At 69.7% G+C, this 54,530-nt stretch carries 60 protein-coding genes (2 of these 60 cut by a window edge); 35 read left to right on the plus strand and 25 right to left on the minus strand.

Features of this window, described 5'->3' with window-relative positions; translation table 11 throughout:
• Positions 1-666, plus strand: the 3' portion of a protein-coding gene (locus J7E96_RS24175; protein ID WP_215133777.1) for an MFS transporter. Its footprint begins 582 nt before the window's first position; the window shows 666 of its 1,248 coding nt (coding positions 583-1,248); the start codon falls outside the window, past its left edge; the stop codon is at positions 664-666.
• Here the strand turns inward: J7E96_RS24175 and glgX are convergent.
• Positions 620-2,737, minus strand: a complete 2,118-nt coding sequence (gene glgX / locus J7E96_RS24180; RefSeq protein ID WP_215133778.1) for a glycogen debranching protein GlgX — start codon at positions 2,735-2,737, stop codon at positions 620-622. The genes J7E96_RS24175 and glgX overlap by 47 nt on opposite strands.
• A 187-nt stretch (positions 2,738-2,924) precedes the next feature.
• Between glgX and J7E96_RS24185 the strand changes: the two genes are divergently transcribed.
• From J7E96_RS24185 to J7E96_RS24200, 4 genes are all read left to right on the plus strand, one after another.
• Positions 2,925-3,785: a Tat pathway signal sequence domain protein gene (locus tag J7E96_RS24185; protein WP_215133779.1), complete on the plus strand. Its 861-nt coding sequence runs from the start codon at positions 2,925-2,927 to the stop codon at positions 3,783-3,785.
• Between the two features lie 79 nt (positions 3,786-3,864).
• Positions 3,865-5,199: a copper amine oxidase gene (locus J7E96_RS24190; protein WP_215133780.1), complete on the plus strand. Its 1,335-nt coding sequence runs from the start codon at positions 3,865-3,867 to the stop codon at positions 5,197-5,199.
• A 109-nt stretch (positions 5,200-5,308) separates the two neighbouring features.
• A complete protein-coding gene (locus tag J7E96_RS24195; protein WP_215133781.1) occupies positions 5,309-6,553 on the plus strand; it encodes an SAV2148 family HEPN domain-containing protein in 1,245 nt (414 codons plus the stop codon).
• An 89-nt stretch (positions 6,554-6,642) separates the two neighbouring features.
• Positions 6,643-7,365, plus strand: coding sequence for a 3'-5' exonuclease (locus J7E96_RS24200; protein WP_215133782.1), 723 nt, complete (start codon positions 6,643-6,645; stop codon positions 7,363-7,365).
• Between the two features lie 54 nt (positions 7,366-7,419).
• Here J7E96_RS24200 and J7E96_RS24205 read toward each other — a convergent pair whose 3' ends face one another.
• Positions 7,420-8,283, minus strand: a complete 864-nt coding sequence (locus J7E96_RS24205; protein WP_215133783.1) for a phosphotransferase enzyme family protein — start codon at positions 8,281-8,283, stop codon at positions 7,420-7,422.
• Between the two features lie 125 nt (positions 8,284-8,408).
• On the opposite strand from J7E96_RS24205, the gene J7E96_RS24210 reads away from it, so the two are divergent.
• The 8 genes from J7E96_RS24210 (at position 8,409) to J7E96_RS24245 (ending at position 15,663) form a co-directional block, all read left to right on the plus strand.
• Positions 8,409-9,314, plus strand: a complete 906-nt coding sequence (locus J7E96_RS24210) for a carbohydrate ABC transporter permease (protein WP_215133784.1) — start codon at positions 8,409-8,411, stop codon at positions 9,312-9,314.
• A 2-nt stretch (positions 9,315-9,316) separates the two neighbouring features.
• The gene (locus J7E96_RS24215; protein ID WP_215133899.1) at positions 9,317-10,150 is read left to right on the plus strand and encodes a carbohydrate ABC transporter permease; all 834 of its coding nucleotides are present in this window, start codon (positions 9,317-9,319) and stop codon (positions 10,148-10,150) included.
• Positions 10,150-11,463: an ABC transporter substrate-binding protein gene (locus J7E96_RS24220; protein WP_215133785.1), complete on the plus strand. Its 1,314-nt coding sequence runs from the start codon at positions 10,150-10,152 to the stop codon at positions 11,461-11,463. Before J7E96_RS24215 ends, J7E96_RS24220 begins: the two co-directional genes overlap by 1 nt.
• A 46-nt stretch (positions 11,464-11,509) precedes the next feature.
• Complete coding sequence (gene mgt, locus J7E96_RS24225; protein ID WP_215133786.1) at positions 11,510-12,709, plus strand: macrolide-inactivating glycosyltransferase; 1,200 nt, start codon at positions 11,510-11,512, stop codon at positions 12,707-12,709.
• Between the two features lie 52 nt (positions 12,710-12,761).
• A complete protein-coding gene (locus tag J7E96_RS24230; RefSeq protein WP_215133787.1) occupies positions 12,762-13,250 on the plus strand; it encodes a hypothetical protein in 489 nt (162 codons plus the stop codon).
• 181 nt (positions 13,251-13,431) lie between these two features.
• Positions 13,432-14,631 (plus strand): S8 family peptidase, encoded by a 1,200-nt coding sequence (locus J7E96_RS24235; RefSeq protein WP_215133788.1) that lies wholly within the window; start codon positions 13,432-13,434, stop codon positions 14,629-14,631.
• A 77-nt stretch (positions 14,632-14,708) separates the two neighbouring features.
• Entirely contained in the window at positions 14,709-15,269 is a 561-nt protein-coding gene (locus J7E96_RS24240; RefSeq protein ID WP_215133789.1) for a DUF1697 domain-containing protein, read from the plus strand.
• Complete coding sequence (locus tag J7E96_RS24245) at positions 15,262-15,663, plus strand: DUF4440 domain-containing protein (protein ID WP_215133790.1); 402 nt, start codon at positions 15,262-15,264, stop codon at positions 15,661-15,663. The genes J7E96_RS24240 and J7E96_RS24245 overlap by 8 nt, the downstream gene beginning before the upstream one ends.
• A gap of 35 nt (positions 15,664-15,698) precedes the next feature.
• Here J7E96_RS24245 and J7E96_RS24250 read toward each other — a convergent pair whose 3' ends face one another.
• Positions 15,699-16,487 carry an aldo/keto reductase gene (locus tag J7E96_RS24250; RefSeq protein WP_215133791.1) on the minus strand — a complete coding sequence of 263 codons (789 nt, stop codon included), beginning with the start codon at positions 16,485-16,487 and terminating at the stop codon, positions 15,699-15,701.
• Between the two features lie 60 nt (positions 16,488-16,547).
• On the opposite strand from J7E96_RS24250, the gene J7E96_RS24255 reads away from it, so the two are divergent.
• Positions 16,548-17,552: a ketopantoate reductase family protein gene (locus tag J7E96_RS24255; RefSeq protein WP_215133792.1), complete on the plus strand. Its 1,005-nt coding sequence runs from the start codon at positions 16,548-16,550 to the stop codon at positions 17,550-17,552.
• A 42-nt stretch (positions 17,553-17,594) separates the two neighbouring features.
• Here J7E96_RS24255 and J7E96_RS24260 read toward each other — a convergent pair whose 3' ends face one another.
• From J7E96_RS24260 to J7E96_RS24310, 12 genes are all read right to left on the minus strand, one after another.
• Complete coding sequence (locus tag J7E96_RS24260) at positions 17,595-18,359, minus strand: sirohydrochlorin chelatase (protein ID WP_215133793.1); 765 nt, start codon at positions 18,357-18,359, stop codon at positions 17,595-17,597.
• A gap of 6 nt (positions 18,360-18,365) precedes the next feature.
• On the minus strand, positions 18,366-19,262 hold the full coding sequence (locus tag J7E96_RS24265) for an ABC transporter permease (protein WP_215133794.1): 897 nt from the start codon (positions 19,260-19,262) through the stop codon (positions 18,366-18,368).
• The gene (locus J7E96_RS24270; RefSeq protein WP_215133795.1) at positions 19,249-20,046 is read right to left on the minus strand and encodes an ABC transporter ATP-binding protein; all 798 of its coding nucleotides are present in this window, start codon (positions 20,044-20,046) and stop codon (positions 19,249-19,251) included. The genes J7E96_RS24265 and J7E96_RS24270 overlap by 14 nt, the downstream gene beginning before the upstream one ends.
• A 61-nt stretch (positions 20,047-20,107) precedes the next feature.
• On the minus strand, positions 20,108-21,220 hold the full coding sequence (locus J7E96_RS24275; protein WP_215133796.1) for an aliphatic sulfonate ABC transporter substrate-binding protein: 1,113 nt from the start codon (positions 21,218-21,220) through the stop codon (positions 20,108-20,110).
• Positions 21,221-21,451: 231 nt separating this feature from the next.
• Positions 21,452-22,804: a sulfate adenylyltransferase subunit 1 gene (locus J7E96_RS24280; RefSeq protein ID WP_215133797.1), complete on the minus strand. Its 1,353-nt coding sequence runs from the start codon at positions 22,802-22,804 to the stop codon at positions 21,452-21,454.
• A 2-nt stretch (positions 22,805-22,806) separates the two neighbouring features.
• Positions 22,807-23,745: a sulfate adenylyltransferase subunit CysD gene (gene cysD / locus J7E96_RS24285; protein ID WP_215133798.1), complete on the minus strand. Its 939-nt coding sequence runs from the start codon at positions 23,743-23,745 to the stop codon at positions 22,807-22,809.
• Positions 23,742-24,320, minus strand: a complete 579-nt coding sequence (gene cysC / locus J7E96_RS24290; RefSeq protein WP_215133799.1) for an adenylyl-sulfate kinase — start codon at positions 24,318-24,320, stop codon at positions 23,742-23,744. The genes cysD and cysC overlap by 4 nt, the downstream gene beginning before the upstream one ends.
• Positions 24,302-24,997, minus strand: coding sequence for a phosphoadenylyl-sulfate reductase (locus J7E96_RS24295; protein ID WP_215133800.1), 696 nt, complete (start codon positions 24,995-24,997; stop codon positions 24,302-24,304). Before J7E96_RS24295 ends, cysC begins: the two co-directional genes overlap by 19 nt.
• On the minus strand, positions 24,994-25,173 hold the full coding sequence (locus tag J7E96_RS24300; protein ID WP_214976379.1) for a hypothetical protein: 180 nt from the start codon (positions 25,171-25,173) through the stop codon (positions 24,994-24,996). Before J7E96_RS24300 ends, J7E96_RS24295 begins: the two co-directional genes overlap by 4 nt.
• Positions 25,170-26,867: a nitrite/sulfite reductase gene (locus J7E96_RS24305; protein WP_215133801.1), complete on the minus strand. Its 1,698-nt coding sequence runs from the start codon at positions 26,865-26,867 to the stop codon at positions 25,170-25,172. Before J7E96_RS24305 ends, J7E96_RS24300 begins: the two co-directional genes overlap by 4 nt.
• Positions 26,868-27,061: 194 nt before the next feature.
• The gene (locus tag J7E96_RS38900) at positions 27,062-27,145 is read right to left on the minus strand and encodes a putative leader peptide (protein ID WP_355250053.1); all 84 of its coding nucleotides are present in this window, start codon (positions 27,143-27,145) and stop codon (positions 27,062-27,064) included.
• 111 nt (positions 27,146-27,256) lie between these two features.
• Positions 27,257-27,826, minus strand: a complete 570-nt coding sequence (locus J7E96_RS24310) for a GNAT family N-acetyltransferase (RefSeq protein WP_215133802.1) — start codon at positions 27,824-27,826, stop codon at positions 27,257-27,259.
• A 106-nt stretch (positions 27,827-27,932) separates the two neighbouring features.
• On the opposite strand from J7E96_RS24310, the gene J7E96_RS24315 reads away from it, so the two are divergent.
• On the plus strand, positions 27,933-28,976 hold the full coding sequence (locus J7E96_RS24315) for a M4 family metallopeptidase (RefSeq protein ID WP_215133803.1): 1,044 nt from the start codon (positions 27,933-27,935) through the stop codon (positions 28,974-28,976).
• Between the two features lie 148 nt (positions 28,977-29,124).
• On the opposite strand, the gene J7E96_RS24320 is transcribed toward J7E96_RS24315, so the two are convergent.
• Entirely contained in the window at positions 29,125-29,415 is a 291-nt protein-coding gene (locus tag J7E96_RS24320) for a hypothetical protein (RefSeq protein ID WP_215133804.1), read from the minus strand.
• A 991-nt stretch (positions 29,416-30,406) separates the two neighbouring features.
• On the opposite strand from J7E96_RS24320, the gene J7E96_RS24325 reads away from it, so the two are divergent.
• The 3 genes from J7E96_RS24325 (at position 30,407) to J7E96_RS37640 (ending at position 32,112) form a co-directional block, all read left to right on the plus strand.
• A complete protein-coding gene (locus J7E96_RS24325) occupies positions 30,407-31,030 on the plus strand; it encodes a PASTA domain-containing protein (protein WP_215133805.1) in 624 nt (207 codons plus the stop codon).
• Between the two features lie 71 nt (positions 31,031-31,101).
• The gene (locus J7E96_RS24330; RefSeq protein ID WP_215133806.1) at positions 31,102-31,341 is read left to right on the plus strand and encodes a helix-turn-helix domain-containing protein; all 240 of its coding nucleotides are present in this window, start codon (positions 31,102-31,104) and stop codon (positions 31,339-31,341) included.
• Positions 31,342-31,911: 570 nt separating this feature from the next.
• Positions 31,912-32,112, plus strand: a complete 201-nt coding sequence (locus J7E96_RS37640) for a hypothetical protein (protein WP_251070350.1) — start codon at positions 31,912-31,914, stop codon at positions 32,110-32,112.
• Between the two features lie 17 nt (positions 32,113-32,129).
• Here J7E96_RS37640 and J7E96_RS24340 read toward each other — a convergent pair whose 3' ends face one another.
• Both J7E96_RS24340 and J7E96_RS24345 read right to left on the minus strand, forming a co-directional pair.
• Positions 32,130-32,924 carry a phosphotransferase gene (locus tag J7E96_RS24340; RefSeq protein WP_308296109.1) on the minus strand — a complete coding sequence of 265 codons (795 nt, stop codon included), beginning with the start codon at positions 32,922-32,924 and terminating at the stop codon, positions 32,130-32,132.
• Between the two features lie 89 nt (positions 32,925-33,013).
• Positions 33,014-34,405 carry a helix-turn-helix transcriptional regulator gene (locus J7E96_RS24345; protein WP_251070351.1) on the minus strand — a complete coding sequence of 464 codons (1,392 nt, stop codon included), beginning with the start codon at positions 34,403-34,405 and terminating at the stop codon, positions 33,014-33,016.
• 223 nt (positions 34,406-34,628) lie between these two features.
• Between J7E96_RS24345 and J7E96_RS24350 the strand changes: the two genes are divergently transcribed.
• The 12 genes from J7E96_RS24350 (at position 34,629) to J7E96_RS24405 (ending at position 42,777) form a co-directional block, all read left to right on the plus strand.
• A complete protein-coding gene (locus J7E96_RS24350; RefSeq protein ID WP_215133809.1) occupies positions 34,629-35,054 on the plus strand; it encodes an ATP-binding protein in 426 nt (141 codons plus the stop codon).
• A gap of 34 nt (positions 35,055-35,088) precedes the next feature.
• Positions 35,089-35,556: a DUF6415 family natural product biosynthesis protein gene (locus J7E96_RS24355; protein WP_251070352.1), complete on the plus strand. Its 468-nt coding sequence runs from the start codon at positions 35,089-35,091 to the stop codon at positions 35,554-35,556.
• Positions 35,526-36,002, plus strand: coding sequence for a DUF6302 family protein (locus J7E96_RS24360; protein ID WP_215133810.1), 477 nt, complete (start codon positions 35,526-35,528; stop codon positions 36,000-36,002). The genes J7E96_RS24355 and J7E96_RS24360 overlap by 31 nt, the downstream gene beginning before the upstream one ends.
• 53 nt (positions 36,003-36,055) lie before the next feature.
• Entirely contained in the window at positions 36,056-36,262 is a 207-nt protein-coding gene (locus J7E96_RS24365; RefSeq protein WP_215133811.1) for a DUF5999 family protein, read from the plus strand.
• Positions 36,259-36,909 (plus strand): hypothetical protein, encoded by a 651-nt coding sequence (locus J7E96_RS24370; RefSeq protein ID WP_251070353.1) that lies wholly within the window; start codon positions 36,259-36,261, stop codon positions 36,907-36,909. Before J7E96_RS24365 ends, J7E96_RS24370 begins: the two co-directional genes overlap by 4 nt.
• Positions 36,910-37,088: 179 nt before the next feature.
• Positions 37,089-38,108, plus strand: coding sequence for a thymidylate synthase (locus J7E96_RS24375; protein ID WP_215133812.1), 1,020 nt, complete (start codon positions 37,089-37,091; stop codon positions 38,106-38,108).
• Complete coding sequence (locus tag J7E96_RS24380) at positions 38,105-39,142, plus strand: nucleoside-diphosphate kinase (RefSeq protein WP_308296110.1); 1,038 nt, start codon at positions 38,105-38,107, stop codon at positions 39,140-39,142. The genes J7E96_RS24375 and J7E96_RS24380 overlap by 4 nt, the downstream gene beginning before the upstream one ends.
• Positions 39,143-39,171: 29 nt before the next feature.
• Positions 39,172-40,350 (plus strand): radical SAM protein, encoded by a 1,179-nt coding sequence (locus tag J7E96_RS24385; protein ID WP_215133813.1) that lies wholly within the window; start codon positions 39,172-39,174, stop codon positions 40,348-40,350.
• Positions 40,347-40,949, plus strand: coding sequence for a 3'-5' exonuclease (locus J7E96_RS24390; protein ID WP_215133814.1), 603 nt, complete (start codon positions 40,347-40,349; stop codon positions 40,947-40,949). The genes J7E96_RS24385 and J7E96_RS24390 overlap by 4 nt, the downstream gene beginning before the upstream one ends.
• Positions 40,946-41,554: an AAA family ATPase gene (locus J7E96_RS24395; protein ID WP_308296111.1), complete on the plus strand. Its 609-nt coding sequence runs from the start codon at positions 40,946-40,948 to the stop codon at positions 41,552-41,554. The genes J7E96_RS24390 and J7E96_RS24395 overlap by 4 nt, the downstream gene beginning before the upstream one ends.
• Positions 41,555-41,740: 186 nt before the next feature.
• Complete coding sequence (locus tag J7E96_RS24400) at positions 41,741-42,262, plus strand: aldo/keto reductase (RefSeq protein WP_251070354.1); 522 nt, start codon at positions 41,741-41,743, stop codon at positions 42,260-42,262.
• Positions 42,262-42,777 carry a hypothetical protein gene (locus J7E96_RS24405; protein WP_215133816.1) on the plus strand — a complete coding sequence of 172 codons (516 nt, stop codon included), beginning with the start codon at positions 42,262-42,264 and terminating at the stop codon, positions 42,775-42,777. The genes J7E96_RS24400 and J7E96_RS24405 overlap by 1 nt, the downstream gene beginning before the upstream one ends.
• Before the next feature lie 116 nt (positions 42,778-42,893).
• Here J7E96_RS24405 and J7E96_RS24410 read toward each other — a convergent pair whose 3' ends face one another.
• Complete coding sequence (locus J7E96_RS24410) at positions 42,894-44,171, minus strand: GAF domain-containing protein (RefSeq protein ID WP_308296112.1); 1,278 nt, start codon at positions 44,169-44,171, stop codon at positions 42,894-42,896.
• 325 nt (positions 44,172-44,496) lie between these two features.
• The gene (locus J7E96_RS24415) at positions 44,497-46,131 is read right to left on the minus strand and encodes an acyl-CoA dehydrogenase family protein (RefSeq protein WP_215133817.1); all 1,635 of its coding nucleotides are present in this window, start codon (positions 46,129-46,131) and stop codon (positions 44,497-44,499) included.
• A gap of 17 nt (positions 46,132-46,148) precedes the next feature.
• Here J7E96_RS24415 and J7E96_RS24420 point away from each other — a divergent pair, with 17 nt between their 5' ends.
• Together J7E96_RS24420 and J7E96_RS24425 are read left to right on the plus strand one after the other, a co-directional pair.
• A complete protein-coding gene (locus J7E96_RS24420) occupies positions 46,149-47,306 on the plus strand; it encodes a YihY/virulence factor BrkB family protein (RefSeq protein WP_215133818.1) in 1,158 nt (385 codons plus the stop codon).
• Positions 47,307-47,386: 80 nt separating this feature from the next.
• Entirely contained in the window at positions 47,387-48,139 is a 753-nt protein-coding gene (locus tag J7E96_RS24425; protein ID WP_215133819.1) for an AraC family transcriptional regulator, read from the plus strand.
• Here J7E96_RS24425 and J7E96_RS24430 read toward each other — a convergent pair.
• On the minus strand, positions 48,079-48,474 hold the full coding sequence (locus J7E96_RS24430; protein WP_215133820.1) for a VOC family protein: 396 nt from the start codon (positions 48,472-48,474) through the stop codon (positions 48,079-48,081). The genes J7E96_RS24425 and J7E96_RS24430 overlap by 61 nt on opposite strands.
• Before the next feature lie 128 nt (positions 48,475-48,602).
• Here J7E96_RS24430 and J7E96_RS24435 point away from each other — a divergent pair, with 128 nt between their 5' ends.
• Positions 48,603-49,295: a response regulator transcription factor gene (locus J7E96_RS24435; RefSeq protein WP_215133821.1), complete on the plus strand. Its 693-nt coding sequence runs from the start codon at positions 48,603-48,605 to the stop codon at positions 49,293-49,295.
• Positions 49,288-50,400, plus strand: coding sequence for a sensor histidine kinase KdpD (locus J7E96_RS24440; protein WP_215133822.1), 1,113 nt, complete (start codon positions 49,288-49,290; stop codon positions 50,398-50,400). Before J7E96_RS24435 ends, J7E96_RS24440 begins: the two co-directional genes overlap by 8 nt.
• Here J7E96_RS24440 and J7E96_RS24445 read toward each other — a convergent pair.
• Both J7E96_RS24445 and rpmF read right to left on the minus strand, forming a co-directional pair.
• Positions 50,375-51,592: a GTP-binding protein gene (locus J7E96_RS24445; RefSeq protein ID WP_215133823.1), complete on the minus strand. Its 1,218-nt coding sequence runs from the start codon at positions 51,590-51,592 to the stop codon at positions 50,375-50,377. The two genes, J7E96_RS24440 and J7E96_RS24445, sit on opposite strands and share 26 nt — an antisense overlap.
• Before the next feature lie 5 nt (positions 51,593-51,597).
• Positions 51,598-51,768, minus strand: a complete 171-nt coding sequence (gene rpmF, locus J7E96_RS24450; RefSeq protein WP_028814853.1) for a 50S ribosomal protein L32 — start codon at positions 51,766-51,768, stop codon at positions 51,598-51,600.
• Positions 51,769-51,919: 151 nt separating this feature from the next.
• On the opposite strand from rpmF, the gene J7E96_RS24455 reads away from it, so the two are divergent.
• Positions 51,920-52,807: a slipin family protein gene (locus J7E96_RS24455; RefSeq protein ID WP_251070374.1), complete on the plus strand. Its 888-nt coding sequence runs from the start codon at positions 51,920-51,922 to the stop codon at positions 52,805-52,807.
• 314 nt (positions 52,808-53,121) lie between these two features.
• Here J7E96_RS24455 and J7E96_RS24460 read toward each other — a convergent pair whose 3' ends face one another.
• A complete protein-coding gene (locus J7E96_RS24460; protein ID WP_215133824.1) occupies positions 53,122-54,036 on the minus strand; it encodes a LysR family transcriptional regulator in 915 nt (304 codons plus the stop codon).
• Positions 54,033-54,530: the final stretch of a glycine C-acetyltransferase gene (locus J7E96_RS24465; RefSeq protein ID WP_215133825.1), read on the minus strand. The gene runs 684 nt beyond the window's last position; the window shows 498 of its 1,182 coding nt (coding positions 685-1,182); the start codon falls outside the window, past its right edge — the gene reads right to left on this strand; it ends in the stop codon at positions 54,033-54,035. Before J7E96_RS24465 ends, J7E96_RS24460 begins: the two co-directional genes overlap by 4 nt.

Genomic DNA, 54,530 nt, shown 5'->3' on the forward strand with positions numbered 1-54,530 from the left:
GCACTGCATCCGACGGCGTCCCGGGTACGCCCAGCGTCCCGGCAGGCATCCTCCGTACGTACGAGCCTGCCCCGCGCCGTCTACGCGCTGCGCACCGCGATGGTCCTCCAGGGAGCCATGTTCGGCGCGTCCCAGGCAGGCATCACGGCGCTCACGGGACGGCTCGGGCAGCCGGAGCAGGCCGGGCTCGTCTACGCGGCCATGGGCGTCATGAGCGCGGCCGCCGGACTCGCCATGGCGGCAGTGCCCGCCAGGATCACCCTGACGGCCCGCTGGCGCGCCGCGACGGCGGCCCTGGTCGTGCTGTCCGTCCCGCTGCTGTTCGTACGGTCCCTGTGGGCGCTGTACGCCGTCGTCGTGGTCCTCGGAGTGGCGTACGCCCCCCACCTGATCACCATCTTCGGCCTCACCGAACGGATCGTTCCCGAGAACAGACTGGCCGAGTCGATGGCCTTCCTGACAAGCGGCATCGTCGGCGGCCAGGCCCTCGCCCTCGCTCTCTCGGGCCGTCTGGCGGAGGGGAGCGGGGCGCCCGCGGCGTTCGCCGTCGCGGTAGGGGCGGCCACGCTCTGCACCGTACTGGCGTGGTCCACCAGCCCCGCCCCCAAAGCCCCGGCCCCTAGGCCGGCCGCTGCAACACCACCAGGCTCCGTCCGATCAGCGTGACCAGCTCGCCCGCTCCCACCTTCGGACCGCTCCCCGGTGGCACCCCTTCGGCCCGCGCCGTGTCGACCACGACCTGCCACTGCTTCCCGTGGTTGATCGGCACCGTGAAGTCGAGGTCCTTCGCGCTCGCGTTGAACATCAGGAGGAAGGAGTCGTCCGAGATCCGCTCACCGCGCGGCCCCGGCTCCGAAATCGCGTGACCGTTCAGGAAGACCGTCAGCGCCTTCGCGTGAGCCGCCTGCCAGTCCCGCTGGGCCATCTCCTTGCCGTCCGGTGTGAACCACGCGATGTCCGACAGGTCGTCGTGCGTGCCCTCCACCGGACGCCCGTGGAAGAAGCGCCTGCGCCGGAAGACCGGATGGTCCCGCCGCAGCCACACCATCGCGCGCGTGAACGTGTGGAGCGAGCCCTCCTCGTCGTCCTTGTCCGGCCAGTGCACCCAGGACAGCTCGTTGTCCTGGCAGTAGGCGTTGTTGTTGCCGCGCTGGGTCCGCGCGAACTCGTCCCCGTGCGACAGCATCGGCACGCCCTGCGACAGCATCAGCGTCGCGATGAAGTTGCGCATCTGGCGGGCGCGCAGCTCCAGGATCGCGGGATCGTCCGTGTCTCCCTCCGCCCCGCAGTTCCACGACCGGTTGTGGCTCTCGCCGTCCCGGTTGCCCTCACCGTTGGCCTCGTTGTGCTTCTCGTTGTACGAGACCAGGTCGGCCAGCGTGAAACCGTCGTGGCAGGTGGTGAAGTTGATGGACGCCAGCGGCCTGCGCCCGTCGTCCTGGTACAGGTCCGACGAGCCCGTGAGCCGCCCCGCGAACTCCGCGATCGTCCTCGGCTCCCCCCGCCACAGGTCCCGCACGGTGTCCCGGTACTTGCCGTTCCACTCGGTCCACAGCGGCGGGAAATTCCCCACCTGATAGCCGCCCTCGCCCACGTCCCACGGCTCGGCGATCAGCTTCACCTGGCTGACCACCGGGTCCTGCTGCACCAGGTCGAAGAAGGACGAAAGCCGGTCCACCTCGTGGAACTGCCTGGCCAGCGTTGCCGCCAGATCGAAGCGGAAGCCGTCGACGTGCATCTCCGTCACCCAGTACCGCAGCGAATCCATGATCAGCTGGAGTACGTGCGGCGAGCGCATAAGGAGGGAGTTCCCAGTCCCCGTCGTATCCATGTAGTAGCGGGGATCGTCGGCGAGACGGTAGTACGAGGCGTTGTCCAGCCCCCGGAAGGACAGCGTGGGGCCCAGATGGTTCCCCTCCGCCGTGTGGTTGTAGACGACGTCGAGGATCACCTCGATGCCCGCCCGGTGCAGCGCCCGTACGGCGGTCTTGAACTCCAGGACCTGCTGGCCGCGGTCGCCCCACGACGCGTACGCGTTGTGCGGGGCGAAGAATCCGATGGTGTTGTAACCCCAGTAGTTGCTCAGATTCGCGTCGGCCAGCCGGTGATCGTTGACGAACTGGTGCACCGGCATCAATTCGAGCGCCGTCACGCCCAGTTCCGTCAGGTGCGAAATGATCGACGGATGCGCCAGCGCCGCGTACGTCCCCCGGAGCTCGTCGGGGAGGTCCGGATGCATCATCGTGAGGCCCTTCACATGGGCCTCGTAGAGGATCGTGCGGTGATAGTCCGTGCGAGGCGGGCGGTCGTCACCCCAGTCGAAGTACGGATTGACCACCACCGACGCCATCATGTGCGGCGCCGAGTCCAGGTCGTTGCGTGAGTCCGGCTTTCCGAAGTGGTAGCCGTACACCGCCTCGCCCCAGTCGATCTTCCCGCTGATCGCCCGCGCGTACGGGTCGAGCAGCAGCTTGGCGGAGTTGCACCGCTTGCCCTGCGCGGGGGCGTACGGGCCGTGGACCCGGTAGCCGTAGCGCTGGCCCGGCATGATGCCGGGCAGAAAGGCATGGCGTACGAACGCGTCGGTCTCGCGCAGTTCTACCGCCGTCTCCGAACCGTCGTCGTGCAACAGGCACAACTCGATCCGGTCGGCGGCCTCCGAATAGACAGCGAAATTTGTTCCGGCGCCGTCGTACGTGGCGCCGAGTGGGTAAGCCTCTCCCGGCCAGACCTGCATGCGATCGACTCTTCCACTTCTGATCCGGGTTCTGCGGGGCACTTCGCACAAGATCTTCCCCGAAAGTGGGGCAACCTCCTAGGACTTCGCGCCGTCCTACCGGGTGACCACGCATACCCGGTATGCCAGTTGCTGGCGCGTGCGACGCGCGGGGCGACATGGGGCTCCGGGACGAGTAGGGGGCATTGTGAACAGCACAGTGCGCCGGCATCTGGGGAAGGTGCTGGCGGGAGCCGCGATGGCGGTGACCGGAACCGCGGTGATGATCGGGGTGACCCTGCCGGATCCGGTGGGAGCCGACGACACGCGGGCCGGCCGGTCGGGGGACGCGCCGGCCGTCGCCGGGTCCGCCGCCCAGGGAGAGCAGAGCGCCCAGGGGGACCGGGACAGCGCGAGCACGGCGGCGGGGCAGGCGCCCGCGCCCGGGGTGGTCGAGGGCGCCCCGGCCGCGGACGAGCAGGGCATCGGCAGGGACCCCCTGACGGACGCCGAGCTGGAGCGGGTGGAGAAGCTCGCGCTGACGCCCTCGCAGTTCGCCGGCGGCAGGGACGTCGAGGGGGACCGGGGGCCGCAGCACCTCGGCACGAACCTGAGCGAGATGGAGCCGTCCGAGGTCGACGACGCCGCGCCGCCGCGCCGCGCGGAGGTCTCGTACTACGACTACAAGAGCGATGAACTGGTGACGAAAACTGTCAACCTCGCCACCGGCAAGGTCGAGCGGTCCGGTGCGGTCAAGGGCGTACAGCCGTCGCCGACCCGCCAGGAGAGCCGTGAGGCCGCGGAGCTGATCATGGCGAGTCCGCTCGGCGAGGGCCTGAAGAAGGACTATCAGGACGCCATGGGCAAGCCGCTCACCTCGGTGGACCAGCTGCGGGTGAGCGGCGGGATCTACCGGGCGGACCGCGAGGAGACGGTGCCGCCGGCGCTCGCGAAGTGCGGGGTGCACCGGTGCGTCCGCGTCACGCCCAAGGTCAGGAACGGACCGTGGATCGACGCCCGCGATCTCGTCGTCGACCTGAGCGCGAGGACCGTCGGCCGCATCGGCTGACCACCCTCCCGGCCCTCTCGACGCCCGTCTCATCCTCTTCCTTCCCTTCCCGCACTTCCGTACGAGGGAGTTCATGCTCATGCACCTCAACAGAGCTTCTGGTGCCCGCAAGCGGGCCGCGGCAACCCTCGCCGTCGCCGCCCTGATGGGCGGCCTCGCCGCCGCGGGCGGTTCCGCGGCCACCGCGGCCCCCAAGGCGGCACCCAACGCGGCCCCCGGTGCCGCACCCGCGGCACCCGCACCGCCCCCGGCCGACTGCAGCGCGGCGTACCGCATCGAGCAGAAGCTCGACGGCGGCACCACCTGGCGCATGTGCTGGAATTACGACAGCGACGCCGGCCTCGTCCTGGAAAAGGTGTCGTACCAGCCCAAGGGCGAACCCAAACCGATCCGCGTCCTGACGAGCGCCAAGCTCGCTCAGGTGCACGTGCCGTACGACAACGGCGAGGCGGAGTACGACGACCTCACCGGCCAGGACTTCGGCGCACAACTCCAGGACCTGAAGCCGGCCGAATGCCCCGGCGGCACCATCAAGACCGTCCGGGTCCCCGGGAACGGCAACGTCAAGGGCATCTGCACGACCACGCGTGCGCGTGGGCACGCGTACCGCCTCGCCAATGACGAGGGCACCAAGGTCTGGCAGGCCCAGGGCAAGGACCTGCTCGTCTACACCGTCAACAAGGTGTCCTGGTACGAGTACATCACTGAGTGGCGGTTCTCGTCCGACGGCACCATATCCGCCAACGTCGGAGCGACCGGCAGCCTCGCACCGGAGGACTACGACGCCACCGACGGCCGGGGCTGGCCGATAGGCAAGGGCGCGCGGGACTACGCCACCAGCCACAGCCACAACGTCTTCTGGCGGCTCAACTTCGGTCTCGACGGCAACGCGAAGAACCGGATCGAGCAGTACGACTCGAAGGTGACACCGCCGCGGGGCAATGGAATGCCCACCACCAAGACGACTCGTACCCCCATAGCGAAGGAACTCGCGGGCGACGCCAAAAGCATGCGGTGGTGGCGGGTCGTCAGCGCGACGGGAAAGAACAAGGACGGGCACGCACGCTCGTACGAGATCGTGCCCGGCAGCACCAACAAGCACCCGGGGCGCAGCTTCACCAAACACGACGTGTATTTCACGAATTACCGCAAGTGTGAACAGTTCGCGAGCAACAACATCCGCGACTGCGGGAGCGAGAACGCGCCGGACAGCGTCGACAAGTGGGTGAACGGCGAGGTCCTCAAGAACCCCATCACCTGGGTCAACATCGGGTTCCACCACATCGCCCGCGATGAGGACCAGCAGCCCATGCCGGTCCACTGGCAGGGTTTCCAGCTCGCGCCCAGGGACGTAACCGCTATGAATCCGCTCACTCCGGCTGATCTCGCAGGACAGAACGGGCATTACCGGTAAGGGAGTTGGGAAAGGAGCCTGCGGATCCGGCTGCACCGCCTCCCGCTCCCGGAGTACCCTTCCTTGATCGTTGAAGACGGGGCTTCCAGGAGCTGAAGGCGGTGCGTGGGTGAGCTCGGGAGGGCTGGAACTGCCCCCCGGTGACGCAGGTCACGAGGGGGGTTCCGCAGGCGTCCCGCCCGGAGCGGTCTCGCTTGCGCGGCCGATGGAGATCGGAGCGGAGCTGGACTGGGGCGCGGACGCGTGGAGCGAGGTGCGTACGCGCGCTCAGCGGGCCGGGCGCGCCTACATCTGGCTGAATCTCGTGGAGCAGCGGCTGCGCGCCGTCGTCGCCGGGGTGCTCCGGCCCATCTACGAGCCGGTGCACGGCGAGGACGACTGGGTGGTCGCGGCCGCCGGGCCCGCGGGCCAGGAGTGGGTGCAGCGCGCTGTCGCGGTACGGGAGGTGTCCCGCAGGAAGGGCTACCTGCTCGACCCGGCCGACGACAACGTCATCAGCTTCCTCACGCTGCCTCAGCTGCGCGAGCTCATGGTGCAGCACTGGCCGTGCTTCGAGCCGTACTTCGACGACCGGCGCGACGTCGAGCTGGCCCTGGACGAGCTGGAGGTCACCCGTAACGTCGTCTCACGCAACCGGGCGCTGTCCGAGGCGGTCCTGGCCCAGGCTGAACGGGCGTCCGCGCGGCTGCTGGAAATCCTGGGCAGCGGGACGGGCGTGTCGTCGTCGGACCGGCTCAAGGTGGACGCGGTCGAGGATCTGGTGGGGGACCGGTACGCCGATGTGGTCAGCGTCCACCCGGACCGGGTACGGCTCCAGCGCCAGCTGCCCGCCGAGGACCTCTTCGGCGGCGCGCGGCGGCTCGACGCGATCGGCATAGGCCTGAACCTCCTCGTCCAGAACTTCTCCGGCAGGCGGCTGGTGCGGCTGGCCGAGTCCGGGTGCCGGATACGCCTGCTCTTCCTGAACCCGGCGAGCAGCGCGGTCAAACGGCGCGAGCGCGAACTCGGGCTGAAGAAGGGCGAGCTGAGCCGTTCGGTGGAAATGAACATCCTCCACATGCGGCGGGTGCGCTCCAAGCTCCGTGACCCGGGGGCGTTCCAGATCCAGGTCTTCGACGAGACGCCGCGCTTCACGGCGTACCTCGTGGACGGGGACGGCTCGGACGGGCTCGCCGTCATCCAGACGTATCTGCGCAAGGCGCGCGGCATGGAGGCGCCGGTGCTGGTGCTGCGGGGCGGCAGGCGCGGCGTGGTCCGGAACGGACAAGGCGGCCAAGAAGGTGAGAACGGTCTTTTCGATACATATCGGGAGGAATTCGAAGCCGTGTGGGCGGACTCCCGACCGGTCTCATGACGGTCTCCTGAGGGCGTTGTCAGTGGTGCGTGCGAGGGTGGTTTTCCACCGGGGAGCTTCCGGGGGAGCATCGCGAAGGAGGTCCCAGGATGGGATGGCACGGGGAAGCGCTGGTCGGATTCGACCTGGAGACGACCGGCACGGAGCCGCTGGAGTCCCGGATCGTCACGGCATCGATCGTCGGCGTGCAGCACGGCACAGTGGTCCGGCAGCGCGACTGGCTGGCCGACCCGGGCATCCGCATTCCGGCGCAGGCGTCGGCGATTCACGGCATCAGCAGCGAGCGGGCCGGAGCGGAGGGCAGGCCCGCCCGCGAGGTCGTCGAAGAGATCGCTCAGACGCTCACCGGCTACTGGGAGCGGGGGGTGCCCGTCGTCGCGTACAACGCGGCCTTCGACCTGACGCTGCTCGCGGCCGAGTTGAGCAGGCACGGGCTGCCGTCACTGAGCGAGCGGCGCGACGGCGCGGGCATCGGCCCGGTCATCGATCCGTACACGATCGACCGCGCCGTCGACCGCTACCGCAGGGGCAAGCGGACGCTGGAAGCGGTCTGCGTCGAGTACGGCGTGGTCCTGGACGGCGCCCACGAAGCCTCGGCCGACGCCCTCGCCGCGGTCAGGGTCGCTTGCGCGATAGCCGAACGCCACCCGTCGATCGCGGCGCTCGCCCCTGCCGACCTGCACGACAAGCAGATCCAGTGGTACGCCGACTGGGCCGCCAACTTCCAGGAATTCCTCCGCAAAAAGGGCACCCCGGACGCGGTCATCGATCCGCGCTGGCCGCTGCGCGAGCTGACCCCGGTAACGCGCTGACGCCCTGCCGCCGCCCACCCGCCGCCCGGCTGCCGCTCCTCGGACCGCGGCTCCTCAGAACGGGTACCAGCGGACTTCGGGGTCGCCGTCGCGCAGGGACGCCACCCGCCGGCGGAACTCGGCCAGCGCCGCCGGGTTCGACGGGGCGTGCTGCGCCACCCAGGCGCAGCTGGCCGTCTCACGGGCGCCGCGCAGCACCGCGCAGCCGGACCATTCGCGTACGTCCCAGCCGTACGCGGAAGTGAAGGCGTCGTACGCCTCGGGGTCCAGGCCGTAGCGGTCGCGAGAGAGGGCCATCACCACCAGGTCGTGCTCCCGGAAGTCGGCGGCGAAGGTCTCCAGGTCGACCAGGACCGGGCCTTCGGGGCCGACGTGGACGTTACGGGGCAGCGCGTCGCCGTGGACCGGACCCTGCGGCAGGTGCGGGGTGAGCGCGGCCGCCGCAGCGGCGAAGTCGTCGCGCCGCTCACGCAGATACGCCGCGTCGGCCGGGTCGATCGCGTCGCCCGCGAGCCGCAGCCACCGCTCGACGCCGCCGAGCAGTTCGCGCCGGGGGAGGGGGAACGAGGGGGCGGGCAGGGCGTGAACGAGGCGCAGCAGCTCCGCCAGGTCCTGGGCGCCCGCGAGACGTACGGACTCGGGCAGCCGGTGCCACACGGTCACCGGGTGGCCCTCCACCACGCGGGGCTTCGGCTCGGCGGCCCGTACGGCGGGGACGCCCGAAGAGGCGAGCCAGGCCGCCACGGCCAGTTCGCGCTGGGCCCGCGCCACCAGCTCCGGGTCGCGGCGGCCGATCTTGACCACGAGGTCGCCGGCCCCGAACACCGCGTTCTCGCCGAGCGCCAGCAGCTTCGCGTCGGAGGGGGAGGCGGGGAGTCCGGCGGTGGCCAGAACCTCGCGTGCCCGTGTCTCGTCCATGAGTACAGATTCTCGCATTCCCGCAGGTGGGGTTGACGAACCGACGGCCCGTCAGCACGATGACGGGGGCCGCCGGGGTGGCTGGGCAGTCCAGATCCGCCGAGCCGCCCGAAGGAGTGGAATCTGTGACATTAGAGACCGCAAAGCCGCGGTCCGGCCGAAGTTCCCTGGGCGGCAGCTGGTTCCTGGTGCTGCCCGCGCTGATCCCCATCCTGATCCTGAGCGTCGGCCCGCTGCTCTACGGCGTTGCCCTCGCCTTCACCGACTCCCAGTCGGGCCGCACCACACCCACCCAGTGGATCGGGCTGCTGAACTTCCAGGACCTGTTGCACGACACGCTGTTCTGGGACTCGTTCCGCATCGGCCTGCTGTGGGCGGTCGGGGTGACCGTGCCGCAGTTCCTGCTGGCGCTCGGGCTCGCCCTCCTGCTCAACCAGAACCTCCGCTTCCGCTGGCTGGCCAGGGCGCTCGCGATCATCCCCTGGGCCATGCCCGAAGTCGTCGTAGGCATCATGTGGCGCCTCGTCTACAACCCCGACGCCGGGATCCTGAACGAGACCATCCGCGACCTGGGCCTGGGCGACGGAGGCGACTGGCTGACCGGCCTCGCGACCGCCCTGCCCGCCGTCGTCCTCGTCGGCATCTGGGCGGGCATGCCCCAGACCACGGTCGCCCTGCTCGCCGGTCTCCAGAACACCCCGCACGAGCTGCACGAGGCGGCCGCCCTCGACGGCGCCGGCGCCTGGCGCCGCTTCCGTACCGTCACCTGGCCCGCCATCAAGCCGGTCGCCCTCGCCATCACGGCCCTCAATTTCATCTGGAATTTCAACTCCTTCGCACTGGTCTACGTCCTGACCAACGGCGGTCCCGGCGGCCGCACCCGCCTCCCCATGCTCTTCGCGTACGAACAGGCCTTCCGCTACGGCCAGTTCGGCTACGCCGCCGCCATGGGCTGCGTCATGGTCGCCGTGATCTCGGTGATGCTCGCCTTCCACCTCGTGAACCGCCTGAAGGGAGGCGAAGACCAGTGACGCTGCGCACCAGCAGGTCCGCACGCACCGGCCAGTACCTCGCGCTCGCCTGCTACCTCGTCTTTCTCGCCTTCCCCTTCCTCTGGCTCGTCTCGACGGCCTTCAAGCCGCCGCGCGAGCTCGGCTCCCTGCACCCCACCTGGATCCCGGCCAACCCGACCCTCGACAACTTCCGCCAGGCCTTCGACGAACAGCCCCTGCTGGAAGCCGCGCTCAACAGCCTCACCGCCGCGCTCTCGGCAGCTCTGATCGCGGTCGTCATCGCGACCCCGATGGCCTACGTCATGGCCCGTCACCGCAACAAACTCTCCGCCGCCGCCACCGGCTGGGTCGTGGTCAGCCAGGCGTTCCCCTTCGTCCTGGTGATCATCCCGCTCTTCCTGATCCTGAAGAACCTCCACCTGATCAACTCCCTGGTGGGCCTGATCATGGTGTACGTCGTGTGGTCCCTGCCCTTCGCGCTCTGGATGCTGGTCGGTTACGTCAGGGCCGTACCGCGCGAGCTGGAGGAGGCGGCGGCGGTCGACGGGGCGGGCAGGCTCCGTACGCTCGTCTCGGTCACCGCCCCGCTGCTGGCCCCCGGCATCGTCGCCACCGCGCTGTTCGCGTTCATCACCGCGTGGAACGAGTTCTTCTTCGCGCTGGTCCTCCTCAAGACCCCTTCGATGCAGACATTGCCGGTCGTTCTGACCCACTTCCTCGGCGCGGAAGGCGTGGCAGACCTCGGCCCGCTCGCCGCCGCCGCGTTCCTCGCCACGCTCCCCTCCCTCGTCGTCTTCGCCCTCATCCAGCGGCGGATCACGGGCGGCATGATGGCCGGGGCGGTGAAGGCGTGATGCGACGTATCACCAAGCTCGCGGTCGCGGCCACCGCGCTCGCGTCGCTGCTCCTCACCGGCTGCTCGGACGACGGCGACGGCGGCGGCCGGGACGCCGATGGGAAGGTCACACTCCGCTTCCAGTCCCTCGCCTGGCAGAAGGAGTCCGTCGACGCCAACAAGGAACTCGTCGACGAGTGGAACGCCGCACACCCCGACGTACGCGTCGAGTACGTCCAGGGCAGTTGGGACAGCGTCCACGACCAGCTGCTGACCTCTTTCGAGGGCGGCGAGGCGCCGGACATCATCCACGACGCCTCGGACGACCTGGCCGACTTCGCGTACGGCGGCTACCTCACCGACCTGCGCGAGCTGCTGCCCGCCCGGCTCAAGGGCGACATCCCGCAGCGCAGCTGGGACACGACGACGTTCGGCGACGGGGTGTACGGCGTGCCGTTCCTCCAGGAGCCGAGGGTCCTGATCGCCAACGAGAAGATCCTCAAGGAGTCGGGCGTACGCATCCCGACTGCCGAAAAGCCGTGGAGCTGGCCGGAGTTCCGCCGGATCACCAAAAAACTGAGCGACGGCAGCGGCGACGGAAGGAAGTTCGGCGTCGCCTGGCCGCTCAAGGACCCCGTCTCCGCCACCCTCAACCTGGGGCTCTCGGCGGGCGGGCGGCTCTTCCACCGCGACGCCGACGGCAAGGCCGAAGTGCGCTTCACCGAGGGCGACGCCGTGGTCCCCGACACCGTCCGCGACCAGGTCAACGCCGACAAGAGCGCGTCGGCGGCCACCCTCGGCATGGGCGGCTCCGACACCCTGCCCGGCTTCTTCGGCGGCAAGTACGCCATGGTGCCGCTCGGCTTCTCCTACCGGCAGCAGATCGCCCAGCAGGCACCCGAAGGCTTCGAGTGGACAGTGCTGCCGGCCCCGGCCGGCGCCGGGGGCCCCGCCCAGGGAGTGAGCCCCCAGACGCTTTCGATCGCCGAGGAGAGCCCGTACAAGAAGGAGGCGATGGAGTTCATCGACTTCTTTCTCCGGCCCGCCAACATGGCGCGCCTCGCCAAGGGCGACTGGATGCTCCCCACCGGCACCGGCGCCCTGGAGGACCCGGCCCTGCGCGCCGAGAAGGACGGCTGGGCGACCGGCGCCGCACTCGCCGAGCACCTGGTGCCGGCCCCTGCCCAGTCCGTGCGCGGCTATCCCGAGTGGAAGGACAAGGTGGCGACCCCCGCCTACCAGGAGTACTACAGCGGTGCCATCGACGCCGACGAGCTGGAGAAACGCCTGGTCGAGGACGGAAACCTGGTGCTGGCCCGCTACCAGCGCTGAGTAAATCATATTGCACGAGACGTATCGTCTCGCTTAAGGTCGCGGCATGACTTCACGCAAGCGTGCCCACATCGCCATGTTCTCCATCGCCGCCCCCGGGCACGTGAACCCGAGCATCGAAGTGATCCGGGAGCTCGTCGCACGGGGACACCGCGTCTCGTACGCGATCCCCGCCTCCTTCGCCGAGAAAGTCGCCGTCACCGGCGCCGACCCGGTCGTCTACACCTCGACACTCCCCACCGAAGACGATCCGGAGGCTTGGGGCACGGAGCTGATCGACAACATCGAGCCATTCCTCAACGACGCGATCCAGGTCCTGCCGCAACTCGTCGAGGCGTTCGAGGGCGACGAACCGGACCTCGTCATCCACGACATCACCGCCTACCCGGCGCCGGTCCTCGCCCACCGCTGGGGCGTGCCCGCCGTCTCGCTCTCCCCGAATCTCGTCGCCTGGCAGGGGTACGAAGAGGAGGTCGCCGGGCCGATGTTCGCCGAGCTCAAGCAGTCCGAGCGCGGCCGGGCGTACTTCGCGCGCTTCCGCGCCTGGCTCGACGAGAACGGGATGCCCGACATCGACCCCGACCGCTTCGCGGCGCCGCGCCGCAGCATCGTCATGATCCCCAAGGTCCTCCAGCCGAACGCCGACCGCGTGGACCGGTCCGTCTACTCCTTCGTCGGCGCCTGCCAGGGCGACCGCGAGGACCAGGGCGGCTGGCAGCGCCCGGCCGGCGCGGAGAAGGTGCTGCTGGTGTCGCTGGGTTCGGCGTTCACCAAGCTGCCGGCCTTCTACCGGGAGTGCGTCAAGGCGTTCGGCGACCTGCCCGGCTGGCATGTCGTGCTCCAGATCGGCAAGTTCGTGGACGCGTCGGAGCTCGGCGAGGTGCCTGCCAACATCGAGGTGCACAACTGGGTGCCGCAGCTGGCCGTCCTCAAGCAGGCCGACGCCTTCATCACGCACGCGGGCGCCGGCGGCAGCCAGGAGGGCCTCGCCACCGGTACACCGATGGTCGCCGTCCCGCAGGCCGTCGACCAGTTCGGCAACGCCGACATGCTCGTCTCGCTCGGCGTCGCCCGCAGGATCGACACCGAGGCCGCCACCGCCGACGCCCTGCGCGCCGCCGTCCTCGGCCTCGTCGAAGACCCCGAGGTGGCGCGCAGGGCCGAGGACATGCGCCGCGCCATGGCATCCGAGGGCGGCACCGCGCGAGCGGCCGACCTCATCGAGGCCGAGCTGCCCGCTCGGTGACCGGGATACCGTCTCCTTGATCGTCCGCGTCGGACCTGGGGGAGCGGTACTCATGGGCAAGCGTTTCGCACTGATTTGTGGGGGCGCCCTCGCGCCGGCCGCCGCCGTGGCGGCCGGCGTCTGGCTGATCTGGTTCCGTCCGCCGTACGCTCTCGCCGACTCGCCGTCGGCCGACGTCACGGTGAAGGCGGAGAAGTCCGAGTACGCGGACGTCGCGGAGACCGCGGAGGACGTCGACACCCTCGTGAAGGTGTACGTACAGCGGCTCAAGGCCGGCGACGCCGAAGGGCTTGCCCGACTCGCGGGGCCGGATTTCGGCCAACCCGGCGCAGACGCCCGGAAGTTCGTCCGCGAGTACGCCGATGACGCGCAAGGCCGGGTGGAAGCCACCGTCGTCGAAGGCGTTGTGCCGTACTTCAACAGGGTGGGCCTGGCGTACGAGAAGACGGGAAGGCGGCAGGAACTCCTTCTCGTCAAGGACGACGGGCACTGGTGGGTCGCACTCGGCGACGGCGACCCGGCGGCGGGCAACGGGAGTTGAGGCTCCTGTCCGACTTGGCGTGCGCTGACCCATTTCTTATTACGAACCCTTGTTGAGTAAGTAACAGGCGTATGAAGGTCTTGATCTGAGCGCGTCAATCGGTCAGGGTTTCGAGGCAGCCCCGGAGAATTTCCGGTCCGGAGGCAAATCCCCCCACATTTTGACGAGGAGACCCCTCTTCATGGCATTTCATAAGCGTTCCAGCCGCCTGAAGCTCACCGCGGCGATAACCGCCGTAGCGGCAGCGGCCGGCGTGACCGTACTCAATTCCTCCTTCGCGGGAGCCGCTCCCGTCGCCGAGGGCCACGTGTACGGAGCCGACGCCAAGGGCGCCGTCGCCGGCAGCTACATCGTGATGCTGGACGAAAAGGCCGACAAGCAGGACCTGGCCAAGGAGTACGGAGGCAAGCTGCGGCGCGACTACAGCTCCGCCATCAACGGCTTCTCCGCCAGCGGACTTTCGGAAACCGAGGCCAAGCGCCTCGCCGCCGACCCGTCCGTCGCCAAGGTCGTCCAGAACAAGAAGTTCTCGATCAACGCGACACAGGACAACCCGCCGTCCTGGGGCATCGACCGCGTCGACCAGGCCGACACCGCCGGCGACAGCAAGTACACGTACCCGGACAGCGCGGGCGAGGGCGTCACCGCGTACGTCATCGACACCGGTGTCCGCGTCTCGCACAAGGACTTCGAGGGACGCGCCGCCCACGGCTTCGACGCCGTCGACAACGACGACTCCGCCGACGACGGCAACGGTCACGGCACGCACGTCGCCGGAACCATCGCGGGCGCCGCGCACGGTGTCGCCAAGAAGGCGAAGATCGTCGCGGTCCGCGTCCTCGACGACAACGGCTCCGGCACCACCGAGGGAGTCGTCGCCGGCATCGACTGGGTCACCAAGAACCACCAGGGCCCCTCCGTCGCCAACATGAGCCTCGGCGGCGGCGCCGACGAGGCCCTCGACGAGGCGGTACGCAAGTCCATCGCCTCCGGCGTCACCTACGGTGTCGCGGCGGGCAACGAGTCGAGCGACGCCGGCCAGGGCTCCCCGGCCCGCGTGAAGGAGGCCATCACCGTCGCCTCCAGCACCAAGGACGACGCGCAGTCCGACTTCTCCAACTTCGGCGCCGTCGTGGACATCTACGCGCCCGGCTCCGACATCACCTCCTCCTGGAACGACAGCGACGGCGGCACGAAGACCATCTCCGGTACGTCGATGGCGGCCCCGCACGTGGTGGGCGCCGCCGCCGTCTACCTGGCGGGCCACAAGGACGCCACCCCGGAGGCCGTCGCGACGGCGCTGACCGGCGGGGCCACCCCCGACAAGATCAGCAACCCGAGTCAGGGCACCCCGAACAAGCTGCTGAAGGTCGTCGAGTAAGCACTCGCGCTCAGCACTGAGCGAGCGGTCGCCGTGCCCTCCCCCACGGGGTGCGGCGGCCGCTTATCGTTTGGCGCATGACCACGACGTACGCCGCCCTGCTGCGCGGAATCAACGTGAGCGGGCACAAGAAGGTCCCCATGGCGCAGCTCCGGGCGCTGCTCACCGAACTGGGCCACCGGGATGTCCGTACGTACCTCCAGAGCGGCAACGCCGTCTTCACCACCGACGTGGACGCATCGGCCGCAGCCGAGGACGCACTCGCCGCGGCCCTGGAGCGGGCCATCGAGACCCACTTCGGCTTCAGCGTCGACTGCCTGGTCCGCAGCGGCGCCTATCTGAAGGCCGTCGCCGACGCCTGCCCCTTCCCGGCCGCCGAGCTGCAGGCCAGGCAACTGCACGTCACCTACTTCTCGGGGCCCGTCGCCCCCGACCGGTTCGCGTCCATCGACCCGGCGGCGTACCTCCCCGAGGAATTCCGCCTCGGCGACCGCGTCCTCTACCTCTACGCACCGGACGGTCTCGGCCGCTCCAAGCTCGCCGAGGTACTCGCGCGACCGGCCCTCCTCAAGGGCGTCACCGGGACCACCCGCAACTGGAACACGGTCACCAAACTCGTGGAGATGACCCGTGACTGACGACGCCGTCGAAGCCGCCATCGAGAACGAACTGCGCCTGCTCGACCCGACCGTCCGCAACAGCCCCGGCCTCCTCGCCGAGCTGCTCCATCCCGAGTTCCGCGAATTCGGCGCGTCGGGCCGCCGCTGGGACCGTGACTCGGTCATCGCGGCCCTCACCGACGGGTCCGCCTCGACGGCCCGCCCGATCACCACGACGCGGATGACGGGCGTACGGCTCGCTGAAGACCTGGTCCAGCTGACCTTCGACACCGAGAGCAAGGGCCGCCGCGCCCACCGGAGTTCGCTGTGGCGCCTGACGGACCGGGGCTGGCTGCTCTACTTCCACCAGGGCACGCCGTACGAAGAGGAAGAAGAAAGCACCGGCCCCGGCGTCACGCCGCAGGGGCCATGACCCGCCCCGCCCGTGCGGCCGGAGCACGGCACTGCTCATAGCTCCGCCATCTCCTCCGCGCTCAGCCGCAGCTCCGCCGCGTCCAGGTTCTCCTCCAGGTGTACGAGCGACCCCGTGCCCGGCGTCGGGCACAGCACGGGGGAGCGGTGCAGCAGCCAGGCCAGCGCGAGCTGCCCACGCCCCTTCCCCAACTCACCGTTCGCCAGCGGGAACCAGGGCAGAAACGCGATCCCGCGTGTCTCGCACAGCTCCAGAACGTCCTCGGAAGACCGGTCCACCAGGTTGAAGCGGTTTTGTACGGACGCGATCTCCGTCAGCGCCAGCGCCTCCTCCAACTGCCCCACGCTGACGCAGTCCAGGCCGATGTGCCGGATCTTGCCCGCCGCGCGCAGCTCGTCGAGCGCGCCGAGCTGTTCGGCCATCGGTACGTCCGGATCGAGCCGGTGCAGCTGATACAGATCGATGGTCTCGACCCGCAGCCGCCGCAGGCTCGCGTCGCACATCGCCCGCAGGTCCTCGGGCCGCCCCGCGATGTGCCAGGCGTCGGCGCCCGTACGGACCACCCCGCCCTTCGTGGCGACGACGAGTCCGGCCGGGTAGGGGTGAAGCGCCTCGGCGACGAGCTCTTCCGCCAGCCCCGGACCGTAGTTGTCCGCCGTGTCGATGAGCGTGACACCGCGCTCCACCGCGCGCCGCAGCACCGCGACCGCATCCGCACGCGCGCCGCGCGGGCCCCAGTAACCGGGCCCGGTCAGCTGGGCCGTACCGAACCCGAGCCGGCGTACGGGCAGGTCCCCGCCGATCGTGAAGGTGTCCGAGATCATGTGCGCACGCTACTCCGTGCACCCTGCACACAAGGGGCGGGGTGTGGGAGGCTCGCACGCATGCGCTACATCATCATCGGGGCAGGGGCGGTCGGGGGCACGATCGGCGGGCGGCTGGCGGAGGGCGGGCACGAGGTGGTGCTCGTCGCACGCGGAGCGCACTACGACGCCCTGCGCGCGGGGGGTTTGCGCCTGACGACGCCCGAGGGCACCCGTACGCACCCACTCCCCGTGGTCCAGAGCCCGGACGGCCTCGGCCCGTTCCTCCGCGCCGACGACGTACTGATCCTCTCCGTCAAGACCCAGGACAGCGCGGCCGCACTCGACACGTGGGCCGCGCGGCCGGTGGCCGGGGGCGGCACGGCGGGCGGACTCCTGCCGCTGGTCTGCGCGCAGAACGGCGTCGAGAGCGAACGCCTCGCGCTGCGCCGCTTCCGGCACGTCTACGGCATGTGCGTATGGCTGCCCGCGACCCACACGGACCCGGGTTGCGTGTCGGCCGCGGGCGCGCCGGTGTCCGGGATGCTGCACGTCGGCCGCTACCCGTCGGGTGTTGACGACACGGTCCGGAGGATCGCCGCCGACCTGGCGAAGTCGCGGTTCCTGGCACCGGTGGTACCGGATGTCATGCGCTGGAAGTACGCCAAGCTGCTGAGCAACCTGGCCAATTCGATCGAGGCGGTGACCGGGCTCATCGCGAGCGACGAGGCCAGGGCGCTCTTCAAGCGCGCCCTGGCTGAGGGGCAGGCCACGCTGGCCGCCGCCGGCATCGAGGCCACGTCCCCGGCGGAACAGGCCGAAGCTCGGGGCGGCCGGATCACGTTGGAACCGCTTGACGGTGCGGAGCGGGGCGGCGGGTCGTCCTGGCAGAGCCTCAGCCGGGGGACCGGCACGATCGAAGCGGACTACTTGAACGGGGAGATCGTGCTGCTGGGCAGGCTGCACGGCGTTCCGACGCCGGTGAACGAGGCGTTGCAGCGTGTCGCGAACACGTTCGCGCGGGAGCGGAGGCAGGCGGGCTCGATGGAGGTCGCGGAGCTCACGGCGCTGGTGGACGCGGGGTAGTTCCGGGGCTCCGCCCCAAGGGAAAGCCCCGCAGGGCACTGTCTACGCGCTGACCGCCGCCAGGCGGACCGGCACCCGTGCCTCGTCGTACCGGGCCAGCAGCAAATGGGCCAGCTCCGGCGACGCACCCAGCACCTCACCCAGCACCTCCGCGCCGGACTCCCGCGCCCCCCGCGCGATCCGGTCCGGCAGGAAGCCGGGGGCGATGACGTACGGGGCGACGGCGACACGCCGCACACCGGCCGCCGCCCGCAAGGACCGCACCGCGTCCTCCGTGCGGGGCAGAGATGCGGAGGCGAACGCAGGCCGCACGGCGCACCAACCGGTGTACCGCAGCTCCCGCGCAATTTCAGCGATCACTGCGATCGCCTCCGGGTCTGTGGAGCCCGCCGAGGCCAGGACGACCCCGGTCGAGCTCTTGTCACCGGGCGTGAGCCCGGCTTCGTACAGCCGCCGTTCCAGGGCGGTCAGGAGGAGCGGCGAGGGGCCCAGCACCTCCGCCTGGTGGATCCGCAGCCGCGGCAGCCGCGCCGACGCCTCGTGGAGTACGGCGGGGATGTCGGCCTTCGCGTGGAAGGCGCGGGTCAGGAGGAGGGGGAGGGCCACCACGTCCTGAACGCCCTCCCCGGCCAGGCGCTCCAGCACCTGCGGAACCGCAGGGGCGTTGAAGTCCAGGAAGCCGGTCTCCACGCGCAGCCCCGGCCGCAGCGACCGCACCCGCGCCACCAGGGCGTGCACGGTCGCGGCGTGCCGCGGATCGCGGCTGCCGTGGGCTATGACGAGGAGAACCGGGCGGCTACTGGACATGGTGGATCAGCCCTTGGTCAGCAGGCCACGGCTGCGCAGCACGCGGCGCTCCAGCGGGGAGAAGAACAGCAGGTCGATGCCGATGCCGACAACGAGGATCAGGATGATGGTGGCGAGCACGCCCGACATGTCGCTGAACGTACGGAAGTTCTCCATCAGCTGTCCGAGACCCGTGCCGAGATCCGGCGAATTGGCGATCAGCTCGGCGGCCATCAGCGAGCGCCACGAGAACGCCCACCCCTGCTTCAGCCCCGCCAGGTAACCGGGCAGCGCGGCCGGCAGCAGCACATGCCGTATGCCGTTGATGCCTGTCGCCCCGATGGTGCGGCCCGCCCGCAGGTACAGCGGCGGGATCTGGTCGACACCGGCGACGAGACCGTTCGCGATCGACGGTACGGCGCCCAGCAGCACCACCGCGTAGATCGTCGCGTCCGTCAGCCCGAACCAGATGATCGCCGCCGGCACCCAGGCCACCGACGGCAGCGACTGGAGCCCGGACAGGATCGGGCCGATCGCCGCCCGCACCACCTTCACCCGGGCCACGAGCAGCCCGAGCGGCGTACCGATGGCGACGGAGACCGCGAAGCCGAGGGCGCCGCGCGAAATGCTGGTCCAGATGTAGCCGAGCAGAGTGCCTTCGAGCCACATCTTCTCGATGGAGTGCCATACGTCCACCGGGCTCGGCAGGACGTAGTCCGGCTTGAGGTCGGAGGCCGCCGCGAGCTGCCACAGCGTGATGACCAGGGCGATGGCCACCAGCGGCGGCACCACCTTGGACAGCAGGATCCGCCCCAGGCCGACCCGCTCCGCCGAGTGCTTCGTCTCCAGGGCGTCCAGGCCGGCCTCAAGACCGGCGAGGTCGTTCTTCGGGCTGGTATTCGGTGTCGTATCAGTGCTGGCCATGTCGGCGGATCTCCCCCCGCAGCTGTTCAGTGATCTCTACGGACAGGTCGGCGACCGCGGAATCCTCGATCCGGCGCGGCTGCGGGATGCCGACCTTCCACTCGCGTGCGATGCGTCCGGGGCGGGACGACAGCAGCACGACGCGCTCGGCGAGGCGGACGGCCTCGCGGACGTTGTGGGTGACGAAGAGGACCGAGACGCTCGTCTCGGACCAGATCCGCGTCAGTTCCTCGTGCAGTACGTCGCGGGTGATGGCGTCCAGCGCCGCGAACGGCTCGTCCATCAGCAGCAGCTTGCTGTCCTGCGCGAGCGCCCGCGCCAGTGCGACGCGCTGGCGCATACCGCCCGACAGCTCGTGCACCCGCTTCCCGTACGCCCCGCCAAGACGCACCAGTTGCAGCAGTCGCTCGGCCTCGCCGCGCCGCTCGGGCTTCGCCATGCCGCGCATCTTGAGGGCGAGTTCGATGTTCTTCCCGGCCGTAAGCCACGGGAAGAGCGCGTGCTCCTGGAACATCAGGGCGGGCCGGCCACCGGGTACGTCGATGGCGCCCGCGGAGGGCTTGTCGAGTCCGGCGACCAGGTTGAGCAGCGTCGACTTGCCGCAGCCGGAAGCCCCCAGCAGGGTCACGAACTCGCCGGGCGCGACATCGATGCTGATGTCGTCCAGCACGAGCTGCTGGGCGCCGGGCCGGCCGAACGACTTCGACACGTGGTCGATCCGTGCGGCGTACGGCACCGTGTCTGCGGGCGCGGCGGCCTGCTTGACGTCGAGTGTGGTGGCCATGAGCCTCACCTCCTGAGGGCGTTCCGGTTGGGCGGGAAGGACGGTTGCTTGGTGCCGACGGTTACTTGGTGCCGAGTCCGGCGTCCTCGACGGCCGGCCGCTTCTCCGCCTTCAGCACCTTGTTGAGGAGCGTGAGGTCGTAGATGCCGTCGAGCAGCGGGTCCGTGAGAAGACCGGCCTTGACCGCGTGGCCGGCCTCGTCCCGCAGCGTCGTCGCGAGCGGGTCATCGGTCGTCTCGACGTTCTTGAACGCCGGGTCGAGCACCTCGGCGGGCAGCTCCTTGCCGGAGTCGGCCTTCAGCTTCGCGTTGACCGCGGCCTTCGCCTCGTCCGGGTTGGCCTTGATCCACGCGTTGCTCTTCACCGAGCCGCGCAGCACCGCCTCGACGACATCCGGGTGCTCCTTGAGGAACTTCTGGGAGACGATCACGTTCGTGATGACGAACTTGCCGTCCTTCCACAGCTTCTTCTCGTCGAGCAGCACCTTTCCGCCGCCCGCGACCAGCTTGGACGCGGTGGGCTCCGGCACCCAGGCACCGTCCAGCGCACCGGACTCGAAGGAGCCCGGAATCTCCTTGTTGTCCTGGCGGACGACGGTGACGTCGCCCTTGCCGGTCTTGGCGTCGACCTCCAGGCCCTTTTCCGACAGGTAGTTCAGCAGCGCCACGTCCTGGGTGTTGGCGAGCTGCGGGGTCGCGATGCGCTTGCCCTTGAGGTCGTCCAGGGACTTGATCTTCTCGGGGTTGACGACGAGCGAGACACCGCCGGAGGCCGAGCCCGAGATGATCTTCAGGTTCTGGCCGTCCGACTGGGTGAAGCCGTTGATCGCCGGGGAGGGTCCGATCCAGCTGATGTCGATGGCACCGGCGTTGAGGGCCTCGATCGCCGAGGGGCCCGCGTTGAAGGGCTGCTGCTTGACCTGCGTGCCGCCGAGCTCCTTCTGGAACAGGCCCTGCTGGAGCCCGACCAGCGCCGTGGCGTGCGTGACGTTGGGGAAGTAGCCGATCCGTACCTCGTCGAGCCCGCCGGTCCTCGCGCCCTTGGCAGCCGGAACGACGCTGTCGTCCTTCTTGGCCTGCGAGCCGTAACCGCAGGCGCCGAGCGCGCCGATCAGCAGCGGCAGGGCGGCGGCAGCGGCGAGGCTGCGGCGAAGGGTGCTACGTGGGGCTGGCACGGGAGGTGTTCCTCTCGGGTGGCCCGGCGTCACACCTCTCGCGTGGAGCGGGGTGTGCCCGGGAAGTCGGCAGGTCTTCGTCGGTACGGCGGCAGGGCGCGCGAGCGGTGCGCGTACGTCATCGGGCACATCGCGCGACTCCGCCCGTGCCCGCGCCGACGGTGCCGCTGCCGATGCGGCCGCCCTCTTTCGAGAACGTCGCGTAGATGTCGATGGTCTCGACGGTCATGATCAGAAGTCCCAGCCCTCGTCGTCCGCCACGGCGTCCACGGCCTTCACGGCCTCGGCGGCGAACGAGTCGCCCGCCATGCCGGCCGCCAGCGTCGTACCGTCCGCCGGGTCGATCAGCAGGAACGATCCGGTGCGGCGCGAGTCGCGGTACGCGTCGAGCGCGAGCGGTTCGGCCGTACGGACCTTCACGCGGCCGATGTCGTTGGCGACGAGCTGACCCGGGTCCGGATGCTGAGACAGGTCGTCCAGCGTCAGCCGCGACGGGATCTCCTTGACGATCGCCTTGACCGTACGGGTGGTGTGCTTGAGCAGCACCCGCTGGCCGACCGTCAGGGGCTGGTCCGCCACATGGCAGACCGTCGCCTCGACGTCCTGGGTGGTGGCCGGCGCGGAACCGCTCGGCGCGATCAGGTCACCGCGCGAGATGTCCAGGTCGTCGGCGAGCGTGACCGTCACCGACTGCGGCGCCCAGGCGATGTCGACCGCCTCGCCCAGCGCGTCGATGCCCGAGATCGTCGACGTACGACCGGACGGGAGGACCGTCACGGCCTCACCCACGCGCAGCGCGCCGGACGCGATCTGGCCGGCGTAACCCCGGTAGTCGGGGTGCTCGGCGGTCTGCGGGCGGATGACGTACTGGACCGGGAAGCGGGCCTTGCAGCTCGCCAGGTCGTGGCTGACCGGGACCGTCTCCAGGTGTTCCAGCACCGTCGGGCCGCCGTACCAGTCCATGTTCGCGGACGGCTCCACCACGTTGTCGCCGGCCAGCGCCGAGATCGGGATCGCGGTGATCTCCGGGACACCGAGCGAGGCGGCGTACGCCGTGAACTCCTTGGCGATGGCCGCGAAGACCGGCTCGGCGTACTCCACCAGGTCCATCTTGTTGACGGCGAGCACCACGTGCGGGACGCGCAGCAGCGCCGCGACCGCCGCGTGCCGGCGGGTCTGCTCGACGACACCGTTGCGGGCGTCGACGAGCACGACGGCCAGCTCGGCGGTCGACGCGCCCGTCACCATGTTCCGGGTGTACTGCACGTGCCCGGGGGTGTCCGCCAGGATGAACCTGCGGCGCGTGGTCGCGAAGTAGCGGTACGCGACGTCGATGGTGATGCCCTGCTCGCGCTCGGCGCGCAGGCCGTCCGTCAGCAGCGCCAGGTCGGGGGCCTCCTGACCGCGCTTGAGGGACGCCGCCTCGACGGCCTCCAACTGGTCCGTGAGGATCGACTTGGAGTCGTGCAGCAGGCGGCCCACGAGGGTGGACTTGCCGTCGTCGACGGAGCCGGCCGTCGCGAAGCGCAGCAGGGTGGTGGCCGACAACTGTTCGGTCAGGCCGGTGCCAGTGGTGGTGGTCATGTTTAGAAGTACCCCTCGCGCTTGCGGTCTTCCATCGCGGCCTCGGACATCTTGTCGTCGGCGCGGGTCGCGCCCCGCTCGGTGAGCCGGGAAGCGGCGATCTCGGTGATCACGGCGTCGAGCGTCGTGGCGTCGGAGTCGACGGCGCCGGTGCAGGACATGTCGCCGACGGTCCGGTAGCGGATCAGCCGCGTCTCGACCTTCTCCGACTCCTTCGGGCCGCCCCACTCGCCCGCCGTCAGCCACATGCCGTTACGGGCGAAGACCTCGCGCTCATGGGCGAAGTAGATGCCGGGGAGTTCGATCTTCTCGCGGGCGATGTACTGCCACACGTCGAGCTCGGTCCAGTTGGACAGCGGGAACACGCGCACGTGCTCGCCCGGCGCGTGGCGGCCGTTGTAGAGCTGCCACAGCTCGGGGCGCTGGCGGCGCGGGTCCCACGCGGAGAACTCGTCACGCAGCGAGAAGACCCGCTCCTTGGCGCGCGCCTTCTCCTCGTCGCGCCGCCCGCCGCCGAACACCGCGTCGAAGCGGTGCTGCTGGATGGCCTCGGTCAGCGGCACGGTCTGGAGCGGGTTGCGCGTGCCGTCGGGCCGCTCGCGCAGCTTCCCGGCGTCGATGTACTCCTGTACGGACGCGACGTGCAGCCGCAGCCCGTGCTCCGCGACGGTGCGGTCGCGGTACTCCAGCACCTCCGGGAAGTTGTGCCCGGTGTCGACGTGCAGCAGCGTGAAGGGAACCGGCGCGGGCGCGAACGCCTTCAGCGCCAGGTGCAGCATGACGATCGAGTCCTTGCCGCCGGAGAAGAGGATCACCGGCCGCTCGAACTCACCCGCCACCTCGCGGAAGATGTGGACGGCCTCGGACTCCAGGGCGTCCAGGTGGCTGAGCGCGTACGGGCTGTCGATGCCCTCTGCGGCAGTTGCGGCGGTCGTCGTCATGCCAGACCCCTTTCGGTGAGCAGCGCGTGCAGCGCGGCTGCGGACTCCTGCACGGTCTGCTGGTGCGACTCGATCCGCAGGTCGGGCGACTCGGGCGCCTCGTAGGGGTCGTCGACCCCGGTCAGCCCGGAAATCTCGCCGGCCGCCTGCTTGGCGTACAGACCCTTCACATCGCGTACGGAGCACACGTCCACCGGCGTGGCGACGTGCACCTCCAGGTACGCGGTGCCCTCGTTCTGGTGGCGCTTGCGGACGGCCTCGCGGCTGTCGGCGTACGGCGCGATGACGGGAGCCAGCGCCAGCACGCCGTTACGGGCGAGCAGTTCGGCGACGTAACCGATCCGCTGGACGTTGGTGTGCCGGTCCTCACGGCTGAAGCCGAGGCCCGCAGAGAGGAACTCGCGGATCTCATCACCGTCCAGCACCTGGACACGGCGGCCTTCGGCCTTCAGCCGTCCGGCCAGCTCGTAGGCGATGGTGGTCTTGCCGGCGCTCGGCAGACCCGTGAGCCAGATGGTGGCCCCAGTCACGTCTTTCTCCTGATCGTTGCTCGTCATCAGCCGTGCAGCCCGCATTCGGTCTTGTTGCGCCCGGCCCAGCGGCCGGCGCGGGCGTCCTCGCCCTCCTCGACCCTGCGGGTGCAGGGCGCGCAGCCCACGGACGCGTAACCGTCCATCAGCAGCGGGTTCGTGAGGACGCCGTGCTCGGCGACGTACGCCTCCACGTCCTCCTGCGTCCAGCGGGCGATCGGCGAGATCTTGACCTTCTGGCGCTTCTCGTCCCACCCGACGACCGGGGTGTTCGCACGGGTCGGGGACTCGTCGCGGCGCAGGCCGGTCGCCCAGGCGCTGTAACCCTTCAGCCCGTCTTCCAGCGGCTTGACCTTGCGCAGGGCGCAGCACAGGTCGGGGTCGCGGTCGTGAAGCTTGGGACCGTACTCGGCGTCCTGCTCCTCGACGGACTGCCAGGGCAGCAGGGTGATGACGTTGACGTCCATGACGGCCTCGACGGCGTCCCGCGTCCCGATGGTCTCCGGGAAGTGGTAGCCGGTGTCGAGGAAGACGACGTCCACGCCGGGCTTGGCGCGGGAGGCGAGGTGGGCGACGACCGCGTCCTCCATGGAGGAGGTCACGCAGAAACGGTCACCGAAGGTGTCGGCGGCCCACTTGAGGATGTCGAGGGCGGAGGCCTCTTCGAGGTCCCGCCCGGCTTTTTCCGCCAGCGACTTGAGATCTTCCTGAACCGTGGTCATATCTCGTCCCCTCCAACGTCGTTGCGCGCAGCCCCACGGGCGAGGAGCCCGAGGAACTTCAACTGGAAGGCGCGGTTGCATGCCGCGCATTCCCACGCGCCGTGACCTGTCTCGTTGGGCCGCAGGTCCTCGTCGCCGCAGTACGGGCAGTAGAAGGGCGCCGCACGCTCGCTCATGACAGGTCACCGTCGCTCGCCCGCGCCGCCCAGGTCGCGAAGCGCTCACCGGTTTCGCGCTGCTCCTGGAAGCGGAGCAGCACGCGCTCGACGTAGTCGGGCAGCTCGGCGGAGGTGACCTTCAGCCCGCGGACCTTGCGGCCGAAACCGGCCTCAAGACCGAGCGCGCCGCCGAGGTGCACCTGGAAGCCCTCGACCTGGTTGCCTTCGTCGTCAAGGACCAGCTGGCCCTTGAGACCGATGTCCGCCACCTGGATACGGGCGCAGGCGTTCGGGCAGCCGTTGATGTTGATCGTGATGGGCTCGTCGAACTCCGGGATGCGCCGCTCCAGCTCGTCGATGAGCGACGCGCCGCGCGCCTTCGTCTCGACGATCGCGAGTTTGCAGAACTCGATTCCGGTGCAGGCCATCGTGCCGCGCCGGAACGGCGACGGCGTGACCCGCAGGTCCAGCGCCTCCAGCCCGGCGACGAGCGACTCGACCTGAGCTTCCTCAACGTCGAGCACGATCATCTTCTGCTCGGCGGTGGTACGCAGCCGGCCCGAGCCGTGGGCTCCGGCCAGGTCGGCGATCTTCGTCAGCGTGGCGCCGTCCACGCGGCCGACGCGCGGGGCGAAGCCGACGTAGAAGCGGCCGTCCTTCTGCTTGTGCACGCCGAGGTGATCGCGCCACGTCCCGGAGGGCTGCTCGGGCGCGGGGCCGTCGACCAGCTTGTACTTGAGGTACTCGTCCTCCAGGATCTGGCGGAACTTCTCCGGACCCCAGTCGGCGACGAGGAACTTCAGGCGGGCGCGGGTGCGCAGGCGGCGGTAGCCGTAGTCGCGGAAGATGCCGATGACGCCGCCGTAGACGTCCGGCACCTCGTCGAGCGGCACCCAGGCGCCGAGGCGGACACCGAGCTTGGGGTTGGTGGAGAGCCCGCCGCCGACCCAGAGGTCGAAGCCGGGCCCGTGCTCGGGGTGGTTGACGCCGACGAAGGCGATGTCGTTGATCTCGTGCGCGACGTCGAGCTGCGGCGATCCGGACACCGCGGACTTGAACTTGCGGGGCAGGTTCGAGAAGTCCGGGTTGCCGATGAAGCGGCGCTGGATCTCGTCGATGGCGGGGGAGCCGTCGATGATCTCGTTCTCGGCGATGCCCGCGACCGGGGAGCCGAGGATGACGCGGGGCGTGTCACCGCAGGCCTCGGTCGTCGAGAGCCCGACTTCTTCGAGCCGACGCCAGATCTCCGGTACGTCCTCGATCCGGATCCAGTGGTACTGGACGTTCTGCCGGTCGGTGAGGTCGGCCGTCCCGCGCGCGAACTCCTGCGAGATCTCACCGATGACACGCAGCTGCTCGGTGGTCAGCCGCCCGCCGTCGATGCGCACGCGCAGCATGAAGTACTCGTCGTCCAGCTCCTCCGGCTCCAGGATCGCGGTCTTGCCGCCGTCGATCCCGGGCTTGCGCTGGGTGTAAAGACCCCACCAGCGCATACGGCCACGGAGGTCATTGGGGTCGATCGAGTCGAATCCCCGCTTGGAGTAGATCGTCTCAATGCGTGTCCGCACGTTGAGACCGTCGTCGTCCTTCTTGAACTGCTCATTGCCATTGAGGGGGGTGAAGTGACCTACGGCCCACTGACCCTCGCCACGGTGGCGTCCGGCCTTGCGGCGGGGCGTGACGGCAGCGGGCTTTTCCGGCGTGGCGGCCATGGTTGTGTTCGTCCTTCTCTGGCGGCTCAAGGAGTGGCGGATCGCGCCGGCCGTCCCCTGTGACCAGCAAAAAAGACGGTCGGACACGACAGATCGGAGTGCTCCGCCGGGTGAGCGGAGATCACGTGCGTATCGGGGTGGCCGGCTCGTCCGCGACGGCGGGGACGGCTAATGAATTCGGTGGTGCTGTGCTGTCAGCCCACCGGACAGATGGCGCTGGACATGCGGCCGAGGTCGACGTGCCGCCGACTCACCAAGGCAACTCCAGCTGAAGACATGACGGAAGCGTGTCATGGGGATCTCCGGCCAGTCCACCACCGACCACAATGTGGACAACTCTGTCCCGAATCGCGAGACAGTGTGTTGCCGGTCACTTTCTGGATGCCGGTTCAGGCGTGCGCCCCGGTCCACGGTCCGACCGTCTCCACGTCCTCTTCCTCGGCGGTCTTCGTCTCGAAGAGCCGGAAGCCGCGGCGCAGGTAGTTGTCCATGGCGTGCGGCCCGTCCTTGCTGCACGTATGCAGCCACACCCGCTTCGTCTCGGGCCGGCCTGGCCACCGCTCGGCGAGATCCCACGCGCGCGCGACCCCGTAGGACAGGAGGTGCCCGCCGATCCGCCGCCCCCGGAAGGCCGGGATCAGACCGAAGTACATGATCTCCACGACACCCTCGTCCTGCGGGTCCAGCTCCACGTACCCCGCCGGAGTGCCGTTGACGTACGCGACCCAGGTCTCGACCCCGGGCCGGTCCAGGGCCGCCTGCCACTGCTCGTACGTCAGCCCGAGCCGGTCGGTCCACTGGATGTCACCGCCCACCGCGGTGTAGAGGAAGCGGCTGAACTCGGGGGAGGGGATCTCCGCCCGCACGATCCGGATGTCGCCCGGCGGCGCGGCGGAGGGGCGCAGGTCGTCGGGCGAGGTCTGTTCCAGCGACCAGGTGGTCACGGTGATGGTGCGCATGCGGCAAGCGAACCATGTGTCCGGGCCCTGGCCAAAGCCGGGCGCGTACGGGATGATCACGCCCGCGCCACGCCACCCCCCGCATCCCTTGGCAGAAGGATGTTCCATGTCCCGTCGCACACACCGCGGCCTGCTCGCCGCGGCCACCCTCACCGCGGCTCTCGCCACCCTGGCCACCCTGACCGCCCCCGCCGGGGCCTCGGCCGGCCCGTTCCCGCAGGCCCGGCTCTTCATGGTCAACCCGGTCCAGTCCTCGAACGACCAGTCGCTGACCGACGCGAAGGACTCGGCCGACGCCGTCCCCTCTTCCGCGTACGGCACGGCCGCGCTGCGCAACCTGGACGCGAGCGGCGGACTGTCCGGCAGGTGGGCATACGTGAGATCGGATACCGGCGCCTCGGCGAAGGTCGCGGAAGCGGGTACGTACGACCGTCACGACGACCAGTTCGAGCAGGTCATGGCCTACTTCTGGGTCAATGAGTCGCAGGAGTACCTCCAGGGGCTGGGCTTCGGCAGCGAGCTGCCCGGCGCGAATGACCGGGCGCAGCCGGTCCGAATCAACCAGTGGGGCTCGGACAACTCCTTCTTCACGGACAAGAAGGCGGAGATCCGCTTCGGCAAGGGCGGTGTCGACGACGCCGAGGACGCCGAGGTGGTCATGCACGAGTACGGGCACGCCGTGCACCACGCGCAGGTGCCGGGCTTCGGCACGTCGGTGGAGGCCGGGGCGATCGGCGAGGCGTTCGGCGACTACCTCGCGGTGACGGTGGGCGCGCACGCGGCGGCGAAGTACGGCTGGCCGCTGAAGGCGGACGTGGCGTGCGTCGCGGACTGGGACGCGGTGTCGTACACGTCGACCACGCCGCACTGCCTGCGGCGGGTGGACGGCAGCAAGGTCTACGGCGACCGGGTCGGCCAGGTGCACGCGGACGGGCAGATCTGGTCCCGCGCGCTGTTCGACATCCGGTCCAAGCTCGGTGCGCGCACGGCGGACCGGATCATCGTGAACGCGCAGTTCGGCTTCGCGCCGGACACGAGCTTCACGGACGCGGCTCTGACGACGATCGAGACGGCCCGGAAGATGCACGGCGAGCGCGCGGTGACCGCGGTACGGGACGCGTTCCGGGCACGGGAAATCCCGGGGGTCTGAGGCCGGCCGGGCGGCGGCTCACCCGGCATGGGGTGGGCCGTCGCCCGCGTCCAGCAGCGGCACACTCGGTAGGGCGGTCGGTGTCGCGGGTGGAGCTGCTTTGCTTCCTGGAACGCGTCCAGCTCCAGCTCTCCGGCTTCGCGCACGGCTAGAACGGGGGCGTACCCAGCCCTTCCATACGTAGAGCAGTGAACTCGGCCTCGTAGTCGTGATACGTGGGCTCCACGAACATCTTGCGCTCCTGACCGTCCGGCATGCGAAGCCGAAGATCTTCGCTGTTCGCAATGTCGTAAACCCGCGCCGTCTCGACCTCGCGCAGTATGCCGCCCCACTTGTGATCCGCCTTGCGGCCATAGGTGACGAGGTCGGCCTGGACGTAGAGCCGCAGATCCTCGCCCGCAAGGAGTATGGCGTCGCCTTCGTAGGTGCCGTTCGTCATGCCTCAAGGTTCCGCCCGCAGGCGCGGCCTCGCGAGCGGACTACTCCCAGGGCGTTCCTACCGCCCGAGACCGCAAGTAGCGGCCGGGGCCATCGGAGCCGCCCCCTGAGCTCATCTGAGCGCACTCCTCAGTGCACTACGGTGGGGTCGATGTACAGTCTTACTTGTCAGTGTCGGTTGAATCGGAGCTGTGCTGCGCATAGTTTCGAATCACAGAACCACTGAAAGCATGAGAGGGCCCAACTCCTGCCAGAGTCGAGCCCCCTCGCGCAGTTCACGAGCCCGGTCGCCTAGCAGCAGACCGGGCTCGCTGCGTATGCAGCTGCCGCGGCCCCGACCGGCGTCTCGTGTGTGGGCGTTCTACCGGACGAACTCTCCCACTGCGGCGATCGCCGCCAGGAGCAACCCGACGAGCCCGATGCCGACCGTCAACCGCTCATAGACGGTCCACCTCTGACGTGGGTTGCTCTCCTCGCGATCGTCCACTGCCCCTCCCTTTCTCCGTTCAGCCCCGGATGGGCCGAAGCCCGCGAACCCGCCCATTTGTAGGCGGAGTTGGGGGAGATCGGTGGAACAGCGATTATCCTACACACACCAAGGGGGGTAGACGCCAACAGCCACGTTTCCGCAGGTCAGTGGCGCGATGGGCGTAACGTCCGCCGTGGCGACGGAAGTTAAAGACCAACTGATGACCTTGAATAAGACGCTCACGATTATTTCCGTGTAGCGAAACGCTGATCCGGCAATTGGTGACCACTTAATTGACATCTAAGTGGTCACCTAATCGGCGACTATTTCGGAGGACTGTTCCGGCGCGCTTTTCAGCTCAGGAATCTGCGTGGCTCCCCAGGCGTCATCACATAGGAAGCCAGACTTGCAGCCTCGCCGGCGTGCGGGGCTTCCTTGTGTCACAGAACAGCCATACCGGTACCACACGCCCCACACCGCGGGCACGATGCTCCCCTCACCAGCAAGAATCCCAAGGGGGATCATGCGCACCTGCACCACCACCCTCGCGCTCGCCGCCGCAGCGCTGCTCACGCTTACCGCGTGCCAAGACACCACTCAGGCGGGGTCAGACAGCACCAGCGAGAGCAAAGCACCTGCCCCCGCCAGTCCCGGGAGCAACGACGACGCAAAGCCCGCCGCACTGCCCAACATGGTCGGCAAGGGCCTCCAGTCCGCCCAGGATCAAGCCCAGGCAGCAGGGTTCTACGTCCTCAAGTCCCACGACTCCCTCGGACGGGCACGTAACCAAGTCCTCGACCGACAGTGGAAGGTCTGCACCCAGACGCCCAAGGCCGGCGAGCACCTGACCGACACAACGGTCGACTTCGGAACCGTGAAGCTCACCGAGGACTGTCCCAGCGCAGACCAGGGGGAGCCGAAGGAAGCTGGCGGGACGATGCCCGACTTCGCGGGCAAGTCCGTCAAAGCTGCGAGGCAAGCCCTGGACAGCTCGACCAGCCTCACCGTGGCCGACCTCTCTGGTGAAAGCCGCATGGTCCTCATGGAGTCCAACTGGAAGGTCTGCGGGCAGGACCCGAAAGCAGGCTCAAAGCTCGATGGGCAGCCAGTCACCCTCACCGCGGTGAAGTTCGAAGAGTCCTGCTGATCGCCTCGCCCTTTCTGCCCGGCCGTCCCCTGCTCCGGCGGCCGGGCTTCTGCATGTTCCGGAGGTGACCTATGGCCTCCAGGCTCGTCACCGCTGAAGAGCGCGAAGAGATCCGTCGGCTGCACGGTGAGGCCAAGGGCTGTAACGAGATCGCGAAGCTCCTGCGCCGCAGCGGCATGACCATCAGCGCACACGTCGAAGCCCTCGGCTTGCCTTGGTCCTGCTATGGATCGGCGGCCAGTTGCCGCTCCGCCTCGTCGCGGAGTACGGCCAGGCGGCCTGCCACCACCAGCGCGACCTGTTGCCGGTAGCGGTCGGCGTCCCGGTTGTCGACGACGGGGCTCCACGTCGGCGTGCGGCGATTCAGCCCGGAGGACGCAGTTCGCCCGAGCCCCGGGCGATCAGCGTCACCGGTACCGTCCGGGTCCGCGCCGCCGAGCGGTCGCCGGACAAGCGGGCCAGGATCTGCTCCGCCGCAGCCGTCCCCATCGCCGCCGGTTCTGCGCGACGACCGTCAGGCCCGGCTCCAGCACCGCCGCCAGCGGCAGATCGTCGAAGCCGACCAGGGCGACATCGCGCCGGCCGGCCTCGGCGAGCGCCGGGACGACCCGAGCGAGGCGAAGTTGTTCGCCGCGAACACGGCGGTCGGGGGAGTGGCGAGGGCGAGCAGGCGGCGTACGGCGACCCCTGCCGCGTACGGGTCGTGGGCCGTGACGACCAGCGAAGGGTCGTACGGAAGACCCGCCTCCGCCAGCGCCGCCCGATAACCCGCAGCCGCATCTTGCGGGTATAGAGGGTGGCCGGCCGGTCCCCGATGAAGGCGACCCGGCGATGGCCGTGCGCGATCAGATGCGCCACGCCCACCCGCGCCAGGGAAGAAGGTGACGGCGCACTCGCTGCGGGCCGGGCCGAACACCGAGATGGTCGCCGCCAGCGTCCCCCTGCGGGAACGCAACCGCCGCGGCCGGTGGTCTCCCGAGTCGCACACCGCGGACACCGTGTACGACAGGCCCGAGACCGACGACCAGTACGACCCACTGTCCAAGGTCCCCATCGGCGGCCACAAGCCCCCTTCGAGCTGACCTGACGGACGCGCTGGTCAGAGGATGCCTTTCCACGACCACGGCCGCGGACCGGATCGACCGCGCAAGCAGTCGATCCGGTGCCGCGCCTGGTCCACCCACTCCTCGTTCGTGGCCGCATGTTGCGCGGCGTACGTCGCCATCCGCAACTCCCTGGCACCCGCGAGGATGGGGTAGCCCTCCCACTCGGTCACGTCGCGCCCATACTTCTCGCAGAACTCGGTGTACTCCGGCGCGGTGACCGCGCCGGTCGTCTTGGCACGGACCGCTGTAGATACGAGGTCCCATTCGGGCGGTCCAACGGAGAAGCGCTCCAGGTCCATCATCAGGGGCCCGTCGCTCGTACGGACGAGGTTTCCAGGCCACGCATCTCCGTGCACGGCGCAGTCCGGGAGTCCGGCCGGCCGTTCCTCCCACGCTGCGGAGAGATCGCGATGTAGTCCGCGGAGCCACTTCCTGTCGCGGTCCGGGATCGTGTTGGCGGCGTCCAACCGTTCATCTACCCGGACGAAGGGATCGAGGTAGCCCAGCTCGATGTCCGGCACGGGCAGGGAATGGAGCTGCGACAACAGGCCCGCGATGTCGCGCACCGACCCGTGCTTCAGGCCGGGAAGTTCCACCCAGAAGGTCACGGGCCTGCCGTCTGCGCCGACCGGCTGCTCGTCATTGACGAGGCGTACAGCGGGGATGTTCTGCTGCGCGAGCCAGCGTGCGACGCGGACCTCACGGGCTGCTGCGGCGTCCGTGCCCGGTCGTCCGATCCGTACGATCACGCGTTGCCCGGGGAGCCGCCATATCTGGTTCTCAGCCACCCTTACGGGCTCCGCCCCGGCAGCGTCCAAACCGACTTCTGAGCACGCCCGTTCGAGGGCGTGACGGGCGGATGCGGGGGCCGAAGTGGTCATGCCGAGACCGTAGCGGCGATCCGCTCACGCAGGGCAGAAGCCTCCGGAATCTTCGGGTGCTTGGAGGCGAAGCGGCCGAGCTGCCGAAGGTCGTCGCGAGCCCGGCGGGAGGTGAGCCGGCCGACCTCGTCCAGCGCGTCGTGCCCAATCATTGCCGCCTTCCGCGGGTCGCCCTTCGCCATCATCAGGGCGGCCAGTTTTGTACGGGAGATAGCGCGAGAGCGGTTGAAGCCGTCGGCGTGGCCCTTCACCGCGTTGTCGAAGCGCTGGGCCGCCCTGCCCGGGTCCTGCCCGGCAAGGATGGCGAGATCAAACAGGGCGTGGGCGGTGTCACCGTTGTGCTGCGCTGTGTCGTAGTAGGCCATCCACTGCGGGTCTTCCGCAGGGCGGGCCCGGGTGAATGCTTCATCGGCCGCGCCGACGGCCGCCATGGTGTCACGGACGTTGCCCATCTTGCCGAACGCACGGGCGCGCGCGGTGTGCAGCATGGCCTGCTCGGTGGCGGTCAGCCGGTCGGAGCGCACCAGACCCTTCTCCGCATAGGTCAGGCCGTCGTCAGGTGCGCCGGTCCACACCGCCTGTCGTGCCAGGAACGAGTACGTCTTAGCCCGTAGGTGCCAGTCCCCCGCCTCCTCCGCGCAGTCGGCCGCGAACTTGAAGGTCTTTGTGGCTTCCTCGTGGTGGTAGGCGTCGAATGCCGACGCTCCCACGACGATGCCGAGCCGAGAAACAGCGGCGAACAGGTCAGCACGCAGGTGCTCGGAGCACTGCACTTGAAGGAGGCCGGCGGACCACTGCATCGCGCTGCTGGCCACATCCCGGACCATGCCGCCCCCACCCAGTTGGTTATCCATTCCGCTGATGGCGACCGCCGCCGCGAGAACCTGGTCAATGTGGCCAGGGCTGACGTTCTCCGGGAGGGACAGCCCGGAGGGGGCGAAGACTTGAGTGACGTCTAAGGGGGCGAAGGCGGCGAGGCCGCTGACTTGGAGGAACGAGCGTCGATCCACTGGCTCATGGCTCCTGGGGCGAGGAGATGGTTCGTCTCTCCCCAGGATGCCGCCTGCCCGCACCTGAACGGTCCCTTCCCCCCTACCCGCTGAATGCTTATCGGCATCAGCCCGCTTCCTATCGGCGTCGCGGTTCCCAAAGACCATCGGCCACGCCCGGTCGAAGAGGCCCCCAGTGTGGAAGACGTCGTCGAGCCGCTGGGCCAAATCGCGCCGACAGCTCGGGTACTTGCCCTTCTCGATAGACAAGATCATGTCGTCGCTGACCTGCACTAACCGCCCCAGAGCCTTAGCAGACAGCTTCTCGGCCGTACGCAGCTCGCGCAGCTCGTTTCCGAACCACTCCTGGGGGGACGCCCCCGGGTCGAGCTTCTTCATTGGCTGCGGCATTCCCTGCCCCCGAAGTCGTTGATGCCGAACTTCCAAGTCATCGGCATCAGGCTCTGCACGTTCTCGGTGCGCTCTGCCTGAATGGTTGCTGATCGGTTCGGTCCCAGTACACACCGCTACCGAACCCTGCTGAAGGGGTTCCGGCAGAACGGAGGGAACAGCGATGGAAGTACTCGCCGATACCCACGAGCGGGACGCTTCGGTTCGGGCCATGTCCAGAATCGTGGACGGCCAACTCGACATGACGTTCGATGTCCGGGCCGACGATCTGGGATCGGTGCGAGCCATCGTGCAGGCGCACCTGACCTGGTGGCGTATCGACAGCGAGAGCAGCTTCCGGATGCTGACCGTGGTGAACGAGCTGCTGACCAACGTCATGCAGCACACCCCGGCCGACGACGACGGGCACCGGATGGCCAGCCTTCTCCTTCAGCGTGTCCCGGGCGGCATCGCCGCGGTCGTCCGCGACCAAGACCCCCGTCCGCCCGTGTACGTCGCACCGAACCTGATCGCCGAGGACGGCCGCGGCCTGATGTTGCTGCGCGCTTTGGCGGACGAGACCTCCGTGACCGCGACGACCGCCGGTAAGGACATTTGGGCGTTCATAGTGACGCCTGGCACATCCGAGCACATCTAGCACCCCCATGGCCGGCCCCCTTCAGGAGACCTTGATGTCCTTCACCGCTCTTGCACCGGAGAACGAGGTGGTTCGGAGCAGCCACTGGCCGCACGCGGTCGAGAAGTGGAAGGCGCCCCTGGACGCCGGCACTCTCGCCCGCGTCGTGGACCGGCTTCGCGGGATGAAGCCGCTGGAAGCGATTCTGGACGACATCGGCGACGTGCTCGGTAATCAGGAGCCCCGAGAGCACGAGTCCGAGGAGATCGCCCAGCGCTTACGCGGCGACCTCATGCGGCTCGTCACCATCGCGGTTGCCGCTGCCGACGACGACGCCGTGGTGACAGAACTCATCCAGCAGGCCCGCACGCTGCGCTCCGAGGAACTGCCGGGCGACAACCGTAAGGCCATCGGCCACCTCCGGCGGATGGCCCGGGTCACCAATGACCTGCTGGCACGGCTCGCCGAGACCGGGACGACGAAGGAAGCCATATGCCGACCGCTACCCGCCCCGGGCCGCTGACCGTCTCTCTGCTGCCCCCGCACGAGGCGTACGACTACGAGTACTACAAAGCCCGGCTCGCCGACCCCGCGCTCCTGGAGGACAGCGTCGCCATCTGCGTCTTCCGCGCGCCGCTGCTCGCCATCCCCGCTGGCGGTCAGCGGCTGGGCGGCTACCACCCCGTGACGGACATGAACGTCGGTCTGGCAGTCCGTGACCTTCTCCAGGGGCGGCCGGGCTTCACGAACCTGCGCCTGCGGTGGTCGCCCTACCCGGACTCCTGCCCCGTCGTGGAGTGGGGCGAGAAATCGCCGACGCTCTGGGGACGCTACGACTACGTCACGTTGGGCCGGTTCTACGGCTACAGCGATGTGGCCATTGATGAGTTCTCTACGCGCTCCGCCGCTCGACGCGGCCTCCAGACGCCCTCTTCGGCCCCCCGACTCCGCTCTCCCGCAGTTCAGTAGACCCACCGAAGAGGGCACTGCCCACCGCATTACTGAAAGGAAGAGCGACGCACATGTGCCAGCACATGCCTCCGTGCCCCACCGCCGAATTGCCGGACCACGAAGCGGCTACAGCGGTCGCGCAAGACCACGTGATGGGCTGGACTCTGCTGTGCAACGGCGTCCTGAATTTCGATGACACCGGTGAGCTGCTGCCCGACGGCACGATCATCGCGCCGCACCGGCCCACCACTGCGACCGGCACGGGAACCACCTCATGAAGGGCGTCCCCAGCAACGTGCGCGTCCCCTACATCACAGCCCGGCAAGGCGAGGAAGAAGACTCGTTCCTCTCTCTGCGCGCTTCCTTCGGCGAAGACGGGAAATCGCGACTCGGCTACTGGGACGAAGTCCCCGGAGACCGCGACCTGCACGGTGTCCTATGGGGCCGGTGCTCGCAGTCGATCGGGCCTGGCCGACTGCCCGAGGGCTTGCCGAGGTGGAAGATGATTCACCCCGCTCGCCAGCGGGAGACGATGGCGATGCTGCGCTGCCAGGTCTGCGTTGGGCCCGCGAAGACCGACGCCGGCACCCTGTTCCTGGAGACAGCGACGGGATATCGCTCAGGCTGGCCTCCCAGGACCGCCCAGCCGCCCGTCTGCCTGGAGCACGCACACCTCGCTGCCGAGCGCTGCCCCCACCTGGTCCGTAACGGACACGTCGCGCTCATGGTGCGCAAGTCCCCGCTCTACGGCGTCATCGGCACGCCGTACATGTACGGCTTGGACGGGGTGCAGGCACTGGCTGGCGACGATGCTCCGGTCCCGTACGGAGATCCCGGTCTTTGGTGGTTCCTGGCCTCCCAACTCGTGCGCGAACTGCGGGACTACACGGTCGTCAACCTGGACGATCTCGTGCCCGCCGCATAGACCGCCGCCCGGCGGTCCTGACCCCCTGTATCGGACCGTCGGGCGGCCCTGGCTCCGGCGCGGGGAGACCTGCACGTCTCCTCCCCTCGTGCCCAGACCCCCGCGCCGGCGAACGCACAGAGCACAACGCCCTTGTCCACCAGCCGCGCCCGCGGCTGCGCACCGACCTGGAGAAGTTCATGCTCACCGCACCGACCTATCGCAGCGTTGAGGGTGCCTACCTGGCCCTGCTGCAACTGGCCTCGATCAACTACGAGCAGCACATTGACGCTCGCGGGAACGAGGCTCGCGAGGTGATCGGCGTTGGCTTCCGTCTGCCCGACCCCCGCCAGAGGCTCCCCTACCTGGTGATGCGAAAGGCCAACCCGATCTTCCAGTTCGCCGAGGCTCTCTGGTACCTGGCCGGCCGCCGTGACCTGGAGATGATCGGCTACTACGCGCCGTCCATGCGATCCAGCTCCCCCGACGGCATCAACCTCGGTGGGTCCGCCTACGGCTACAGCCTCTTCAATCCCGCTGAGGGCGACACGGTCTCGCCGTTCGACCGGGTCCTGGAGCTGCTGCGCACGGAGACCGACAGCAAGCGCGGGTACCTCCCCGTCTTCTCCGCTGCCGAGCTGGCTGTCAGTGACAACCCCGACATGGCGTGCTTGGCGGGGCTGCACCTGCTCGCGCGTGGAGGACACCTGCACATGCTTTGCAACATGCGGGCCAACGATCTGGACTGTGGCCTGCTCAGCGACGTGTTCAGCTTCACGATGATCCAGGAGTACGCAGCCGTACAACTCGGCCTGCAACTGGGGACGTACACCCACATCATCGGCTCCGCGCACGTCAACGAGCGGAACGCCGAGCGCGTCAAGAGGGTGCTGAACGAGGCGGACGTCCGACGCCACCCGCAGCACTTCCCGTTCCCGGCGATGTCCCAGGAGACCAACCCCGCGACAATCGCGCGAGTCCTCGAACACGAGGAACTGCTGCGTACGAACAAAGCCCAGTACAGCGCGGAGGACATCGCGGGCCTCGACGTGGACGCGTACTGGCAGCAAGCCGTGCTGCTGTTCGAGGTGTACCGGCAGATCGAGCACGACCAGACCGACACCGTGAGCCGCGACGTGCTCAACGCGCTGCACCCCGGCCTGGGTTGGCTCCTCGGACACCGCTGGCCGGCCTGCGCGACCACCGGGGGCGAGCAGTGAGCCCGAAGCCGCCGAGCGGCACCGTGGTGGAGGGCATCGACTTCGACCGCTGGGCGGTCATCCTGTGCAAGCCGGACGCCGTGGCACGCGGCCTGGTGGACACGGTGCTCGAACGGATCGCCGCCGCCGGCGTCACCGTCACCAGCCGCCGCGACCTCACCGCGCAGGCGTGGCAGGCCCACGTCGCCTACCGGGACCTACTCACGAACACCGGCGCGGCCCCACGCGTACTCCCCGGCCGAATAGACGCCGCCTATGCGAACCAGCCCGTCGTCGTCGCGCTCGCGCACGGCGAACCGGGGGTGCACGCACGCCTGCGGCAACTCATCGGAGACACCGATCCCACCCGGGCTGTGCCCGGCACGATCCGCCGGGACCTGGGCAACGACAGCATGGCCGCCGCCCTCTCGGAGAAGCGCCTCGTAAGGAATCTCGTGCACACTTCTGACGACCCTGACGCGGCCCGCCGCGACTTCGGCACGTGGCTTGGCTCCGGCCGTCCGCTCCAAGTGCCTGACTTCGAGTGCTGCTCGGTCATCCTGTGCAAGCCGGACGCCGTGGAGCTGGGCCTGGTGGACGCCGTACTCGAACGGATCGCTGCCGCTGGAGCGACGGTCACCGATCGCCGCGACATCACGGTTGAGGCATGGCAGGCCCACGTCCACTACTGGGACCTACTCGTGGACGCCGACTGGTTCCCGGACCGAGACATCCCCGCGTGCCTCGAAGCCGAGTACGGCCACCGGCCCGTGGCCGTGGCGCTCGCCCACGGCGAGCCCGGGTTCCACGGTCGCCTACGGCAGCTCCTCGGCCACTTCGACCCCACCCACGCCGCGTCCGGCACGATCCGCGGCGACCTCGGCGACGACAGCCTGGAAGCCGCACTCGCGGAGAAGCGCCTCGTACGGAACCTGGTGCACACCTCCGACGACGCTTACGCCGCCCGGCGAGACTTCGGCACTTGGTTCGGCGCCGGCCGCCGCGCGCTCCTCGCTCCTCCCGTTCCCCTCCAGGCCACACCTGCCGATGCCTGATCTCTTCCACCAGCCTCCGGAGGGACTCTATGACCGCTCCAGTAGCCCCGCCCCGCCGCGCTCTGCCGATCCTGTCCGCCGACAAGATCGGTGGGCTGAAGCCGGAGCTCGCCGACGTGATCGAGTACCGCAAGTCGGGACTGTCGCTGAACTGGATCGTCGGCTGCCCGCTGGAGTGCGGGTACTGCGTCCGGCACCTGTTCGACAACTTCGAGATGAAGCTGCCTCGACGCCTGATGAGCGACGAGGAGGCTGTCAACCGCCTCGTCAGCCACCCGTACTTCCGGGCGCACACGACGCCCATCCAGCTCCTGAACCGAGCTACCGACCCCATGCTTCCCATCGTCAAGCCGCACGTCTTCAACGTGCTGCGGGCGCTGGACGAGCAGGGCTTGACCAACCACGTTTTGGTCATCACCCGGTGGCGGGTGGGCCCCGAGGACTGCGCCGTCCTCAACAGCTTCAAGCACCTGCGCCTGACCGTGCTGGTCACGCACTCCAACATCTCCAACCCCGCCATCGAGCCCGTGGACTCCCGCATCGCAGCGGAGAGCCTGCGCACCCTGTACGAGCACGCCGAGCGGTACCGCACGGTCCTGTACTGGCGGCCGATCGTGCCCGGCCTGAACGACTCCGACGCCGACATCGAGCGGGCCCGGGAGCTGTCTCAGCACGCGCACGCCACCGTCTTCACGGGCCTGTTCTTCCGCGAGGAGATCGCCTCCTACTACGAGTCGCACGGCCTGCCGATGCCGTACGACGAGACCGCACGGCGCAAGATCATGCCGGAGGTTGCCGAACAGCGCATCCTCGATGCGTTCCAACAGGACGGCTCCTGGGGCGCCCTGTTCCGCAAGACGAGCTGCGCAGTGGCGTACGCGCACGGCGAGGCCGACTACAACGGTCACTTCGGCATCGAGGAGCTGTGCGAAATCTGCCCCGAGGATCAGATCGCACGGTGCAAGTCAGCGTGGGTCAGGCCGGATCTGGCGACGGTCACGCAGGAAGCCCGAGTCCTCGGCGCGACGGGTGAGGTAGAGGTCAACAGTCGTGCCATCGTCGTGGAGGGACTGGACGAACCGCCGCGCTACTTCCTTCAGCACGGCTTCGGCTACCAGTGCCACGACCGCGCCAAGCCCCACCACCACCGCCAGCACGGCCGAGCACCCATCGGCTGGAAGACGGGGAACGGAACCGAAACCGCATGAACTTCTCCTCCTGGCCCTCGCTGCTCGTTGTCGATGTCGAGGGCAACGGCACCAACCCGCCCGACTTGGTCGAGGTCGCCGCCCTGCCCGTACGCGAGGGGCAGCCGGACACGAGCACGGCGGGGGCGTGGCTGACCAAACCGCGTCACCCCGTCACGCCCTTCGCTGCGCGCGTCCACGGCCTGACCAACGAGCGGCTGGAACGCGAGCCGAGCTGGGAGGAAATCGCCGACCAGGTCCACATGCTCCTGGGCGTCTCGTGGATCTGTGCTCACAACGCCCATGTGGAATACCGGGTGTTGTCGGCCCACCTTCCGCAGTGGCGGCCGGCCGGAGTGCTCGACACGCTCCGGCTGGCCAAGGTCACCTATCCCGACCTGCCGAAGTACTCACTCGACGCCCTGATCGAGCGCGTCCAGCCGGACCTGAGCGCGGCACCCGCGCAGCGGCACCGCGCCACTTTCGACGCGTACGCCACGGCACAGCTCCTCATCGCCATGGCTGCTCACTACGACACCTGGGACCAGCTCGTCGCCGCGGCTGTGCCGCCCGGCCTGCCCGGCGCCCCCAAACCTGAAGAGGAACCGACCCTGTGGTGACTACGACTTCGCCCATCCGCATCGGCGTGATGGGCGCCCACTCCACCGGCAAAACCATGTTGCTCAAGCGCATCGAGATGGAGCTGCGCGGCCACGGAATCCCCGTGGCCCGCACGGGCCAGATCGGGAGGAGAGCCGCGCTCGTGCCCCTGCCGAAGATGGAGCAGCACACTGCGGCCTCCACAGAGTGGGTCATGGCGCAGGGCATCGCCGACGAGATCGCCGCTGCTGCCCGGCCGGAACCCGAGCCCATCCGGGTCGTCCTTGCCGATCGCGCCGCCTGGGATGCTCTCGCTTACCTCCACGCGGCTCAGGAGTGGCGCCAGGAAGCCCCGCACCGACTGGAGCGCGAGCGGCTGCGCCTCCTCGCTTCCACGCAGGCCCCGAAGTACGACCTGCTCCTGGCGACGGTTCTGGACCCGGCGTTGCCGGTCGAGCACAAGCACGACTACGACGCCCGGTACCGCACGCTGGTCGATCGGCACACGCACACGCTCCTCACCGAGGACGAGATCCCGCACCAGCGTGTGACCAGCGACCCCGACAGTCAGGCCCGTGCCGTCGAGCGTGCGCTTCAGCTCTGCCTTCAGGAGGCCGCAGTATGAACAGCGCGCCCCCGGCCGGCACGATCACCATCGCGGGGAAGACCGTGTCCCGCCTCGGTTTCGGCACCATGCGTCTGACCGGCCCCGGAACGTGGGGCGACCCGGACGACCGCGGCCGGGCCATCAGCGTGCTCTGCCAGGCCGTCCACTCGTACGGCATCACGCACATCGACACCGCGGACGCCTATGGCCCCCACAATGGTGCGGCCTGCCCCCGACGTGTGGGCCCCGCACGGCCACCCCATGTACCTCCGGTCCTGCGTCGAGTTGAGCCTTCGCCGCCTGGGCGTCGAGCGGCTGGAGCTGTGCTACCTGCACCGCATTGACATGGAGGTGCCCGTGGCAGATCAGATCGGCATGCTCCAGGCCCTCCAGGACGAAGGCAAGATCGGGCACATCGGCCTGTCGAAGGTCGGTCCCGAGGAGTTCCGCAGTGTGGCGAAGGAGGTCACCGTCGCGGCCGTGCAGAACGTCCTCAACGTTCACGACCGTTACGACCCCATGGTGGAAATCTGCCGGGACGAGGGAATCCCGTACGTGCCCTACCGCCCACTCGATGCGGGGAGCGCGGCACTGGGCGGGAATGTATCCGCTGCGCTGTCCTGGCTGCTCGAACTCGGCCCGCACGTTGCGCCCATTCCGGGCACCAGCAATCCGCAGCACCTGGCGGACATCGTGAACGCTGTCACGGACGGCGGGAGGGCGTGATGCCGACTGTCGCACCGGCCGCCCCTGTGGTCCGCGCACGGGCCCCTTACGAGAACTGGCGCCCCCCGATCATCGGCGTGACTGTGCTCGTTCCCGTTGGGGCCGACGAACTGCTCACCGCGGATGCGACCGACTGTGGGTGCCTCGTACTGCCCACTGGGGCGGTGGAGGAAGGCCAGACGCCCGAACAGGCCGCCCAGTTCGTCTTACCGGGCGCACACAACGGTCTGCCCGTACTGCGGCGAGTCGCCGTGGACCAAGTGCAGATGAGACGCCGGAAGGTCATCACGCACCTCGTGGTGACCAGCCCTCTCACCCATGAGGACGCCGCAGTCCTCACCTACCGCGACCCGCGCGCCGTCCTGCGCGTCCTGCCCACTACTAGGACCATCGCCGACCTCCCGGAGCGCGCGCGGGCGCGGGCGCTCCTCGGCCTCCAGGCCCTCGCGATCGGCGTGATGGCCTACGTCGAAGACGGCACGGTTCAGCGCGTCGAATCCGTCTCTGCCGCATAGGGAACGGCTGCCGCCTGCGGACCGGTACGGACCTCCCCGTACCGGGCCGCTGCGTGCGACGACCTGCTGCCGGCGTACCGCTAGGGCGAACCGCCGCGGGGGGCAAGCGTGCCGACCTACTCCAAGCTGCCCGTGCGGCGCGCAGCTGTGATCGCCGGGGCCGTGGAGTGGGGCAGCAGGTCCGCCGGGTGGGCGGGGGCGATCACCTCCACCTCCACCTCGTCCGCGAAGCGGTACGGACGGTGGGCCAGGACCTGGGCCAAGTGGCGGCGCAGGCGGGATATTTCCGCCCGTACCGTCACCGTCCGCGTCCGGTCGCCGAACAGATCCGCCGCCAGCTCGGCCGCGCTGCGCCCCTCCCGGTGCGCACTCAGCGCGTACAGCAGCTCCGCGTGCCGGGGACTGAGCTCATGCGTCCAGTCCCCGGCCGGCCCCGAAACGGTCACCGAGGAACGTCGTCGGCTGCTTACGTCGAGTACGACCCGGCTCACCGCTGCGTCGAGCGCCTGCGCCGCCTCCTCCACCCGCACCAGCCACCCGCCCGGCAGCGGTTCCACCGCGCACATCCCCAGCGACGGCAGCCATCTGCGGCCCGCCCGGAACGACTTGGGCAGCGGCAGCCGGTCGACCGGCGGCATCCCGGTCACCGCCGCGAGCCAGCCGTGCGCGTCGACCGCGAGCGCCCGGCCGCCCACCCGGCACAGAACCGGCGCCGCCACCGACCGCAGGCGTTCCACGGACCTGAAGTGCCGGTCGCGCAGTTCGGCCTCGGCGAGCCGGGCCACCGATTCCACCAGGGCGAGCGTGGCCGGATGGAACGTCGAGTCCACCCCGCTCACGTCGATGACGCCGAGCATCCGCCCGTCCCGCGGATCGTGCACGGGCGCGGCCGCGCACGTCCAGTCGTGGAGCGTACGGACGAAGTGCTCCGCGGAGTGCACCTGAACGGGACGGCGCAGCTCCAGCGCCGTACCGATGCCGTTCGTGCCCGTCGTGTCCTCGCTCCACGCCGCGCCCGCCTCCAGGCAGATGCCGTCGGCCTTGCGCATCACCCCGCGGTCGCCGTCGCGCCACAGCACGCGGCCCTCCTCATCGGTCACCACCATGATCTGCTGCGACGCCTGGACGACCGCGATCAGCCCCTGGCTGAGCGAGGGCAGCAGCTCACCCAGCGCGGTGGCCCGGCGCCGGTGCTCCAGCTCGCCCACCGGCAGGAGGTCGCTGCTCGTGCTGCGGTCCGGGTCGATGCCGATACGCATCACGCGCTGCCAGGACGCGTCGATCACGGGGCGCGGCGCCGCGCGCGGGGTGTCGCCGGCGAGGGCGGTTTCCCGTACCCGGGCCAGCAGCCGGGCCGAGTCGGCGCTGTGCACGGCGAGAGGTTCGATCTTCACTGGGCGTACCCCGTAACTCACGTGAGGGTCACTTGCGTGAGGCGGTCATTCCTCATCGTGCCCATCGTGCCGCGCCGTCGGCGCGCATGCCCGGGAGTCCGCTACTCCGGACAAACATTGCAACGGTCTGCAACTCTCGTGCGCCGGTTGCGCCTGTACGAAAGTGGAGACGTTCAGCCGGGGTGGTGCCGCGTCGGCGCAGCACCACCCCGGCGGCTCTCTTCTCCCGACGGGCCGTTACCCCCGGCGGCCCGTCGGGCCGGAGCGCGGCCGTTCTACGGGGTGGCCGTGGTACGGCGGGCCGGGGTACGGCGGGTCGTCGCCGTCAGACCACCGCCCTCGCCCGCTCCACCACCGACCCCAGGTCGAGACTGTGCGGCAGCGTGCCGAACGCCGCGCCCCAGTCACCGCCCAGCCGCGACGCGCAGAACAAGTCCGCGACCTCCGGCGGCGCCCAGCGCACCAGCAGCGAAGCCTGCAGCACGAGCGCCATCCGCTCGACGACGCGCCGGGCCCGCCCCTCCATGCCCTCCAGGTCGGCCAGTTCGGTCAGCAGGTCCTTGATCGCCCCGTCCAGGCGGTGGTCGGCGCCGCGCGCCTGCCCGATCTCGGTGAGGAACGCGTTGAGCGCCTGCGGTTCGCGCTGGAGAGCCCGCAGGACGTCCAGCGCCTGTACGTTGCCCGAGCCCTCCCAGATCGAGTTCAGCGGCGCCTCGCGCAGCAGCCGCGGCATGCCGGACTCCTCTACGTACCCATTGCCGCCCAGGCACTCCAGGGCCTCCGCCGCGACCGGTGTGCACCGTTTCGTCACCCAGTATTTGGCCGCCGGGACCGCGAGCCGCAGGAAGGCGCGGTCCTGCTCGGTGTCGCTGTCGTACGCCGCCGCCAGCCGCATCGCGAGCGTCGTCGCCGCCTCCGACTCCAGCGCCAGGTCGGCCAGCACGTTGCGCATCAGCGGCTTGTCGATCAGCTTGGAGCCGAAGGCGCTGCGGTACGCCGCGTGGTGCGTGGCCTGGGCCACGGCCTGGCGCATCAGCGCCGCCGAGCCGACCACGCAGTCGAGCCGGGTCGCGGCCACCATCTCGATGATGGTGCGCACGCCGCGCCCCTCCTCACCGACCAGCCGCGCCCACGTCCCGTCGAACTCGACCTCGCTCGACGCGTTGGACCTGTTGCCGAGCTTGTCCTTGAGCCGCTGGATCCGGAATACGTTGCGCGTACCGTCCGCGAGGACCCTCGGCACCAGGAAGCAGCTCAGCCCGCCCGGCGCCTGCGCCAGCACCAGGAAGCCGTCGGACATCGGTGCCGAACAGAACCACTTGTGCCCGGTGAGCAGATACTCACCCTCCCCGGCCAGCGGCTCGGCGTTCGTCGTATTGGCCCGTACGTCGCTGCCGCCCTGCTTCTCCGTCATGCCCATCCCGAAGAGCGCCCCGGCCTTGAGCGACGGTGGCCGCAGCCCCTCCTCGTACACGTGCGAGGTGAGCCGCGGCTCCCACTCGGCGGCCAGCGCCGGGTCGGTGCGCAGTGCCGGGACCGCCGCGTGCGTCATGGACAGCGGGCAGCCGTGACCCGCCTCGGCCTGTGTCCACACCAGGAACCCGGCCGCGCGCCTCACATGCCCGCCGGGCCGCCCCCAGGCGTCCGTGAGCCCTGCCGCGACGGCCTTGCCCAGCAGCCGGTGCCAGGCCGGATGGAACTCGACCTCGTCGATCCGATGGCCGTAGCGGTCGTGTGTCCGCAATTTCGGTGGATTTTCATTGGCCTGCACCCCCCATTCCTGAGCCTGGAAGGATCCGGCGGTGCGGCCGAGGCCCGCCAGTTCCTCCCGTACCTCCTCGGAGAGTTCGGCCGCGATGTGCCGCTCCACCGCCTCCGACAGGGCCAGGTCGGCGGTGAAGACGTCGTACTCGACCAGGGGCGGAGCCTGGTTGGTCACTGTGTGAGTGGTGGCTGCCATGCCGCTACGGTAAGGAGGTGCAGGCAGCAAAAGAAACACCCGAACGGCCCCGAGGCCGTCTTCACCGGGCCAGAGTCCTCTACCGCAATGTCTCGAAGCGCAAGTTGGTCTGGTTGCTGCTGAAGGACACTGTCAACTCGTGCATCGAGTACCGCATCCTCGGTCTCGCGGCCGAGGCGGCGTTCTTCACCCTGCTGTCCCTGCCGCCCCTCCTGCTGGCCATGATCGGCCTGCTCGGTTATGTCGACGCCTGGACCGACACCGACACGGTCGCGTCCATAGAGCGCAACATCCTGACCGCGGCGGAAACGGTCCTGTCCGACCGCGGCGTCAACGATTTCGCGAAACCGCTCATCGCCGATGTCACCCAGGGCGCCCGCCCCGACATCATCTCCATCGGCTTCGCCATCGCGCTCTGGTCGGGCTCGCGCGCTGTCAACGTCTTCATCGACACGATCACGGTCATGTACGGCCTGGACGGCCACCGCGGCATCGTGAAGACCCGCCTGCTGGCCTTCCTGCTCTACATCATCGCGCTGGTGATCGGCGCGGTGGTGATGCCGCTGATGGTGGTCGGTCCTGACCGGGTGGTGGACCTGGTGCCCTTCGGCACGGAAGTCGTCAGCATCCTGTACTGGCCGGTCGTCATCGTGCTGTCCATCGTGTTCCTGACGACGCTCTACCACGTGTCCGTGCCGGTCCGTTCGCCGTGGGTCGAGGACGTGCCCGGCGCGCTGATGGCCCTCGCGATGTGTGTGCTCGGCAGCTTCCTGCTCCGGATCTACCTCACCAGCACGGTCGAGGGCCCGACCATCTACGGCTCCCTCGCGGCCCCCATCGCCGTCCTCCTGTGGATCTGCATCTGCGCGTTCGCGGTGCTGGTCGGCGCGGCGGTCAACGCCGCGATCGACCGGGTCTGGCCCTCCGTCGCCACGGCCGCGGCCCGCGAGGCGAACGACCGCGTACGCACGGCCCAGGCGGCGGCGGTCATCGCGCGCGCGGAAGCGCGGGCGGCGGCGGGCGACCCCGACCTGGACGATCCCGACATGCCGTCAGAGTTCCCGGAGCGGTGGTCGCGGTTCCTGCCGCCGGACGACGTGAAGTCCCGCCTGCACACGGGCCGCGAGAAGGACCCGAAAGGGACGTCCCGCGCGGCCCGCGAATCGCGCCCGTAGGGCGTCCCGGGGGCTGGGGGCTTGCCCCCGGTTTCGGGAAGGGGCGGGTAGGGGAACAAGAGATCCCTAACCTGGACACCATGTACGCGGAACGCCCATCCCGGCTCGACGGCGCCGTCGTCTGGACCCGCACCGTTCCCACAACGGCCCCCGCCGCCCCCACCCGCCCCGTCCTCCCGGACGGCTGCATGGACCTCCTGTGGACCAACGGCAAGCTGTACGTCGCAGGCCCCGACACCCACGCCCACCCACCCGGCGACACCCCCGCCGGCGCGACCGCCCGCTACGACGGAGTGCGGTTCGCGCCAGGCGCGGGCCCCGCACTCCTCGGCGTACCCGCGCACGAACTGCGCGACCAGCGCGTGGACCTGGCCGACGTGTGGCCCGCGGCCAGGGTGCGCGCCCTGACCGGCCGGGTCAGCGGCGCCGCCGACCCGGCGGCCGCCCTGGAGAGCCTCGCCCTGCGGCACGCGGCGGACGCACCCCCGCCCGACCCCGTACTGCGCGCCGTCGCCCGCCATCTCGACGCGGGCCGCACCGTCGCGGAGACCGCTGACGCCGCCGGGCTCGGCGCCCGGCAGTTGCACCGCCGCTCACTGGCCGCCTTCGGGTACGGCCCCAAGACGCTGGCCAGGATCCTGCGGCTCCAGCGCGCGCTGGCTCTCGTACGACAAGGGCTGCCGTACGCCGATGCCGCCCTCGCCGCAGGCTGCGCGGACCAGGCGCACCTCTCCCGCGAGATGCGCGACCTGGCCGGCACGACCCTGGGCGCCTACGCGGCGTCGGCGAACAGAGAGACGCCGCAGCCGTCGGGATCCAGCACCACCGCGTAACGCTGTCCCCAGAACGCGTCCCAGGGCTTGAGGTGCCCACGGTGTCCGGCGGCGATCAGAGCGTCGTAGACCGCGTCGACCTCGGCCGGGCTGTCGCAGCGGAAGGCGAGCCCGACCCGGTCGCCGCCACCCTCCGGCCTGGTCCAGTCGGGATCGAAGGAGCGGATGGTCTCCTCGGTGTCCCACAGGATGCGCAAGCCACTGGGCAGCGTCGCCTCCGCGTGCGGCGCGGTGTCGGCCTCGGCGGGGATGTCCAGGCCGAGGAGTCGGTAGAAGGCGAGAGAGGCGGCCATGTCGGCGGCCACGATTCCGATGGCATCAAGTCGTGGAGTCATGAGTTCAACGTAGGCGGGGCGCCCGCCTGCGTTCTTGAAGGAATCGGACACTGGACGCCGGCGGACGTCATCGCTTCGTAAGGGGGCCGGACACCCTCCGCCGCCCGTACGTCGACGAGACTGGACCCATGCAGAACATCCTGGTCGTCGACGACGATCCGACCGTCGCCGAGGTCGTCACCGGTTACCTGGAACGCGCGGGCTTCACCGTGACCCAGGCCGCCGACGGCCCCGCCGCGCTGCGGCAGGCGAAGGACCGCCGGCCCGATCTCGTGGTCCTGGACCTCATGCTGCCCGGCATGGACGGCCTGGAGGTGTGCCGCGAGCTCCGGGCGGACGGTCCCGTCCCGGTCATCATGCTGACGGCGCGCGGCGACGAGGACGACCGGATCCTGGGCCTGGAGGTCGGGGCCGACGACTACGTCACCAAACCGTTCAGCCCGCGCGAGCTGGTGCTGCGCGTCGAATCCGTACTGCGCCGCGCCGCCGCGCAGCACCCGGGCCCGCAGGTGCGGGCCGCCGGCATCGTCCTCGACCCGGCGGGCCGCCGCGCCACCAAGGGTGGTCGCGAACTGGCCCTCACCCTGCGGGAGTTCGACCTGCTCGCGCACCTCATCAGCCACCGGGGCGAGGCCATCGGCCGTGAGCAGCTGATGCATGACGTCTGGGGCTGGGAGTTCGGGGACCTGTCCACCGTCACCGTCCATGTGCGGCGGCTGCGCGGCAAGATCGAGGACGACCCGGCCAGGCCCCGCCTCATCCAGACGGTCTGGGGCGTGGGTTACCGCTTCGACGACCGTCCGGAGGCCACCCATGCGTGACCTGCCGCTCATCGCCCTCATCGCCTTCCTCGGCGCGGCCGCCGCCGGCCTGCTGGGCGCCGTGGTCCTGCGCCTCCTGCGCAGCCGCTCGGTCGCCGTGTCGCTGACGGTCGTCGCCGCCGTCACGGTCACCGCGATGCTCGCGGGCACGCTGGCCGTGGCGCAGGCGATGTTCCTGTCCCCGCACGACCTCACCGTGGTGACCATGGTCGTGGCGATGGCTGCCGTGGTCTCGCTGGCGACCGCGCTGATCCTGGGCCGCTGGGTGGTCGCCCGCAGCAACGCGCTGACGCTGGCGGCCCGTACCTTCGGCGACGGCGGTTCTTTCGCCGCCCCCACCGGATCGTCCACCGCCGAACTCGACGCGCTGGGCCGGGAACTGGCCGCCACCAGCGCGAAACTGGCCGCCTCCCGCGAGCGGGAGCGCGCCCTGGAGACATCGCGCCGCGAGCTCGTCGCCTGGATCTCCCACGACCTGCGCACCCCGCTCGCCGGGCTGCGCGCCATGTCGGAGGCCCTGGAGGACGGCGTCGTCGCCGACCCGGCGCGCTACCACCGGCAGATGCGCACCGAGGTCGACCGGCTCAACTCCATGGTCGGTGACCTCTTCGAGCTGTCCCGTATCCACGCGGGCGCGCTCGCCCTGACTCCGGTACGCATCTCCGCCCACGACCTGATCGGCGAGGCACTCGCGGGCGCCGACCCGCTCGCCCGCGAACAGGGCGTACGCCTCGTCGGCGACACGACCGAAGCTCTTCCGCTGGAAGTCGACGCACGCGAAATGACCCGCGTCCTCGCCAACCTCCTGGTCAACGCGATCCGCCGTACCCCTGCCGACGGCACGGTCGCCGTCGGCGCCGAACTGCGCGAGGACCACGTGGTGCTGTCCGTCACCGACGGCTGCGGCGGCATCCCGGCCGAGGACCTGCCGCGCGTCTTCGACACCGGCTGGCGCGGCTCCGAGGCCCGTACGCCTCCGGGGGGCGCGGGCCTCGGGCTCGCCATTGTCCGCGGCATCGTCGAGGCCCACGCGGGGCGGGCCGACGTACGCAATGTGAAGGGTGGCTGCCGCTTCGAGGTCACGCTCCCGGCAGCGCCGCTGTAAGGGGACCGGAGTCGGCTGCCTCGTGTTCGCACGCGTCGTCGATGCCGTACGTCTCCCAGGCGGGGAACGGGTCGTCCACCAGGGCGTTTTCCCCTGATGTGGCGAGGCACGCGGTGAGCGCCGCTCGCAGGGCCTCGGCCCGCAACCCCGTGCCGATGAAGACGAGTTCCTGCCCCTGCTCGGTGTCCGCGTCGCGTGCCCCGGAGGGCTCGAAGCGGGCCACGGCGCCGGCCTGCGACCACAGGCCCGTGACGCGGGGGCGGGTGGACAGCCAGAAGAAGCCCTTGGAGCGCAGGATCTGACCGTACGCTCCACTGTCGAGCTCGCGGGTGACGAAGTCCCACAGGCGCCCGGGATGGAAGGGGCGGTCCGCGCGGAACACCGTGCTGGAGATGCCGTACTCCTCGGTCTCCGGCACATGATCGCCGTTCAGCTCCCGCACCCAGCCCGGTGCTTCCTGGGCGCGCTCCAGGTCGAAGAGTCCGGTGCCCAGTACGTCGGCGGGGGAGACGCGGCCGTGGGTGGCGGTCACGATCCTGGCGGCCGGGTTGAGGCGGGAGAGCGCCGCGCGCAGCCGGTCAGCCGTCTCCGGTTCGACGAGGTCGAGCTTGTTGAGCACGATGACGTCGGCGAACTCGATCTGGTCCATCAGCAGGTCACTGACGGTGCGGTCGTCGTCCTCGTACTGGTCGAGGCCGCGCTCGGCGAGCCCGTCGCCGCCGGTCAGCTCGGGCAGGAAGCCCGCGGCGTCGACGACGGTGACCATGGTGTCGAGGCGGGCCAGGTCGCCGAGCGTGGCGCCGTCGTCGCGGGGGAACGCGAACGTGGCCGCGACCGGCATGGGTTCGGAGATGCCGCTCGACTCGATGAGGAGATAGTCGAAACGACCCTCCCTGGCCAGCCGGTCGACCTCTTCGAGAAGGTCGTCGCGCAGGGTGCAGCAGATGCACCCGTTGGTCATCTCGACCAGTCGCTCCTCGGTGCGCGAGAGCGCCGCCGTGCCGCCCCGTACGAGCGCGGCGTCGATGTTGACCTCGCTCATGTCGTTGACGATCACGGCGACGCGCAGGCCGTCCCGGTTGCCCAGGATGTGATTGAGCAGGGTCGTCTTGCCGGCTCCGAGGAAGCCGGAGAGCACGGTCACGGGGAGCCGGTCGAGGGCCGGGAGGCCGGGGAGGGCTGTGCTGATCATGTCGGTCAGCCCTCGGGGCGCAGGAGTCCGCGCTCGTACGCCTTGGCCAGCCGCTGCGGCACGCGGTACACCGAGCCGTCGACGGTGACCGGGACCAGCTGTGGCGTGGTGGCCTTCCACTGGGCGCGGCGGTGACGGGTGTTGCTGCGGGACATCTTGCGCTTGGGTACGGCCATGGGGTCCTCCTGTGGTGAACGAACGCGTCACCGCACGCTACATGCAAATGGATTCCATGTTCAATTTAGGGTCGGTTGTTGTGTCTCGACCGGGGCGTAGGTCGGGCGTATCGTGACCAATAAGATGCGGCTCGGACCCATGGGGGTCGTGATGCTCGACGAGCTTCTGGCAGCGGGAGCGGCTACTGGGGCGGCCGCCGTGGTGTACGTCATGGCGGCGGCGCGGGTGGTGCGGCAGTACGAGCGGGGCGTTGTCTTCCGCCTCGGGCGACTGCGCAAGGACGTCCGTGGCCCCGGTTTCACCATGATCATTCCTGGGGTGGACCGGCTGCGCAAAGTGAACATGCAGATCGTGACGATGCCGGTGCCCGCGCAGGACGGCATCACCCGGGACAACGTCACGGTCCGGGTGGACGCGGTGATCTATTTCAAGGTGGCGGACGCCGCCGACGCGGTGGTGCGGGTGGAGGACTACCGGTTCGCGGTCTCGCAGATGGCGCAGACGTCGTTGCGGTCGATCATCGGTAAGAGCGATCTGGATGATCTGCTGTCGAACCGGGAGAAGCTCAACCAGGGGCTTGAGCTGATGCTCGACAGCCCGGCTGTCGGGTGGGGTGTATCGATCGACCGGGTCGAGATCAAGGACGTGTCGCTGCCGGAGACGATGAAGCGGTCGATGGCCAGGCAGGCCGAGGCCGACCGGGAGCGGCGGGCACGGGTCATCAACGCGGACGCGGAGCTTCAGGCGTCGAAGAAGCTGGCGGAGGCGGCGGGGGTCATGTCCGAACAGCCGGCGGCGCTTCAGCTGCGGCTGCTGCAGACGGTGGTGGCGGTCGCGGCGGAGAAGAACTCGACGCTGGTGCTGCCGTTTCCGGTGGAGCTGCTGCGGTTCCTGGAGCGGGCGGCGCAGCCCCAGGCGCAGGCGCCGGCCCAGGCGGAGCCCCCGCCCCAGGTCCAGGCGGAGCCCGAGCCGCGGTTGCCGCGTGTGGATGAGCCGCCGGGCCTGACGGCCGAGCAGCCGCCCGCGGTTACCGGCTAGCTGCGGGCCGGGGCCGGGTGCCTGCGGCGCTTTTCCCCTACCCGCCCCTTCCCGAAACTGGGGGCAAGCCCAGGGCAAGCCCCCAGCCCCCGGACGCCCTTCGGGCGTGTCCTCAACTGCCGGACGGGTTGGACCTGCCGGGCGGGGCTGGATGCTGCGGCGCAGCGGACACATGCCTGCTCAGCGGCACCATCCAGCCCCGCCGGCGTTTGAGGAGCGGGGTCTGGGGCAGCGCCCCAGTCCGCTACACCGGCGTCGGGAAATTCAGCCCGTCCGGCGATTGAGGACCGGGGCGGCGCGGAGCCGCCCGGCGGTCAGTCGGTGGTAAGGCCCGCCGCTGACTCCGCCAGCGCGTCCAGTACCGGTCTGATCAGGGGGTGGTGCTCCGCCCCCCGGCGCACCGCGGCGAACACGCGACGGGTCGCCGCCGGGCCCGTGACCGGGCGTACCACCGTGTCCTTGAGCTCCATCCCCCGCAGCGCCGACCTCGGCACCAGCGCCACGCCCGCCCCCGCCCCGGCCAGCGCGACCACCGCGCGGAAGTCGTCCGACGAGTGCACGAGCCGGGGCTGGAAGCCGGCCAGTTCGCAGGCCAGCAGCATCACGTCGTGGCAGGGATTGCCGGGGTACGGGCCGATCCAGTCGCTGTCGGACAGGTCCGCGAGCGCGACCGCGGGGTTCTGGCCGAGCGGGTGCGACGCGTGCAGCACGGCGTCGAACGGCTCCGCGTAGAGCGGTACGCGCGCGAGGCGCCGGTCGTCCTCGCGCGGCGCGCCCCGGTACTCCACCGCCAGCGCCACATCCGCCTCCCCGTCCAGCACCAGCGGAAGGCTCTCGTCGCCCTCGGCGTCCCGTACCCGGACCCGGATGTCCGGGTGGTGGTCCGACAGGCGGCTGATCGCCGGGGCCAGTACCTCCGCGATGCCCGTCGCGAAGGCCACCACCCGCACCTCGCCGGCCGCCCCGCCGGCGTACGCCGCGAGCTCCGCCTCGGCCCGCTCCAGCTGCGCCAGTACCGCGTTGGCGTGGGCGAGCAGGATGTCACCCGCTGCCGTCAGGCGTACGCCCCGGCCGCTGCGGGTGAGGAGGACGTGGCCGGTCTCCTGCTCCAGTGCGGCGAGCTGCTGCGACACGGCGGAGGGCGTGAGGTACAGCGCCGCCGCCGCGGCGGTCACCGTCCGGTGGTCCGCCACGGCCCGCAGGATGCGCAGTCGTCTGGGGTCGATCACCCAGCCATTGTCGCCCGAGCGTCGATGAACGCCGCCACGGCCCGCTCGACGTCGGCGGTCGAGTGCGCGGCGGAGAGCTGGACCCGGATGCGCGCCGCGCCCATCGGGACGACCGGGTACGAGAAGCCGATCACGTACACGCCGCGCTCCAGGAGCAGCTCCGCCATGCGGCCCGCCTCCGCCGCGTCGCCGATCATGACGGGTGCGATGGCGTGGTCGCCGGGGAGGATCTCGAAGCCGGCCTCGGTCATCTTCGTACGGAAGAGCTTGGTGTTGGCGGTGAGGCGCTCGCGCAGTTCGCCGGCCGATTCGAGGAGGTCGAGCACCTTGATCGAGGCGGCGGCGATCACCGGGGCGAGGGAGTTGGAGAAGAGGTACGGGCGTGAACGCTGGCGCAGCAGCTCGACGATCTCGGCGCGGGCCGCGACGTAACCGCCGGACGCGCCGCCGAGGGCCTTGCCGAGGGTGCCGGTGATGATGTCGACGCGGTCCAT

It is taken from the genome of Streptomyces sp. ISL-96, assembly GCF_018614035.1.
In the GTDB taxonomy this organism is placed as follows: domain Bacteria; phylum Actinomycetota; class Actinomycetes; order Streptomycetales; family Streptomycetaceae; genus Streptomyces.

Excerpts from the sequence above, each read along its gene's own strand:
- J7E96_RS24365 (WP_215133811.1), top strand. The coding sequence starts at position 36,056 with ATGTGCCAGCACATGCCTCCGTGCCCCACCGCCGAATTGCCGGACCAC.
- glgX (WP_215133778.1), bottom strand. The coding sequence starts at position 2,737 with ATGCAGGTCTGGCCGGGAGAGGCTTACCCACTCGGCGCCACGTACGAC.
- J7E96_RS24235 (WP_215133788.1), top strand. The coding sequence starts at position 13,432 with ATGGCATTTCATAAGCGTTCCAGCCGCCTGAAGCTCACCGCGGCGATA.
- mgt (WP_215133786.1), top strand. The coding sequence starts at position 11,510 with ATGACTTCACGCAAGCGTGCCCACATCGCCATGTTCTCCATCGCCGCC.
- J7E96_RS24355 (WP_251070352.1), top strand. The coding sequence starts at position 35,089 with ATGTCCTTCACCGCTCTTGCACCGGAGAACGAGGTGGTTCGGAGCAGC.
- J7E96_RS24295 (WP_215133800.1), bottom strand. The coding sequence starts at position 24,997 with ATGACCACGGTTCAGGAAGATCTCAAGTCGCTGGCGGAAAAAGCCGGG.
- J7E96_RS24255 (WP_215133792.1), top strand. The coding sequence starts at position 16,548 with ATGCGCTACATCATCATCGGGGCAGGGGCGGTCGGGGGCACGATCGGC.
- J7E96_RS24445 (WP_215133823.1), bottom strand. The coding sequence starts at position 51,592 with ATGATCAGCACAGCCCTCCCCGGCCTCCCGGCCCTCGACCGGCTCCCC.
- J7E96_RS24250 (WP_215133791.1), bottom strand. The coding sequence starts at position 16,487 with ATGATCTCGGACACCTTCACGATCGGCGGGGACCTGCCCGTACGCCGG.
- J7E96_RS24390 (WP_215133814.1), top strand. The coding sequence starts at position 40,347 with ATGAACTTCTCCTCCTGGCCCTCGCTGCTCGTTGTCGATGTCGAGGGC.
- rpmF (WP_028814853.1), bottom strand. The coding sequence starts at position 51,768 with ATGGCCGTACCCAAGCGCAAGATGTCCCGCAGCAACACCCGTCACCGC.
- J7E96_RS24430 (WP_215133820.1), bottom strand. The coding sequence starts at position 48,474 with ATGACTCCACGACTTGATGCCATCGGAATCGTGGCCGCCGACATGGCC.
- J7E96_RS24270 (WP_215133795.1), bottom strand. The coding sequence starts at position 20,046 with ATGGCCACCACACTCGACGTCAAGCAGGCCGCCGCGCCCGCAGACACG.
- J7E96_RS24230 (WP_215133787.1), top strand. The coding sequence starts at position 12,762 with ATGGGCAAGCGTTTCGCACTGATTTGTGGGGGCGCCCTCGCGCCGGCC.
- J7E96_RS24315 (WP_215133803.1), top strand. The coding sequence starts at position 27,933 with ATGTCCCGTCGCACACACCGCGGCCTGCTCGCCGCGGCCACCCTCACC.
- J7E96_RS24375 (WP_215133812.1), top strand. The coding sequence starts at position 37,089 with ATGCTCACCGCACCGACCTATCGCAGCGTTGAGGGTGCCTACCTGGCC.
- J7E96_RS24325 (WP_215133805.1), top strand. The coding sequence starts at position 30,407 with ATGCGCACCTGCACCACCACCCTCGCGCTCGCCGCCGCAGCGCTGCTC.
- J7E96_RS24200 (WP_215133782.1), top strand. The coding sequence starts at position 6,643 with ATGGGATGGCACGGGGAAGCGCTGGTCGGATTCGACCTGGAGACGACC.
- J7E96_RS24305 (WP_215133801.1), bottom strand. The coding sequence starts at position 26,867 with ATGGCCGCCACGCCGGAAAAGCCCGCTGCCGTCACGCCCCGCCGCAAG.
- J7E96_RS24320 (WP_215133804.1), bottom strand. The coding sequence starts at position 29,415 with ATGACGAACGGCACCTACGAAGGCGACGCCATACTCCTTGCGGGCGAG.
- J7E96_RS24265 (WP_215133794.1), bottom strand. The coding sequence starts at position 19,262 with ATGGCCAGCACTGATACGACACCGAATACCAGCCCGAAGAACGACCTC.
- J7E96_RS24350 (WP_215133809.1), top strand. The coding sequence starts at position 34,629 with ATGTCCAGAATCGTGGACGGCCAACTCGACATGACGTTCGATGTCCGG.
- J7E96_RS24400 (WP_251070354.1), top strand. The coding sequence starts at position 41,741 with ATGGCCCCCACAATGGTGCGGCCTGCCCCCGACGTGTGGGCCCCGCAC.
- J7E96_RS24300 (WP_214976379.1), bottom strand. The coding sequence starts at position 25,173 with ATGAGCGAGCGTGCGGCGCCCTTCTACTGCCCGTACTGCGGCGACGAG.
- J7E96_RS24370 (WP_251070353.1), top strand. The coding sequence starts at position 36,259 with ATGAAGGGCGTCCCCAGCAACGTGCGCGTCCCCTACATCACAGCCCGG.
- J7E96_RS24345 (WP_251070351.1), bottom strand. The coding sequence starts at position 34,405 with ATGAAGAAGCTCGACCCGGGGGCGTCCCCCCAGGAGTGGTTCGGAAAC.
- J7E96_RS24360 (WP_215133810.1), top strand. The coding sequence starts at position 35,526 with ATGCCGACCGCTACCCGCCCCGGGCCGCTGACCGTCTCTCTGCTGCCC.
- cysD (WP_215133798.1), bottom strand. The coding sequence starts at position 23,745 with ATGACGACGACCGCCGCAACTGCCGCAGAGGGCATCGACAGCCCGTAC.
- J7E96_RS24260 (WP_215133793.1), bottom strand. The coding sequence starts at position 18,359 with ATGTCCAGTAGCCGCCCGGTTCTCCTCGTCATAGCCCACGGCAGCCGC.
- J7E96_RS38900 (WP_355250053.1), bottom strand. The coding sequence starts at position 27,145 with ATGTCTTCAGCTGGAGTTGCCTTGGTGAGTCGGCGGCACGTCGACCTC.
- J7E96_RS24425 (WP_215133819.1), top strand. The coding sequence starts at position 47,387 with ATGTACGCGGAACGCCCATCCCGGCTCGACGGCGCCGTCGTCTGGACC.
- J7E96_RS24190 (WP_215133780.1), top strand. The coding sequence starts at position 3,865 with ATGCACCTCAACAGAGCTTCTGGTGCCCGCAAGCGGGCCGCGGCAACC.
- J7E96_RS24385 (WP_215133813.1), top strand. The coding sequence starts at position 39,172 with ATGACCGCTCCAGTAGCCCCGCCCCGCCGCGCTCTGCCGATCCTGTCC.
- J7E96_RS24435 (WP_215133821.1), top strand. The coding sequence starts at position 48,603 with ATGCAGAACATCCTGGTCGTCGACGACGATCCGACCGTCGCCGAGGTC.
- J7E96_RS24330 (WP_215133806.1), top strand. The coding sequence starts at position 31,102 with ATGGCCTCCAGGCTCGTCACCGCTGAAGAGCGCGAAGAGATCCGTCGG.
- J7E96_RS24415 (WP_215133817.1), bottom strand. The coding sequence starts at position 46,131 with ATGGCAGCCACCACTCACACAGTGACCAACCAGGCTCCGCCCCTGGTC.
- J7E96_RS24310 (WP_215133802.1), bottom strand. The coding sequence starts at position 27,826 with ATGCGCACCATCACCGTGACCACCTGGTCGCTGGAACAGACCTCGCCC.
- J7E96_RS24280 (WP_215133797.1), bottom strand. The coding sequence starts at position 22,804 with ATGACCACCACCACTGGCACCGGCCTGACCGAACAGTTGTCGGCCACC.
- J7E96_RS24220 (WP_215133785.1), top strand. The coding sequence starts at position 10,150 with ATGCGACGTATCACCAAGCTCGCGGTCGCGGCCACCGCGCTCGCGTCG.
- J7E96_RS24240 (WP_215133789.1), top strand. The coding sequence starts at position 14,709 with ATGACCACGACGTACGCCGCCCTGCTGCGCGGAATCAACGTGAGCGGG.
- cysC (WP_215133799.1), bottom strand. The coding sequence starts at position 24,320 with ATGCGGGCTGCACGGCTGATGACGAGCAACGATCAGGAGAAAGACGTG.
- J7E96_RS24205 (WP_215133783.1), bottom strand. The coding sequence starts at position 8,283 with ATGGACGAGACACGGGCACGCGAGGTTCTGGCCACCGCCGGACTCCCC.
- J7E96_RS24440 (WP_215133822.1), top strand. The coding sequence starts at position 49,288 with ATGCGTGACCTGCCGCTCATCGCCCTCATCGCCTTCCTCGGCGCGGCC.
- J7E96_RS24405 (WP_215133816.1), top strand. The coding sequence starts at position 42,262 with ATGCCGACTGTCGCACCGGCCGCCCCTGTGGTCCGCGCACGGGCCCCT.
- J7E96_RS24455 (WP_251070374.1), top strand. The coding sequence starts at position 51,920 with ATGCTCGACGAGCTTCTGGCAGCGGGAGCGGCTACTGGGGCGGCCGCC.